This is a genomic window from Brevibacillus brevis, assembly GCF_022026395.1.
GTDB lineage: Bacteria > Bacillota > Bacilli > Brevibacillales > Brevibacillaceae > Brevibacillus.
Window position 1 is genome coordinate 4,101,044 of sequence record NZ_CP041767.1, and the last position, 57,671, is coordinate 4,158,714.

Annotated in this window: 60 protein-coding genes, 2 tRNA genes and 1 pseudogene (1 of these 63 cut by a window edge); 23 read left to right on the forward strand and 40 right to left on the reverse strand. The window is 46.5% G+C overall.

Features of this window, described 5'->3' with window-relative positions:
* The 4 genes and pseudogenes from FO446_RS19375 to FO446_RS19390 form a co-directional block, all read right to left on the reverse strand.
* Window positions 1–164 carry the 5' end (the start) of a hypothetical protein gene (locus FO446_RS19375; protein ID WP_173608329.1) on the reverse strand. Its footprint begins 493 nt before the window's first position, so 164 of the gene's 657 nt are visible here — the first part of the coding sequence; the start codon lies at window positions 162–164; its stop codon lies off the left edge, out of view.
* A 463-nt stretch (window positions 165–627) separates the two neighbouring features.
* A complete protein-coding gene (locus FO446_RS19380) occupies window positions 628–1,140 on the reverse strand; it encodes a DNA polymerase III (protein ID WP_173608330.1) in 513 nt (170 codons plus the stop codon).
* 824 nt (window positions 1,141–1,964) lie between these two features.
* Window positions 1,965–2,381 (reverse strand): annotated as a pseudogene (locus FO446_RS19385) (DUF4280 domain-containing protein); the annotation flags it as partial.
* Window positions 2,382–2,670: 289 nt separating this feature from the next.
* Window positions 2,671–3,168, reverse strand: a complete 498-nt coding sequence (locus FO446_RS19390; protein WP_229088097.1) for a hypothetical protein — start codon at window positions 3,166–3,168, stop codon at window positions 2,671–2,673.
* 284 nt (window positions 3,169–3,452) lie between these two features.
* Between FO446_RS19390 and FO446_RS19395 the strand changes: the two genes are divergently transcribed.
* A complete protein-coding gene (locus tag FO446_RS19395; protein ID WP_237898844.1) occupies window positions 3,453–3,944 on the forward strand; it encodes a hypothetical protein in 492 nt (163 codons plus the stop codon).
* A 987-nt stretch (window positions 3,945–4,931) separates the two neighbouring features.
* On the opposite strand, the gene FO446_RS19400 is transcribed toward FO446_RS19395, so the two are convergent.
* From FO446_RS19400 to FO446_RS19410, 3 genes are all read right to left on the reverse strand, one after another.
* On the reverse strand, window positions 4,932–6,299 hold the full coding sequence (locus FO446_RS19400; protein WP_173608332.1) for a DJ-1/PfpI family protein: 1,368 nt from the start codon (window positions 6,297–6,299) through the stop codon (window positions 4,932–4,934).
* Window positions 6,300–6,610: 311 nt separating this feature from the next.
* Window positions 6,611–6,820, reverse strand: coding sequence for a hypothetical protein (locus FO446_RS19405; protein WP_173608333.1), 210 nt, complete (start codon window positions 6,818–6,820; stop codon window positions 6,611–6,613).
* A gap of 1,061 nt (window positions 6,821–7,881) precedes the next feature.
* On the reverse strand, window positions 7,882–9,165 hold the full coding sequence (locus FO446_RS19410) for a helix-turn-helix domain-containing protein (RefSeq protein WP_237898845.1): 1,284 nt from the start codon (window positions 9,163–9,165) through the stop codon (window positions 7,882–7,884).
* 232 nt (window positions 9,166–9,397) lie between these two features.
* Between FO446_RS19410 and FO446_RS19415 the strand changes: the two genes are divergently transcribed.
* Together FO446_RS19415 and FO446_RS19420 are read left to right on the forward strand one after the other, a co-directional pair.
* Window positions 9,398–9,604 carry an aspartyl-phosphate phosphatase Spo0E family protein gene (locus tag FO446_RS19415; RefSeq protein WP_237898848.1) on the forward strand — a complete coding sequence of 69 codons (207 nt, stop codon included), beginning with the start codon at window positions 9,398–9,400 and terminating at the stop codon, window positions 9,602–9,604.
* A gap of 23 nt (window positions 9,605–9,627) precedes the next feature.
* Window positions 9,628–10,467, forward strand: a complete 840-nt coding sequence (locus FO446_RS19420; protein WP_237898849.1) for a hypothetical protein — start codon at window positions 9,628–9,630, stop codon at window positions 10,465–10,467.
* 680 nt (window positions 10,468–11,147) lie between these two features.
* Here FO446_RS19420 and FO446_RS19425 read toward each other — a convergent pair.
* The 4 genes from FO446_RS19425 to FO446_RS19440 form a co-directional block, all read right to left on the reverse strand.
* Window positions 11,148–11,438: a hypothetical protein gene (locus tag FO446_RS19425; protein WP_237898850.1), complete on the reverse strand. Its 291-nt coding sequence runs from the start codon at window positions 11,436–11,438 to the stop codon at window positions 11,148–11,150.
* Between the two features lie 146 nt (window positions 11,439–11,584).
* Window positions 11,585–11,734, reverse strand: a complete 150-nt coding sequence (locus tag FO446_RS19430) for a hypothetical protein (protein WP_237898852.1) — start codon at window positions 11,732–11,734, stop codon at window positions 11,585–11,587.
* A gap of 122 nt (window positions 11,735–11,856) precedes the next feature.
* Entirely contained in the window at window positions 11,857–12,384 is a 528-nt protein-coding gene (locus FO446_RS19435; RefSeq protein ID WP_237898854.1) for a hypothetical protein, read from the reverse strand.
* 819 nt (window positions 12,385–13,203) lie between these two features.
* Window positions 13,204–13,539, reverse strand: coding sequence for a hypothetical protein (locus FO446_RS19440; RefSeq protein ID WP_237898856.1), 336 nt, complete (start codon window positions 13,537–13,539; stop codon window positions 13,204–13,206).
* 1,042 nt (window positions 13,540–14,581) lie between these two features.
* Here FO446_RS19440 and FO446_RS19445 point away from each other — a divergent pair.
* Window positions 14,582–15,328: a hypothetical protein gene (locus FO446_RS19445; RefSeq protein WP_237898859.1), complete on the forward strand. Its 747-nt coding sequence runs from the start codon at window positions 14,582–14,584 to the stop codon at window positions 15,326–15,328.
* Window positions 15,329–16,065: 737 nt separating this feature from the next.
* Here the strand turns inward: FO446_RS19445 and FO446_RS19450 are convergent.
* The 3 genes from FO446_RS19450 to FO446_RS19460 all read right to left on the reverse strand — a co-directional run bounded on the left by FO446_RS19450 (window position 16,066) and on the right by FO446_RS19460 (window position 17,201).
* Window positions 16,066–16,141: transfer RNA gene (locus FO446_RS19450), tRNA-Val, on the reverse strand.
* Window positions 16,142–16,166: 25 nt separating this feature from the next.
* A tRNA-Ile gene (locus tag FO446_RS19455) sits at window positions 16,167–16,243 on the reverse strand.
* A gap of 364 nt (window positions 16,244–16,607) precedes the next feature.
* Entirely contained in the window at window positions 16,608–17,201 is a 594-nt protein-coding gene (locus tag FO446_RS19460; protein ID WP_173608391.1) for a phosphatidylglycerophosphatase A family protein, read from the reverse strand.
* A gap of 176 nt (window positions 17,202–17,377) precedes the next feature.
* Between FO446_RS19460 and FO446_RS19465 the strand changes: the two genes are divergently transcribed.
* Window positions 17,378–18,082: an alpha/beta hydrolase gene (locus FO446_RS19465; protein ID WP_173608335.1), complete on the forward strand. Its 705-nt coding sequence runs from the start codon at window positions 17,378–17,380 to the stop codon at window positions 18,080–18,082.
* Window positions 18,083–18,084: 2 nt separating this feature from the next.
* On the opposite strand, the gene FO446_RS19470 is transcribed toward FO446_RS19465, so the two are convergent.
* Window positions 18,085–18,243 carry a hypothetical protein gene (locus FO446_RS19470; protein ID WP_237898861.1) on the reverse strand — a complete coding sequence of 53 codons (159 nt, stop codon included), beginning with the start codon at window positions 18,241–18,243 and terminating at the stop codon, window positions 18,085–18,087.
* A gap of 145 nt (window positions 18,244–18,388) precedes the next feature.
* Here FO446_RS19470 and FO446_RS19475 point away from each other — a divergent pair, with 145 nt between their 5' ends.
* Window positions 18,389–18,898 (forward strand): YjcG family protein, encoded by a 510-nt coding sequence (locus FO446_RS19475; protein WP_173608337.1) that lies wholly within the window; start codon window positions 18,389–18,391, stop codon window positions 18,896–18,898.
* A gap of 77 nt (window positions 18,899–18,975) precedes the next feature.
* The gene (locus FO446_RS19480) at window positions 18,976–19,431 is read left to right on the forward strand and encodes a GNAT family N-acetyltransferase (RefSeq protein WP_237898863.1); all 456 of its coding nucleotides are present in this window, start codon (window positions 18,976–18,978) and stop codon (window positions 19,429–19,431) included.
* Window positions 19,432–19,530: 99 nt separating this feature from the next.
* Here the strand turns inward: FO446_RS19480 and FO446_RS19485 are convergent, their stop codons facing one another.
* A complete protein-coding gene (locus tag FO446_RS19485; protein ID WP_173608339.1) occupies window positions 19,531–20,430 on the reverse strand; it encodes an NAD(P)-dependent oxidoreductase in 900 nt (299 codons plus the stop codon).
* 201 nt (window positions 20,431–20,631) lie between these two features.
* Here FO446_RS19485 and FO446_RS19490 point away from each other — a divergent pair, with 201 nt between their 5' ends.
* Together FO446_RS19490 and FO446_RS19495 are read left to right on the forward strand one after the other, a co-directional pair.
* Window positions 20,632–21,147 carry a TetR/AcrR family transcriptional regulator gene (locus FO446_RS19490; RefSeq protein WP_237898865.1) on the forward strand — a complete coding sequence of 172 codons (516 nt, stop codon included), beginning with the start codon at window positions 20,632–20,634 and terminating at the stop codon, window positions 21,145–21,147.
* A gap of 105 nt (window positions 21,148–21,252) precedes the next feature.
* A complete protein-coding gene (locus tag FO446_RS19495) occupies window positions 21,253–21,675 on the forward strand; it encodes a DUF3995 domain-containing protein (RefSeq protein WP_232773770.1) in 423 nt (140 codons plus the stop codon).
* A gap of 62 nt (window positions 21,676–21,737) precedes the next feature.
* On the opposite strand, the gene FO446_RS19500 is transcribed toward FO446_RS19495, so the two are convergent.
* Entirely contained in the window at window positions 21,738–22,583 is an 846-nt protein-coding gene (locus FO446_RS19500; RefSeq protein ID WP_173608342.1) for a PHP domain-containing protein, read from the reverse strand.
* A gap of 107 nt (window positions 22,584–22,690) precedes the next feature.
* Between FO446_RS19500 and FO446_RS19505 the strand changes: the two genes are divergently transcribed.
* Window positions 22,691–23,053, forward strand: a complete 363-nt coding sequence (locus tag FO446_RS19505) for a hypothetical protein (RefSeq protein WP_047068510.1) — start codon at window positions 22,691–22,693, stop codon at window positions 23,051–23,053.
* On the opposite strand, the gene FO446_RS19510 is transcribed toward FO446_RS19505, so the two are convergent.
* Both FO446_RS19510 and FO446_RS19515 read right to left on the reverse strand, forming a co-directional pair.
* Window positions 23,023–23,952 (reverse strand): MBL fold metallo-hydrolase, encoded by a 930-nt coding sequence (locus FO446_RS19510; protein ID WP_232773771.1) that lies wholly within the window; start codon window positions 23,950–23,952, stop codon window positions 23,023–23,025. The genes FO446_RS19505 and FO446_RS19510 overlap by 31 nt on opposite strands.
* Before the next feature lie 9 nt (window positions 23,953–23,961).
* Window positions 23,962–24,684 carry a YitT family protein gene (locus FO446_RS19515; protein WP_173608344.1) on the reverse strand — a complete coding sequence of 241 codons (723 nt, stop codon included), beginning with the start codon at window positions 24,682–24,684 and terminating at the stop codon, window positions 23,962–23,964.
* A gap of 284 nt (window positions 24,685–24,968) precedes the next feature.
* Between FO446_RS19515 and FO446_RS19520 the strand changes: the two genes are divergently transcribed.
* Both FO446_RS19520 and FO446_RS19525 read left to right on the forward strand, forming a co-directional pair.
* Entirely contained in the window at window positions 24,969–26,333 is a 1,365-nt protein-coding gene (locus tag FO446_RS19520) for a hemolysin family protein (protein WP_232773773.1), read from the forward strand.
* A 71-nt stretch (window positions 26,334–26,404) separates the two neighbouring features.
* The gene (locus FO446_RS19525) at window positions 26,405–28,774 is read left to right on the forward strand and encodes a UvrD-helicase domain-containing protein (protein WP_237901076.1); all 2,370 of its coding nucleotides are present in this window, start codon (window positions 26,405–26,407) and stop codon (window positions 28,772–28,774) included.
* Window positions 28,775–28,923: 149 nt separating this feature from the next.
* On the opposite strand, the gene fabI is transcribed toward FO446_RS19525, so the two are convergent.
* The 3 genes from fabI to FO446_RS19540 form a co-directional block, all read right to left on the reverse strand.
* Window positions 28,924–29,697: an enoyl-ACP reductase FabI gene (gene fabI, locus FO446_RS19530; protein WP_016742464.1), complete on the reverse strand. Its 774-nt coding sequence runs from the start codon at window positions 29,695–29,697 to the stop codon at window positions 28,924–28,926.
* A 96-nt stretch (window positions 29,698–29,793) separates the two neighbouring features.
* Entirely contained in the window at window positions 29,794–29,946 is a 153-nt protein-coding gene (locus FO446_RS19535; protein ID WP_173608346.1) for a hypothetical protein, read from the reverse strand.
* A gap of 54 nt (window positions 29,947–30,000) precedes the next feature.
* Window positions 30,001–30,726, reverse strand: coding sequence for a ZIP family metal transporter (locus FO446_RS19540; protein WP_173608347.1), 726 nt, complete (start codon window positions 30,724–30,726; stop codon window positions 30,001–30,003).
* A 232-nt stretch (window positions 30,727–30,958) separates the two neighbouring features.
* Between FO446_RS19540 and FO446_RS19545 the strand changes: the two genes are divergently transcribed.
* Complete coding sequence (locus FO446_RS19545; protein WP_237898867.1) at window positions 30,959–31,576, forward strand: MerR family transcriptional regulator; 618 nt, start codon at window positions 30,959–30,961, stop codon at window positions 31,574–31,576.
* Window positions 31,577–31,730: 154 nt separating this feature from the next.
* On the forward strand, window positions 31,731–32,819 hold the full coding sequence (locus FO446_RS19550; RefSeq protein WP_173608349.1) for an HD-GYP domain-containing protein: 1,089 nt from the start codon (window positions 31,731–31,733) through the stop codon (window positions 32,817–32,819).
* A gap of 41 nt (window positions 32,820–32,860) precedes the next feature.
* Here the strand turns inward: FO446_RS19550 and FO446_RS19555 are convergent, their stop codons facing one another.
* Window positions 32,861–33,541, reverse strand: coding sequence for a TerC family protein (locus FO446_RS19555; RefSeq protein WP_173612305.1), 681 nt, complete (start codon window positions 33,539–33,541; stop codon window positions 32,861–32,863).
* Between the two features lie 86 nt (window positions 33,542–33,627).
* Between FO446_RS19555 and FO446_RS19560 the strand changes: the two genes are divergently transcribed.
* A complete protein-coding gene (locus tag FO446_RS19560; RefSeq protein WP_015892281.1) occupies window positions 33,628–34,149 on the forward strand; it encodes a hypothetical protein in 522 nt (173 codons plus the stop codon).
* A 142-nt stretch (window positions 34,150–34,291) separates the two neighbouring features.
* A complete protein-coding gene (locus tag FO446_RS19565) occupies window positions 34,292–34,771 on the forward strand; it encodes a chemotaxis protein CheW (RefSeq protein ID WP_173612304.1) in 480 nt (159 codons plus the stop codon).
* Window positions 34,772–34,837: 66 nt separating this feature from the next.
* On the opposite strand, the gene FO446_RS19570 is transcribed toward FO446_RS19565, so the two are convergent.
* The 7 genes from FO446_RS19570 to FO446_RS19600 all read right to left on the reverse strand — a co-directional run bounded on the left by FO446_RS19570 (window position 34,838) and on the right by FO446_RS19600 (window position 41,157).
* On the reverse strand, window positions 34,838–35,506 hold the full coding sequence (locus tag FO446_RS19570; RefSeq protein WP_173612303.1) for a hypothetical protein: 669 nt from the start codon (window positions 35,504–35,506) through the stop codon (window positions 34,838–34,840).
* 49 nt (window positions 35,507–35,555) lie between these two features.
* On the reverse strand, window positions 35,556–36,152 hold the full coding sequence (thpR, locus tag FO446_RS19575; protein ID WP_232773774.1) for an RNA 2',3'-cyclic phosphodiesterase: 597 nt from the start codon (window positions 36,150–36,152) through the stop codon (window positions 35,556–35,558).
* 64 nt (window positions 36,153–36,216) lie between these two features.
* Window positions 36,217–36,699, reverse strand: coding sequence for a hypothetical protein (locus FO446_RS19580; RefSeq protein ID WP_173612301.1), 483 nt, complete (start codon window positions 36,697–36,699; stop codon window positions 36,217–36,219).
* A gap of 149 nt (window positions 36,700–36,848) precedes the next feature.
* Complete coding sequence (locus FO446_RS19585) at window positions 36,849–37,889, reverse strand: hypothetical protein (protein ID WP_173612300.1); 1,041 nt, start codon at window positions 37,887–37,889, stop codon at window positions 36,849–36,851.
* A gap of 3 nt (window positions 37,890–37,892) precedes the next feature.
* A complete protein-coding gene (surE, locus tag FO446_RS19590; protein ID WP_221868828.1) occupies window positions 37,893–38,714 on the reverse strand; it encodes a 5'/3'-nucleotidase SurE in 822 nt (273 codons plus the stop codon).
* Window positions 38,715–38,822: 108 nt separating this feature from the next.
* Entirely contained in the window at window positions 38,823–39,254 is a 432-nt protein-coding gene (locus FO446_RS19595; RefSeq protein WP_173612298.1) for a tellurite resistance TerB family protein, read from the reverse strand.
* Between the two features lie 100 nt (window positions 39,255–39,354).
* Window positions 39,355–41,157: an SgrR family transcriptional regulator gene (locus FO446_RS19600; protein ID WP_237898869.1), complete on the reverse strand. Its 1,803-nt coding sequence runs from the start codon at window positions 41,155–41,157 to the stop codon at window positions 39,355–39,357.
* 135 nt (window positions 41,158–41,292) lie between these two features.
* Between FO446_RS19600 and FO446_RS19605 the strand changes: the two genes are divergently transcribed.
* A complete protein-coding gene (locus FO446_RS19605) occupies window positions 41,293–42,516 on the forward strand; it encodes an MDR family MFS transporter (RefSeq protein WP_237898871.1) in 1,224 nt (407 codons plus the stop codon).
* A gap of 10 nt (window positions 42,517–42,526) precedes the next feature.
* On the opposite strand, the gene FO446_RS19610 is transcribed toward FO446_RS19605, so the two are convergent.
* The 5 genes from FO446_RS19610 to FO446_RS19630 form a co-directional block, all read right to left on the reverse strand.
* Complete coding sequence (locus FO446_RS19610) at window positions 42,527–43,324, reverse strand: ABC transporter ATP-binding protein (protein ID WP_173612295.1); 798 nt, start codon at window positions 43,322–43,324, stop codon at window positions 42,527–42,529.
* Window positions 43,317–44,252, reverse strand: a complete 936-nt coding sequence (locus FO446_RS19615; protein ID WP_173612294.1) for an ABC transporter permease — start codon at window positions 44,250–44,252, stop codon at window positions 43,317–43,319. The genes FO446_RS19610 and FO446_RS19615 overlap by 8 nt, the downstream gene beginning before the upstream one ends.
* Window positions 44,253–44,280: 28 nt before the next feature.
* Entirely contained in the window at window positions 44,281–45,336 is a 1,056-nt protein-coding gene (locus FO446_RS19620; protein WP_173612293.1) for an ABC transporter substrate-binding protein, read from the reverse strand.
* Window positions 45,337–45,427: 91 nt separating this feature from the next.
* Window positions 45,428–46,432 (reverse strand): ABC transporter substrate-binding protein, encoded by a 1,005-nt coding sequence (locus tag FO446_RS19625; RefSeq protein ID WP_173612292.1) that lies wholly within the window; start codon window positions 46,430–46,432, stop codon window positions 45,428–45,430.
* Between the two features lie 133 nt (window positions 46,433–46,565).
* Complete coding sequence (locus FO446_RS19630) at window positions 46,566–47,885, reverse strand: hemolysin family protein (protein WP_221868824.1); 1,320 nt, start codon at window positions 47,883–47,885, stop codon at window positions 46,566–46,568.
* A 141-nt stretch (window positions 47,886–48,026) separates the two neighbouring features.
* On the opposite strand from FO446_RS19630, the gene FO446_RS19635 reads away from it, so the two are divergent.
* From FO446_RS19635 to FO446_RS19650, 4 genes are all read left to right on the forward strand, one after another.
* Window positions 48,027–49,691 (forward strand): DNA repair helicase XPB, encoded by a 1,665-nt coding sequence (locus FO446_RS19635; RefSeq protein WP_330873222.1) that lies wholly within the window; start codon window positions 48,027–48,029, stop codon window positions 49,689–49,691.
* A gap of 52 nt (window positions 49,692–49,743) precedes the next feature.
* Window positions 49,744–50,313, forward strand: a complete 570-nt coding sequence (locus tag FO446_RS19640) for an RNA polymerase sigma factor (protein WP_007716978.1) — start codon at window positions 49,744–49,746, stop codon at window positions 50,311–50,313.
* A complete protein-coding gene (locus FO446_RS19645) occupies window positions 50,294–51,688 on the forward strand; it encodes a hypothetical protein (RefSeq protein WP_237898874.1) in 1,395 nt (464 codons plus the stop codon). Before FO446_RS19640 ends, FO446_RS19645 begins: the two co-directional genes overlap by 20 nt.
* Before the next feature lie 124 nt (window positions 51,689–51,812).
* Window positions 51,813–51,971 carry a DUF1835 domain-containing protein gene (locus FO446_RS19650; protein ID WP_221868821.1) on the forward strand — a complete coding sequence of 53 codons (159 nt, stop codon included), beginning with the start codon at window positions 51,813–51,815 and terminating at the stop codon, window positions 51,969–51,971.
* A 46-nt stretch (window positions 51,972–52,017) separates the two neighbouring features.
* Here the strand turns inward: FO446_RS19650 and FO446_RS19655 are convergent, their stop codons facing one another.
* On the reverse strand, window positions 52,018–52,278 hold the full coding sequence (locus tag FO446_RS19655; RefSeq protein WP_047068533.1) for a DUF2573 family protein: 261 nt from the start codon (window positions 52,276–52,278) through the stop codon (window positions 52,018–52,020).
* A gap of 146 nt (window positions 52,279–52,424) precedes the next feature.
* Between FO446_RS19655 and FO446_RS19660 the strand changes: the two genes are divergently transcribed.
* Entirely contained in the window at window positions 52,425–52,883 is a 459-nt protein-coding gene (locus FO446_RS19660; RefSeq protein WP_221868854.1) for a GNAT family N-acetyltransferase, read from the forward strand.
* Window positions 52,884–52,931: 48 nt separating this feature from the next.
* Here the strand turns inward: FO446_RS19660 and FO446_RS19665 are convergent, their stop codons facing one another.
* The 3 genes from FO446_RS19665 to FO446_RS19675 form a co-directional block, all read right to left on the reverse strand.
* Complete coding sequence (locus FO446_RS19665) at window positions 52,932–53,372, reverse strand: small multi-drug export protein (protein WP_173612287.1); 441 nt, start codon at window positions 53,370–53,372, stop codon at window positions 52,932–52,934.
* Between the two features lie 88 nt (window positions 53,373–53,460).
* Window positions 53,461–54,456 carry an ABC transporter permease gene (locus FO446_RS19670; protein ID WP_237898877.1) on the reverse strand — a complete coding sequence of 332 codons (996 nt, stop codon included), beginning with the start codon at window positions 54,454–54,456 and terminating at the stop codon, window positions 53,461–53,463.
* Window positions 54,422–55,381, reverse strand: coding sequence for an ABC transporter ATP-binding protein (locus FO446_RS19675; RefSeq protein WP_173612286.1), 960 nt, complete (start codon window positions 55,379–55,381; stop codon window positions 54,422–54,424). Before FO446_RS19675 ends, FO446_RS19670 begins: the two co-directional genes overlap by 35 nt.
* A gap of 129 nt (window positions 55,382–55,510) precedes the next feature.
* Here FO446_RS19675 and FO446_RS19680 point away from each other — a divergent pair, with 129 nt between their 5' ends.
* Complete coding sequence (locus FO446_RS19680) at window positions 55,511–56,299, forward strand: GDSL-type esterase/lipase family protein (RefSeq protein ID WP_173612285.1); 789 nt, start codon at window positions 55,511–55,513, stop codon at window positions 56,297–56,299.
* On the opposite strand, the gene FO446_RS19685 is transcribed toward FO446_RS19680, so the two are convergent.
* Window positions 56,291–57,526 (reverse strand): MDR family MFS transporter, encoded by a 1,236-nt coding sequence (locus FO446_RS19685; protein ID WP_173612284.1) that lies wholly within the window; start codon window positions 57,524–57,526, stop codon window positions 56,291–56,293. The two genes, FO446_RS19680 and FO446_RS19685, sit on opposite strands and share 9 nt — an antisense overlap.
* Window positions 57,527–57,671 lie beyond the last annotated feature (145 nt).

Genomic DNA, 57,671 nt, shown 5'->3' on the forward strand with positions numbered 1-57,671 from the left:
TCTCCATATGGCGTAAATTGTCGCAGCCCAAACGAGAAAAGCATTAATACCAGACTCACAAAGAGAATCCGATTGATATGCACAAAAAAACCGAACCTAAATAGCGTAGTCATAAGAGCAAATATTGCAAGGTATTCCAATGTTGAAAATAGGACAAACAGCATGGAACTTTTTCACCTCAATTACTTATATGAGGGTTATATTCTACTAGAAACGACAGATTCCTGCTTTAATTTACCAGATTTGACATTTTAGAGCGTTCGAGTGTCATTGAGCTTAGAAGTATGAGTTTTGAAGTAAAGAAGTGCTTGAGGTACAAATTATCAAGATGATAACATTGGCGTTTTTACGACCTTAGGGACAGCATTGTCTCCTCGAAACCTGAACAGAACGTATAAACCTGCTCCTAAAGCTCTAACTCCTTCAAACATTAGTGAACCCAAAACAAAAACCGCCCGGTTATTTACCCGAGCGGCTTATTCATCGTGTGTAGCCTTCTTATAGAGCGTCAACCTTCAAATCATCATAATTAAGTGCTCTTCATGAAGAACAAAGGTTATGTTAGGGATTGTAAGATGAAGGACTCATTCGGCACTGGGTAGCCCTACCAAGCCAAATACGCACAGTTTACGATTTTTCTTCACACACTCGAATAATCTCTTTAGGTATTGACTCAAACACTAATATCTCTGGTTTTGGATAAGGTCTTTTTAGCAAGTATTCTTGAAGTGTCATCATGCTATCCCAATACAACTTAATCCAATGCTCAATGCTTTCTCCCGTGTCAAAGTTCAAGGCTTCTTCATCAAAATCCTTGAAATCATCGTAGAACGCTTGGTCATAGATAGAAATAGATATCTCACTATCAAATACGAGAATTTTATCCGTAAACATAGGAAAACAAAACGACTTAAAAAAGCGATTAGATATATCAACACCTATAGCTTCTTTAAAATTAACCCAATCCGGGATACCAAAAGGTCTCAAACTTTCAGTCTTTTCATTTTGTACTCTACCACCGTTACTATAACGATTATTAGACTTTGTAAAGTATTGTATTCCTTCTTGCATGACTTGTTCTTCCGAAACAAAATGTGCGTGATTTTCAGGTAAATAAGCATGATACAACAATAATCTCACTTTCTCTCACCCACTCACTCTTTATTTCTTGGCACATAAGGGAAATGTGAACTTCTGGTAGGATCATCTAGATGTTCAAAAACTCTGTGACTTCCCGTTGGAGTATCAGGTGTACTGATGTTTCCGTCAAATTCTTTATAATACTTGGTGATCCGGTTTGGATTCGGATTATTTGGATTTGGCCAGTTTGAAAATGCCTTATCCGAATTAGTCATTGTTTCTAGCCTTAATTTCTCTACATCAACATCTTTCCCATATTGTGACCTATTAGGGGTAGAGGGTCTACTTGGGTCATACAGGTGCTTTTCAGAATGTGGATTGACAAAATCTTTGGGATTGCTTCCCCCACCGGGTTTTGTAGGAACAGGGGCTTTGCCCGTCCCCTTCTTTCCCTTCTTTAACGCATTCACTATATCCTTAACATTTTTACTTCTCCCCAACGTCAGTGCATGTACGGCAAGCCCGCTGATTGCAAGTGCATCTTCGAGATTGATATCCTCATCCCGCAACGTATCCAAATCTTCTTGCATTGGCTCGATAAAGCCTTCCTTTACAAACACTTCAATACCCTTTGGTAAATCCTCCGCTGCCTTTTTCAAACCTTTTGGCAAATCATTAGCAGCTTTCTCCAAAGCCCCTGGCAACTCACTTGCCGCTTTTTGCATCGCAGCAGGAACGTCTCCCAACATCGAGATTCCTTTGACGAAATTATCCCACATGCTAGGCTTTTCCTGCGGCTTTTCGCAAGCTGGTCCTTGTCCAAAACCAGCAGCAGACGGCCCGCTATTTGTTGACGACTGATTCCCAATCGTCACACCACCCAAATCCTGCCCGTCATCTTCAATCTTGATCTGCCCACAATAGAAACACATATTTGTTGATTTATTAAGCAATGCCGGATGACCACCGACCATTTTGTCCGCTTTTCCATCTATCCATGGCATTGTTGTCAGAGGTGTGCACGGCATTGGTTTAAGTACACCATTGTTGGCTGCTGTGGCAGAAGCGACTGTGGGATTTTGTAAGCTGCTGCACTTTCCGAATGGCATGATATTTACGTTGGGAACAAAATCCATGATGTTCATTTGCGGCTTTCCTTTTACAAAAACACCATGGCTGAACGGCATTTTCAGCCGACTCTGTTTACTTCCGCTGCTGCATGATAAAATGGCTCCCACAACCACGTAGCTCTTGCGTTCAGCACTTGACTGCTGGATATTGATACCTTCAATATTGGGCAAACAGTCTCCTCCTCTCTGTAAAGGTTTCTATACAGATGGGAGATTCTCATGTTGATCGATACATCCGATATCCAATCTATATATAAAAAGGAAATAATACCCACGTAATGAAGTATCGGATGTGGAACGCACACTAACAATAGACACAAAGTAACAAACACACCATTATAACCATAGGTTTTTAGAACCACAAAAAGCCACTCGGTTCATTCCCGAGGGCTTCTTCATCATAGATTACCTGAGTATATATGCATCTGTTCTTCTTTAAAAACGTCATTCCGCCAACCTTTCAGGAACCTAACAATTCCTCACTGTACAGCTCCTTTGCTAATCGGTTAACGATATCCCGCTTCATCTCATTTATTCTTTGTCGGGAAACTCCTACATGTCGGGCAATGCTGTTCATACGCATCCCGTCCATCATACATTCAAGGACTGTTCTGTACTTGTTATCCTCAAGATTATTTGCAAAATCGTTTATTTGCCGCACCTTCTCTTCAAAGCTTTTCATTCGCTCGATTCGCTTTTCATACCGTTCTTCCGGAATAGTCAAGGTGGACAGGCGTAAGCCTTTCCCGCTCGGCATACCGGCTGCATCACCATAAGTAGCAACCAATTTCTGTTGAATCGCTGGATTTGAGGCAATCGCCTTATCAATTTCCTTCTTCAGACGTTCTACCTCTTTGACCATCCAATGATAATCCTTGATTTCTTCTTCGACTTTCTGCACTACTTCAAGCGCTGGCTCGAGATTGATAAAACCGAGCTGCCCGCTCCGATCAAGCAACCCTTGACTCTCTATAATGTAATTGTCCCACTCCGGGCATGCTTCGATCTTACCAACGTGGAGGTTGTAGACACTACAGATTGTTTTTTACCCCATTGAGCAGCTGGACATTTTTCACAAACTTTTTCGATCAGCTTATCGTTCACCTACACCATCTACCCTTTTCTTAATTCTCATTTAACAAATCGAGTGATTTGATAACTTTTTGAAAATTGCCCATTTTTTATTGGAAGTATGGTAAAATTTAGTATAATCTGCAAAATAAATCTAATAGGAGGTTATCTATGAAAAAGATTATTTTGCTATTATTTGCGGTTTTCATGCTACAACTCCATTTCACTTCTGCAGCATTTGCTTTTGGGTCTGACCGTATTAAGGTTGGTGAACAACTTTGTAATGGTTGTTTGCTACAGTCAAGTAACAATACTTACTACATCCAAATATGGAGAGGAAACCTTGAATTATGGAAGAGATTTCCCAGACCAGAAACCCTCTTATGGACCAAGCAAACAAACGACAAATGGGGGAACCACTATCTCAAAATTGATTATTATAGCGGAAAACTCGTTTTGAGCCGTGCGAATGGTGATCCAGTTTGGTACTCAGATAACGCTGCATGGAGCAATATCCATTATCAAGGTAAACCACCTGCAAACCTTAGAGGCGACATTCTGATTATGCAAGATGATGGAAATTTAGTTCTGTATAACGCAACGGACTTGAATCAAGGTTGGTATCCTGTCTGGGCTTCAGATACAGGTGTAGGTGGTCCATAGGAAAATAATTATTGGAGCCGTGTAAGCTACGGCTCTTTTTTACTTTTGTGAGGCAATGATGCTACCCCTAATAGAGACATTACCGAAGCATGAAAAGTTTTGTACACCGTTTTGCCCCCGTTCTTTTCAATTATTGTTGTGTGAAATTGACATTATTTACAGAATGTTATAGATTGGAAAATGAGTCACCGACAATGACAAAGGGGGTGTACTCATGCTGAACAAGCACATTGTTCTGTTGGCTGTCTGCTGCACGTTACAATCGACTTTGAACACTGCACTGGCATTAGCAGTAGTTCTTTGGCGGTAATGGTTCAAATAGAGCGGTGAAACCCGTTCTATTGCAACGAAAGCCAAAGAAAGTACCATCCAGATTTTTACCACACCATGACTAGCTTCAGTCAATATCAAGATGAATTTTTCTTGGTATTGCTGTGACCTTAAAGAACTAAAAATAAAAGAAACTACACCTGCCAATTCTCATAATGATGAGGATTTTTTAATTTCACGGAATTTTTATATCATTATTCTATTATGATTGTAATCCCTAATATCTCCTCCTGCTTTCCGCGCCTCTCATTACCATAAGAGCAGCCTTTCATTTCAACAATCCAGCTAAAAATCCGATGATTTAATAACTAAAAATATAAAAAACGATTTACTCTATCGCTGCCCAACTAATCCTTGCAGCTTACCCTGTATTTTTGCTTGTGCCTCTTGATCCAAATTCCCATCAAACGTCCATTGCAAAATAAAATAGCCCTCCCAGGATTATTGTCCAAGGGAGGGCTTCCGCATTAGTTGAAATGGTTGTTGCTCCATGCAAAAATCTGACGGCAAGTTATCCAACTAACGAGCAGTTATGGTTAAAAAATCACTAGATCAACAACACCAGTATCAATCATTTTTTCATCGGACAGATGGAGGGGCGTAGAAAACAGTCTATTCTTTCCCTGATCGGCCACCTTCAAGTCGGATAGAATGTCACTACCTTGATGCGCTTATATCTTTTTTCCTGCGGAAGAAGCGCTGATCGATGAAAAAAGCAACGATCAAGGATAGGATGCCGAGCAAAATTGGTACGCCAAACGCTTCAAAAGAGAAGGTTCTACCTTCTAGCTTCAGATGATCGGTGGCGCGATATTCGAGCCGCTTTGCAGCAAATTTCGCCGTCCCAATATCCTCCTGCTTGGCCAAATCCTCGAATGCAGGATCCATTGCAAACCGATCCATTGCTTCGCGATGTAAGTACAGTAGTTCCGCGCTGTTGCCGCTTTCGTTCCATTGGTTGATGTCTTTGGCGGCGGCTGATTCGGCATCGGCACCGACGACAATCATTTTCGCTAGTTTCGGCACGTTTTTTATCTGATAGCGCGCGACTAAGTTAAGGCCATGCTTCGTTACGATCGGTTCGTTTGCACCGGAAACAGTCAACGTCGAAGTCGTGCCAGAAGCAGCGTACGTATCGAATGCGGCGGACAAATCTAGTTCATCAACGCCGTTATACAGCAGAACGCCCGCTTTTACTTTGTTCCATTGATAAGCGTTGTTAAGTATGAACGTTATATCGCTGAGCCCGGCAGTGAACGGTTCCATTTGCGGTTTTTTCACGTAATCGTAAGATGGATAGTTCATCTCTACCGCTACTTTCTCCGCCGCCTCCTCACCCAACTGCTGTGAGATGACATATAGTGTAGCGTCAATTCCCGATGTCAGACCCGCAGAAGATATGATATTGCCTTGTGGGACGTAGCGCAGATCTTTCACCCACTGGACTTTCGGATATTGTTTAATGAGTCGGTCGATGTCTCCCCAATGCGTCGCGGCAGATTTGCCGTTAAGTAAGCCGGTATCAGCCAGGTTTTCTGCCCCATTGCAAATGGAAAGCAATAAAGTCTTGTCGCTTGCGTGCTTCTGAATCCATTCGCGGACAGGCGTATATTTTTTCTCATCTAGAATCGGCATAAACGGTATGACGATAATGTCCGGGCTTTTGCCGAGCATCGCATCCATTTCGTCAAACGAATAATGCGGAACGACATCGAGTCCGCCGGTTAGTGATTTTATTTCACGATCGGGTGCAACGCCGTATACATTGTAAGCTTCCGTCATCGCAAACATCTCGTATGGGACGAGAAAATCGAACACTTCTGTTGATTCATTCGCCAGTAACACTGCCACTGTCGGTTTGTTTGCGTCATATTTCGGTACCTGCACATTCGTCAATGCAGGTGCGGCTTTATCGTAAACCGACATTACCTCATTCATTGTATTGACGAACCCGAGTGTGCCTGCACCTCCTACTAAGACAACAAAAACGATGAGATAAATACTGATTCGCCATACAGTTTTCACATGCTTACTCTCCCTCAGGCTAAATTTCTTACCCATAAAATGTAACAAACCAATATATACTTATCATCAGTCTGTAGCCCGATTACGGGGCTGGCCTAATGTAGGAACCACCTATGGACCCAGGTCTCTTTCCTTTTCTAAACGTGACTCGATAGGGCTATATGCAAAAAATGTTTTTAAATGATATATGGTAACCAAAATGGAGCTACCTCGTTCAAGCTGGTTTATGAAGAGGTCTGCCGATAGATCATAATGTTGTTCAAATAAAAAAGCCCTCCCCGGACTCTGAATCCGAAGGAGGGCTATCGCTTTTACTTCGTTGCTTTTTCTGTTACTCGGTCCAACATTGTAAACATGAGCCAGGGCAATTCGTTTAGGACTCCTACTGGATCGTCGGTCAATCGCTTTTTCCATTTATCTGGATCATTCAGTAGACCTTTGCAAGCAAGACTGTCAATTGCCTTCAATCCTGATTCACGTTTCCAGTCCTCCAGCTTTAATTCTGGTTGTTCTTTATCCACAGAGTTGTCAGACTTATCAATATCATACTAGTGCAACTCATACTTCTCGCTCAGGCTGACCAACTTTCCTGGATAGTCCGGGTCAGATGCATAACCGCCAGACTTTAGGGCCTTTGCATTCGCCTGTGGGTTTCGCCCTTCCCATTTACCATCTTTTTTACGTACCGATTATCTCTAGTCAATTGGCGTATCCATTGTGGTGATTTACCAACTATTAAAGCCAATTTTGACTTGGAAATTTCCTTTGTTGCAGCTGATCAGTTTTCGCCTTTGGTTTCGCCAAATTTTTCACCTCACTTTCGTTTTAAGCTCGTATTGTAGTGATCCGATTTTCAGGTCATCTGATGATGCAAAAATTTGAAAATGTCATCTCTGGGATCAGGTTAAGCAAAAGCGAAAGTAATTTTTCGAAAATAAATCTAGCGAGATTTCGGGGCTCGCTCGACCCGCATAGGGCCTACCCTGTCAGAAGGACCCACAGCCGCAACCTCCCAAGTAATTGCGCCTCACTTATTTGGGCATCCACACGGTTATACACACGTGAATACTAACAACTGCTAATACGCACGTGAACCTTAACTTTTCTTAATAAGGTGACTGTTATGGAATCCCTCGCTGCTGCCCTCAAAATTGAGGGGAGTGTCAAATTTGACGCTCCTTTATTCAACGTTGAACGGAGTATGCCAGCAAAAAAAGTTTTGGGAGATTCACACTATTGGAAAAGGCTGTCGGAGTCGGTCTACAGAAATGCGATCCGGATAGTTATCATGTGGGGGGATACCTCAGAACAAGAGGAGAAGACAGGTCGTTAAGATTTGTCTTTTTTCTTTGTAAACAAAAAGAAAACAGACACATGAGGTCTGCTGATTGGTAGGAATTGTTATGGGCTTTATTGTGTTTATCGTATCTTGTTACAGTTATCCTTGTGGGTTATCGCTATACATAATAATAGGAGGTTTTTTAGGGAGCGACATGCTATTTGCACCAGTGGAAACAACAACTAGAAAGCAAGCTATTACCAGTGAAACTCTTGAAAGGACAGCTAAAAACTTCCTCATATGTTACCCCTCATTTCTTTTCCCGAATTTAATCATATTATATACTTCATTCAATTTTTTCAGAAGTTCCAAATCCATATCTTTTTTTAATTCACAATGATGCATGTTTATCTCGACAGCGCAAGACATTATTTCTTCGATTCGATTGATTTTTCCGTAATACACAATACTTTGTAGATAAGCATCCATGCCCTCATTGAAATGACCGCGACTAACAAGGAAGGCTCCTTTGTTTTTGTAATAATTCCCTATTCCTGAAAAGTTGTAAGCATTATTAAAATCAAAAGAGAAGTTATGTTCCTCTGTGTTGATAACTTGTTCGATGGAGTTTACGTCATTAACGTAAAGTAATGCTTCTATTAGGTCGTTGACTCTATGGATTAGATTGTTTTTTGTCGCTTCCCCTACACACTCCCTGAGCAATGGTATTGCTTCCTGATAATGACCAGTCTTTGACAAGATAATTGCACGTAGATACTTGGAGCGTTCCATGATAAAACGATAGCCTAACTTTTCGTACATTTCTATATGGGATTCCATGTCTTCAAATTTGCCCATTCGCATATAGCAATTACAAATAGCCAAGGCAATGCGTTCCTTTATTTCATTGCTTGTAGAATCCTCGGCATGTCCCATTTTTCCAAGTTCAATACACTGCTCATATTTTTTCAAGTCATGTGCATCAAATGCCATTAAGTAGCAAAGGTTAATTCTCTCTTCATGACTCAAAAACTCTATGTAATACAACACTTCTTCCCCGTGACGAAAGGTTTCTTCGAGGCGGTGTGGGTTATTTCTTTCGATACGGTATCTATGAAATAAAGCTTTAGACATGTAGGGTTGAATTCCGCGAATCCGACAATATTGAGCAAGTTGGTTAAAGAGCACAAGTTTAATTTCTGTGTCTTCAACAGTGAGAGCAGTATTGTACAGCATCTCTACTGAGTCCTCAGTTTTTTCTTTTGGATTTTCGAGTATACGGGAAACTATTTTTATAGTTAGGTCTTCATTTGGGAGTTGAATAGCTTCGAGCAACAAATCGTGTAAGCTATTGTGTCGTGTCTCATTAGAGATGTAAAGTTCGATTATCTCCTCATATTGTACATCTAAGGCTTCAAAGATGCGTAACAAGGTTATTAGTTCTGGTCGCTTTGTTTCTCCATTTTCTATTCTTGAAATAGAGCTTTTGCTGACACTTGACTTTTCTTCTAGTTCAGAAAGAGTGAGGTTATTTTGGGTTCTGTACCGTAATATTATTTCGCCAATATGGTCTTCCACATTTTTCACTTAATTCACTCCTTTTCCATTTTATTACATATACGAAAAGCATTATATCAATAGGAGTTAGAACTATCAAATGCAAGTATTCGATCTGTTTCGACAATTTATGGCTTTTAAAATTATTTTGTGTCGAACGTTGCATAAATGGAAAAATACTCGTTATTACGCAACAACTGGTATTCTTTGGAAGAAGCGAGGTGATGTAATGGGGGTGAGTTAAATAGTGAGAAGGCATGAAATGAGGAACGAAGACTTATTACAGAAGATTGATACCCTTCAATTCCAACTGAACGAAATTTTCAAACAGAAGGGAAGTCTAACTGACTGTGCTGTGGTAAGGGTGAGTCAAGAGCTTGATGATTACTTAGTGGAGCATCAACGTAGAATGAGAGATAAGGTGTCAGGCAAAGAGAACGTTACCTGTTATAGTCGAAGAGTAATCTGATTAACAATTTAGGGGGTATTGTGATGAAAAAGGCAGTTATGGCGACAATTTTATCTTTAAGCCTACTATCAAGTGTACCTTTACCTACAATGGCATTCGCGCAATCTTCAGAGATCAGTGATGGTTGGGGAGGTGACTCACTCACACCTGAACAGATTGAAAAGCTGCTGACGGATGTAGGATTAACTCGTACAGAATTGCAGCAATTTCCTCAAGAAATACTTGAAGAATTATTGAATAATGATGCTAAGAAACTTGCTGAAAATACAAAAGAAATTAATATGAGTAAGTACCTATCTAAAAATAACCTCGCAACTTCAGGTGAGGAAGTAGATGGGGGATGGCTTGAACTTAATTCAAAAGCTTTTGAGGTTAAAAGTGATGACCGCGATAAAAAGAAGTTTTACTTTTATGGGAAATATGAATGGACAGATAGTCCAGCATTCGAATTAACAGACGCTGTTAGTATTGGTTTCCCCGATTCTGCTGAATTCGTATTGCCGATGTCATCGAGAGGAAAAGTAAGAGAACATGAGACACGTTACTGCTACAAACCTGAGAACAACTCGTCAGCAAAATGGGATTGTTCAACTGATACATCTCCTGAAGAGTGGGATAACGGAATGGGAGTTGGAAACATTATCGACTTAGAAGAGATGCCTAGTAATCTTGTCCATAAAGGGTATATTGGACAATATGTATATACTGAACGAGAATCTGGATATGTAAACATTAAGTTTGAGTATGGACACCAAGCAATTGATGTGGGAAATCCTGAGTTTGCTGTTTATCCTGCGGGATTATCCATTCAACCAGAAAGTGTTGATTATACGTTTGACTATGGTTTAGAATTTGAATGGTAGTAATTTCCAAAGTCCCCTCTTTAACAGCTTGAGGGGGCTTTACTATACTGAAAAGGAGAGTGCCCATGATACTTTTTTTAATTATTTTACTGGCTTTTTTGGGATTTTCTTTTATTTTTTCACTGTTGGAAGCTATTAAATATGCAACACAAAAAAATTTTATTAAATACAACAAGTTACGGAACATTTCTTCGATAAGTTTTGTTCTGCTTCTTATCGTTTCTTTTTTTATTGCGAGAATAATAACTAATTAAGATTCAATTTTAGAGATTTAAAAGAAAGGGCTGTCCCAAGGTATCCTTGTACCCTTGTGGAGAGCTACGATATTTTAGTAACGTTCCCATTCGATTCGTAACCATTGCCATTAGTAACGTTAGCGTGGCTCGTCAAAGGATAGTTGGCTCACCCCTTTTCTTTCGGAAGTAAAAAACAAATCGCTTCCTCTTCTTGACCCAAGGTAATTCGGGACAGTAGATGAAGCGTTTTTTTTCAGTAATAGCAATGCTCTGTGAATAGGAAGTGACTTTTTAAATTTAAGTCTATCTGAATTTCGGTGCTCGCTTCACCCGCAGTGCTTCTACTCTCCAGAAGGACCCGTAATTTTTCCTAGCATTGATTTTGAGCTGAGCTTCGCAATTAGATAATCACGTTTTAGCTCTTTGCTCAATCAGCCAAGGTAGTTACCCATCTGTGATTCCCAACCTCTCCATTGTGGCTTGTACATCGCCAGTTACTTCAATCATATCTACATTGCCACTGACCTGTATCAATAGCTGCTGTCCATCTTGCATCATGAAGAAAGAAACACCATCCTCATCCTTAACTGGTTGATTACCTTTGACATGATGGCTGGCGATGACCTTGCCTTGCCCATTGTACTTCGCTACTAGAAACTCTCTACTTGTACCGCATCCATAGATTAGTAACACAATGCAGCATAACATCAGCATGTGCTTTAACTTCGATACCATCTCTTCTTCGCTCCTTTCTTACAAATAAAAAAGCCACTACTACTGAGCGGCTTCATGTTTATATATTCCGTTGTGATCCCACCATACATCTTTGAACTCTGGACGATGTACAACGTCCTGTATCGGATACCACTCTTGCTTATCTATCAGCACTTCTCAGTCATATTGTCCTTTACAAAGAGATGTACCAACCAACTATCCTCTTCAACTGACACAATACGTCCGATCAGTCCGCTTTTCATATGACTACCTTTTCCGCTCAAATACGGTTCTACTGGATCATTTACTTGAACCATCGGCTCTACCTCCAATCACTTCAGCTGTGCAAAGAATATAAAGTGTTAGACTGGCAGGTTTATTGAGCTATCGTACCCGCCGTACTGAAGCCCCCGCCACACCTTCGTATAAAGTCCTGAGGTTACGGAAAGTCCAGATCACCATCGATGACGCGGAACATCTCCCTCTTCCGCGCCGGATACCGGGCATCCAGTTCCTCCCACTGCCGCTTCGGTAATATCAAAAACTCGTGGGTATCGGAAAGATACGAGGCTTCAAACAGACGAATTTCGTATTTGTCCCTGATCAATTCCTGGAACCCGCGAATTGTGATATAGCGATCTTTTCCAGAAAACGTGAGCTCAATCGAATGCAGTTGTCCATTGTAGGTAACGTCCAACCCTTTGTCCGTAGTCGTCACCTCGACCGATTCATCCGGAAGCCGTTCACCGAACAATCGAACGATCTCCTCGTCAAATTCTCCCCAATCTACGATGATGCTGTATACGTAAGCGAACACAATCGGAATTTGCTTCTCGATCGCAAGCTCGTCCGCCAGCACAAATCGATGGCGATCTAATGTTTCACGATTATTTTCAATAAATTGTTGAAGCTGTCGCTCGTCTCCTTCGAATAGAAACGTCAGCTCACTGTCGCTCGGCATTCTCATCCCATTAACCTCCCTGTGTTCACCCAATTGGTACCACTGCACCAACTAACACTAAAACTGAACAAAGATATTTCATATTTCATTCCACACTCTTTCTGCCTTGATTTATATACGCAATTCTTAGGAGAAAGTTTCCAAGTTGCTGCGTTAAACTGCCCGTTAGCATAATGAACCTGCGAGTCTAGTACTTTATTTTCTAGTCTAAAACATTATTTTCTCGAAACATCAGCATTTCCGATCTGCTCTTTTAAATTATTTAACCACTCTAAATACGAGTGACATGTCGCGAGTATATCTTTTATTTCTTATCATTCTTATCATTATTGTTTATATCCGTTTGCTGTTACTTTACTGTTACCCCTCTGCAAAATAATAGAGGCAGAACCCTTGATGAAACAGCGTTTTAGCTGTTTCTTAGCTGTTACCCCTTTTTCTTGGGAAATAGTGTAGGGAATTGTCGAGACCCCCGAACGTTTACTCTTGTTTTTAACAAAAGAAAAAGCACCGTAATGGTGCTTTCTACTTTTCAGTTATCTCCACATATTTTGTTCTAAGTTCCTGCTTATAGTCATCGATACTTTTTATCATTGACTGAATAATCTCCGTAGTAAATTGTACTGCACGTTGTAAATCTTCGGTATACTCTTCTCTATTTTCCATTTTTCTCTTTATGACTTCATAATCATATTCGCATCTGTCATAAAATTTTTGATAACTATAGAGCTTAACAGCCAGAGATCCGCCAATATCCTTTTTTACTCTTGCACAGGCTGTATCAACCTTTTCCTTTAACCTAACAAAAGACCCTAACTGATCTAGTTAATTTTCCCTTAAGAACAATAAGTTTAGTATTGGTTTTAAATCGTTGGAAACCTCATCAGCTACAATGTACTTATGAAAATACGAATCTACAAACTTTTCTTCTTTATCCCTTTTTAATGTTTGAGTTACACCTTGTAATGTTAGTTGTCCAGCAATAATGCCGCCAATTACAGCTCCAATAGCGCTAAATATTCCACTAAGAACTGTAGCCCAATTTGAGTCACCTGTTTTAATAAAGATAAAGGAGAAAGACAGAAGTAATACAATTATTGCTATCGTAACTATTATTGCAGAGTATGGTGAGTTAATAATTTTTTCCTGTTCCTTTTTCATATTCCCCTCCTTCTTCACATTTCGACAACTGGGAGAATTATCCTCCATAAGAAAAAGCACCACAAGGGTGCTATCTCCTTAAAAGTCTTGGTTGAAAAAACCAAACTACAAATGCTGCACCAGCCAATGCCCATAGCCACTCCGGAACTGTGGAGACAATCATTTTACCAACGTACAACATGCAAGAGAGTATAAATTCTATTACACTCATTTGATATTCATCCAAATATCTACACCTGCCTTTCAATACCATTTTCAGGCAAATGTAGGTACTTGTCCATACATAATGCCCCCTACTTTCTCCTGCGTAATGCAAGCCGCCACGTTCCGAAGTTTTAGCCGATGTGGTCGCAGTTGTTATAGGAGGCGGTGCAGAACAATCAGCAAGCCTTTACCCATTCTTACCGGTAACAAGACTCTGCACTCTTGGGGCAGGATTGGAGTAATCCATTAGGGACGTACGACGTAGGGATTGAGAAGCGCGGCGGCATCCCCTCACAAAGTTAGTCCCTGTTCCCTACGCCACGGTAATCGTCCGTCTTTGTTCTAGACATGGTTAGTGCTTGAAATGCGTTGCATGGTGTTGTGCGTCTCAAGAATTTTAATAGCCATTTCATAGACCTCCTCCACTAGAAAAGCTACTCATTTACTGAGCGGCTCATTTTGGTTTTTCTGTTTTTTCTCCTCGAAACCTTGTTTAGATGTATTCATTGCCTTGATCCTTCGTAATCTGTCCACTATTCATGGGATAACATACTTTATCAAAATCGTTGTAGCTGTATCAGAGGAAACCCGTTTCGCTTTCATAATCAATCTCTGGATACTGTCTTGCTACTGCCTTTACATGCTCCGTACTGCTGCAGAAATTACGATGTACTTTAACGTTTTTTGTTCTGCGATCAACAGTCAGCCCTTCTCGCACATATGACATTTCTATTTTTTAGGAGTTTGCATATGTGACTCTCCTTTCAAATGAAAAACCGCCCGTTTATACTAGTAGAGAATTGTTATAATTATGTTAATCCAAAAGAGGGGGATTGCTTTGTCTTTTAAAGTTTATAGACTGACAGATTACTTTCAACTTTTAACTCATACAGCTGAGACCAACAAACATAAACTACCACCTCCACTACCCTGGATTGAGCCTTCTGTAAACATGTTATACTTAGAAGCTGCATCATCTTTTTTATTCGGCAATTATTATAGTGCTATTATTTCAACCAGCACATTACTTGAGCATACACTTCGTGTGGCTGTCTTGAGTCCTGATCAAAATGGACTTAAGAGAAAACTAAGTAAGACCAAACTCAATAAATATCAATCCATTTCCGAGTTATTAAAAGCACCTAACATTAATCAGTTAATCCCTCATCAAGATGATCAAGATTGGTGGGATAAAATTGGAAGGGATTTGAGAAACAAGGTAGCTCATTACTTGATTCCTACCCTATTAAAACGTTACACAACTAAGGATTATCATCCTGAACACTATGTTATTACTAATGACGATGGCTCACCAAAAGGAAATGATTTATTGCACGATTGGGGCTCCTTCTATCATAGGTCTGATTACTACATATCAGAGCGTTTTTTATCAGAGTCTTACGATCAGTTATCGAAATTAATCGCAAATACTCAATGGCAAGCAGATACATCTTGGTGGATATCCCAAAAAGATTGGTATGATGAGTTTTTTTCATATGATTGGACTCACGATAAAATGCAAGACAGCTTAAGAACGTTATATACTACTATGAATTTTGAAGACAGCCTATCAAACAAGGAGTAGGCTGTTTTGTTTCCTCCACTGCATTACGATTTCCCGACACACGTAGGAACGCAAGCCTTTGGATCGGCAGAGCATCTATAAACATCGCAGGTGATCCTGCAATCACCAAACCCGTCCTTCGGTGTAATTGTGTGTCGTTTTGCGATTTCAATCTGATTGCCACAGACGTAGGCCAAATTTACAACTGCCTGGCCAAAGGCAGACACTTCAACTGCGCATAAAGCTGACAAGACGGAAACCTGATAGAACCTGAATTCACTTGTACACATGGCACACCTAACTAAGAATGCAAATCTCTTTCAAAGAAAAGACCACCCGTAGGCGGTCTAATCTATGCTTCAAACTTTTTCATAAATCAGAAGTAATTACTAACCATTCATCGCCTTACTGAAAAAGCAGGACTGAAAAGAATTCGATTTCACGATCTACGTCATACTCATGTCGTTATGCTTTGAAAATGCGAGAGAACAATAAACGCATAGCGGAGCGTATGGGATGGTCAAGTGTGAAGATGCTGGATCGCTACTCGCACATTACACCACACATGCAAAAGGAAACAGCGGATGCTTTCGGGGAAATGTTCTTTTCGGCACCAAATGGCACCAAAAAATCTTTAGTCGAATAAAGGGCACCACTTCGGCACCAATTTGCTCTTGATCGTAAAAAAGGGAACTAGTGGGGTCGTTATAAACATAAGAAAAACCCTTGATTTCTCAAGGGTTCTAGCGTTTATATTATGGTGATCCGGACTGGGTTCGAACCAGCGACCCCCACCCTGTCAAGATGGTGCTCTCCCAACTGAGCTACCGGATCATGGGATATATGTGTGATCGTTTAATGGTGGGCCCTGTAGGACTCGAACCTACGACCAATCGGTTATGAGCCGACCGCTCTGACCAACTGAGCTAAGGGCCCGAATCGTATCGGACGTCGATCACATTTATTACTATACAGCATCGTAAAATGGATTTCAAGAGGAAATGAATAATTTCTTGTAAAAATTTTCACTCGTACCAAAAGAACACTAAGAAACCCAGTGAAATCAGGCTTGTTTTTACCTGTAAAAAGCCATTCCCCACCGCTGCTGCCCACATCCCCTACCAAAACATGGGATTCCTTGCATGATGGCATCGCATCATACATGACTGCATCAAGGCACTTAAGCTCCACCGGTGAAGAATTGGCTCCTGACAGACTTAAGGCAATCCAAGAAAGGTTACAAAAAGAAACAAGATAATTAGGTAACGATTGAAACAAACTCCATCATCCCAAACCTAACCTACCCCGCCTGCTCCGTACCTTTCCCTTTCTCCTCGACACGCAACTCGGCTTCCTGTTGCTTCAACGCCTCGCTTCGTACCAAGTCCGCCTCCTGCTCATCTCTCATCCGATGCGCCATGCGGCTAGAAGCATTGGCTGCCACACTCGCCACGAGGTCGTCCAAAAATGTGTGAACGCGTCCCTCTGCCGACTTGGTATCCAGCCTTTTAATCACGCCGACCTTGTGCTTATCCAAATGTCCAAAGGTGGTAACTGCGATACTTCCATATCCAAATACGGAGCCTAGCGCCAATGTTTCGTCGCATCCGAACAGTCCTTCATCTGACGCGATAATGGATTGAAGCGGTTCAGACAAGAGGCCCTTCTCTGCTAACGTATCCAACTCAACGCCAACCAGGATGGCGTGCTGCATTTCCCTTTTTTCCAAGACCGCGTTCACGCTCTCGATGCACTGCGCCATCGTGAGATCTGGATGGTAAGGCGATTGCATGAGATAGACGATTTCTGCGATATCATCCACCGTCACTCCGCGTTCTGCCAAACGTGCGAGAGCAGCGTTTCTGACTTCGATGCTGTGTACTTGCTTCTTCATATAAGAGACAACCCCTTCCACAAATCGAGTGAAGTCGTTTCCTACCATAGTATCACACGCTGACCAAATTGCGACAATCTTTCGCCCAAAGCCTGACTCTGCACCCAAACTCTTGGGCATGCCCGCTCGCTCCTGTATAATAATGAACAGGAATATCCCATAAGGAGGACACCGCAGTGGCCCTTGAGGAAATCATCTTGGAAAGCCGGCATTTGGGGACGCCGGAAAAGCTGATTGTCTACACACCCCAACGCTACTCGCCACTCTACTCGTATCCAGTCCTCTTCGTACAAGATGGAGAAGATTACTTGGCAATGGGCAGAATGGCTTCTTTGCTGGATCAATTGAATGGGGACAAAGAATTGCCTGATATCATCGCTGTCTTTCTCCCTGTCGAGAAAAGCAAACGGAACGACCGTTATCATCCGGATGGCAAGGAGCACATGGCCTACCGTCGCTTCCTCGCCGAAGAAGTCGTGAGCTATGTCGATACGCATTACTCCACACATCCTTTGGGCAACGCACGAACACTTCTTGGCGAATCTTTGGGCGGAGTTGTCTCTCTGTTCACGGCGCTCAACTATCCACATACGTTTGGACAAGTTGCCTGCCAGTCGATTGCCATGGACGCAAAGCTAAATCGCTTGGTAGCTGACACTGACTTTTCCGTACCGCAGACCATTTATTTGGAGATCGGGACGGAGGAAACGGCAGTAAGCACAGGGCGCGGCACATTGAATCTTCTTGCGGCCAATGAAGAGCTGCGCGAGATTTTGGGCACGAAAAAAGCCACCCTCGTTTATGAAACGTTTGAGGGTGACCATACGTGGGGCCACTGGCAGCGCAATCTACCGCGTATGCTAAAGACGCTTTACGGGTAAACTTACCGTGGCTGTTCTTCTTGCGAACCTTCATCCTTAATCGTCGATACGAGAGCATCTTCGAACTCCCCTTTTCGTATCGCAGTCAAGATCGTGAAGGTCAGCACAGACAATAGAAGCAGGACGAGAAAAATGAATGTGATCATCATAGCCGTATGCATGCAGTGCGGCACCTCCTTGCACTACACAGTCTTTCCTTTGGCGCAAGGAATATACGGACCCACGCTTAACATTACACAAATGAAGAATTTTCTGTTAAAATAAGATCTTGTAGAGCATGATAGATAGTAAGGAGGAGTGGTTCTGATGATGTACAGTATCGTAATATTCCCATCTAGCAAGGTGCAAGAAGTAGCCAACTCTTACCGGAAACGTTATGACCCGGGCTATGCTTTGGTTCCTCCATATATTCGTTTGAAGGAAGCCTTTGAGCTGGACGAAGCCAAGCTTCCTGAGCTTGTGAGCCATCTGGAGCAGGTTGCCTCCTCTACCGACAGCTTTTCGGCTCATTTCCATCGGGTATCTTCTTTCCACCCTACCACCAACGTGATCTATTTGGCTGTGCAAAACAAGGAACCATTTAACGAGTTGCATCAAAAGATTGCCAATCAGTGTGTGAATGAAAAAGAAACCTACGCATACGTACCGCATCTGACCATCGGGCGCGACCTGTCCGACGATGAGCTGCGGGATGTAACCGGCCAACTGAGTATGGCAAAAATTGACCTGAACAGCGAAATTGATCGCTTCCACTTGATTTATCAGCTCGAGGATGGCATCTGGAGCGTTTACCAGACTTTCCTTCTCAAAAAATAAACACCCTTTCCTTAACCACCAACCCTCCCTGCGAATAATCGTAGGGAGGGATATTTTCTAACAAAGGACGAATATCGATGAACCTGCAAACCTACCAGATCCAAAGAGTCACCACTGAACAAGAATTGGCGGATGCCCTGTCTGTACGCCGTGTCGTTTTCATCGAGGAACAGGAAGTACCGGAAGAGTTGGAAATCGATGAGCATGACACACTGGATGGCGAGACGATTCATTTTGTGACCTACCGCGATGGAAAGCCAGTGGGCGCAAGCCGTATCCGCACCTACGCACCATGCGTGGGAAAAATTGAACGGGTGGCGGTTGCCAAAACAGAACGCGGTACCGGGCTGGGCCGCCAAATCATGCTTGAGATGGAAGCGCTGGCTAAACAACACGGGTATGACAGCCTGAAACTGAACGCACAGACGCAAGCCCAACGGTTTTATGAAAAGCTCGGCTATGAGCCTTTTGGCGACTTATTTGACGATGCAGGTATCGAGCATATTGCGATGGTCAAATCCATTCGCGAATAACAGAAACTGCGTGCAGCTCCATTCCCTCATTTGGAAAAACAACCTCGTTTTCGCGCTGATCATCATGCGAAGCGAGGTTGTTTTTCATTGAGAAAAAAATTATTTCACCAGCGGTTTCCGGATGGCCTCAATCACGCGATCCAAAGAGTCAGCACCGTAGCCCTCTGCTACTTTCTGTGTGGCCAATTCTAGCAATGGCATCAACCAATCAACGGGGATTCCCTGTTCCTGGCTGGCATGGATGATGTGTTCAAGTCCTAGTTTGTTCGTATTCAAATTGGACACATCGGTCGTGAAGTTTCCTTCATCACGGGCACGTGCGGCAACCGGGTCTGTCAAGAGCGGCGCAATCAAGTGATTTACCCAGTTGGTTGCGTATGGAAGGAACTCTGTTCCTGTTATGTTTGCCGTACTTAATAGGGCATGTGCATGCATAGAGCCATACCAAGCCCCATACATCATGGTAAGCAGCGACAAATCATAGATCAACGGAACTCCATAGTCTTCACCGAGATAGGCAGCGTTACCTCCCAACAGTTTCAATGTCGGTTCATATGCTTCAAATAGAGCCTTCGACCCACCGTAGAAAATGAGTGTTTCGGGCAGTCCAATCATTTGAGGGATAGCCATGATCGCTCCATCGAGATATTGCCCACCGCGTTCGCTTACCCACTTGGCTGTCTTGCGTGCGTCCTCCGGGGTTCCGGTGGTGAGGTTGACGATGACACGGTCTGATAATTCATTTTTCAAGGGCTCTAGCAGATCATGCATGACTTTGTAGGTCGATAAGCAAACAACAACCAAGTTGCTTGCCGAGATTGCCTCATCTACACTGCCCGCCAGCACTGCCCCCTTCTCGACTAGACCTTTGGCTCTATCTGCTGAGCGGTTCCAGACAGTCGTTGGATGACCGCCTTTTAGAAAAGCATCCGCGAGTGCTACTCCCATATGGCCAAGGCCAATAACTGTTACAGACGCGGGAATTGATGTTGTTTTCATCGATCTGACACTCCATTCCTTTTATTTTTCTCAAGCGAGATGATCAAGAGCTGCATACAAGGTCTGTTGCTCTTGATTGCGATTCTAAAGCTTTACACTAGTGTGAATGTCAATACAAAATTCAATGATTCTTGACACTTCTCACCAGGTGGAATAACATGAACTCAGAAACATACGATTCCGTATCTTTTGAGGTGAGCTATGCAATACGTACGTGAAGATTGGATTCGGGCAGGGCTCGATATGTTGGCTGAAGCAGGCATTGACGCTGTTCGCGTGGAACCCCTCGCCAGAAAACTGAAGATCAGCAAGGGTAGCTTTTATCATCACTTTCCAGATCGTCAAGCGCTTCTGGACTCCATGATCGATTATTGGCAGGAGCATGCGACGGAGCGAATCATTCGAGCGCCACACTCGGACAACATGTCGTTGGAACAGCTGTTGTCGAGCGTTTTTAGCAGCGAGCGAAAAATTGAGGCCGCCATCTACAACTGGGCGAAACAGCATCCGCCCCTATCCAAGCGTCTCGTGGAAATCGAGCAGCGCAGGATCGGCTTCGTTGCCTCCTTGTATGAGAAAAAAGGGCTGGCTCCGACCGATGCAACGGCACGTGCTCAACTCGCGTATCTCCTCTATATTGGTTGGCTCGTGCGCCGAGAGCTGGAAGCGCCTTTTGATATGTCCGTACCCTTGGATCATTTTATGAATTGGATTTGAATACCCCCTGCCTGACAGATTGTCTTGCGCAGGGATTTTTTCACCCAAAAACATACGAATGCGTATCTTTCGAAAAAAACCTTACGAATCATAGGAGGCCTTCCCATGACGCATGTTTTCACCATCTCATCTGCTATCTTCTTAGTCATCGTGTCCTTGCTGCATTTCTATTGGGCATTCGGAGGAAAATGGGGGACTGATTCCGTCATTCCCACAACAGCCGATCATTCACGCCGGACTTTTTCCCCCGGGAAAGGCGGTACGATCGTCGTAGCCTGCTTGCTGGCTTGTGCCGCTTACATTTTGCTCGCCCAAAACGGTTACCTCCCGCCTGTATTAGCCCCTTCTTTGATTCAATGGGGATGCATTGCCTGTGCCGCTGTATTCGTTCTACGCGCTGTGGGAGACTTTACCTATATTGGCTTTTTTAAAAAAGTAAAAAATACGAAGTTTGCCCGTCAAGATACGGCATTGTATACCCCTTTATGCTTGTGGTTAGGGATATCCTTTTTGCTCGCATTGTTTTAAGCTCACAAAAAACCCTCTTCCCATAAAAAAGAAGAGGGTCGCTTCTGTTTCGTATGGATGAATTACACCTTCCGCTTCGCCGCAATCGCACGTAGCCGTTCAACAGCATCCATCGTTGCCGTATGAGAGCCGAGCATCGCATGAAACGGCTCCTCTCCACGCCAGCCATGGAAATCAGAACCGCCCGTTACAACAAGTCCGTATTGCGCTGCCCACTTGCTGTAGCGCAATTTTTGAACCTCATCGTTGTCAGGGTGATTGACTTCAATCCCGTCCAATCCGAATACAATCAACTCTTCGACCAGCTCATCATCGTCATACAGACCTGGATGAGCCAGCACCGCCACTCCGCCGGCCTCTTGGATCAGCGTGATCGCTTCCTGCGGGGTAATACGTGGAGGATTGACATAAGCCGCTCCCCCTTTGCCCAAGTACTTATCGAAGGCCTCTGCGATCGTTGAAACGACACCCAGCTCAATCAGTTCTTCTGCAATATGCGGTCGCCCGATGTTTTTGTCCGTGCCCTGCTTGCGGCGGTATACCTTTTCCAATGAAATGTCGATGCCGAGCTCCTGCAGCCTTGCGATCAGCAGTTGGTTACGCTCATGTCTTGTCTCTCGCAAACGGAAGAGTCGCTCTTCAAAAGCCGGGTCTTCATACGGGACAAAATAGCCAAGAACGTGAATATCCTGCCCCTTCCCTACGGAGCTCACTTCCACTCCCGGAATGATTTCCACGCCGATTGCGCGGGCTGCCTCCATTGCTTCTGGTATCCCCGCTACCGTGTCGTGATCCGTGATCGCCAGTGCAGCAAGTCCTGCCTCCTTCGCCAAACGTACGTTTTCCGCAGGCTCACAGGTACCGTCTGACGCTTTTGTATGGGTATGTAAATCTGCCTTAAGTTCCATCCTCGTCCACTCCTTCTTTTCTTTATTCTACAAGTCTGAATCGGCATTGCCGTACATAGTATGAGACTAAGCTTCGATTCCCAATGGTTGAACCGAGGAGGATGTCCATGCGGTTAAAAAACAAGACCCTTACCGGTGTCGTTCAGCCACTCTCTTATGTTGACAAAATGCTGCGGCAACAAGGCTTTCATCGATCAGGCGGGGACAGTATGCCCACGTACGATGTCGTCATGTACGACTCCGCCAGCAGCAGCGCGTATTTTTTGCGCATCCCTACGAACTACACCAGCACAACGACCGGAAAAGGGGAACTGAATGTCAAACTGGGTCATCCGTATTTGGAAGCAAAGTTCTATATGAACACCTCATCCGAAGAAGTATTTTTCATTCCCAAGGCCGTCCGCGAAGCTGCAGAGCATAAGCTAGCAGAAATCGCCGATTACCTTTCTGCTCCCTCGGCTCCATCCTGAACAGTTCTCCACAACCACCGATTTTGTTCAAACCGGTATACCACCCTCTTTGTTTTCTGCAGCCCGACCAAGTAACCCATAAACGCTGTCCGAAACAGGACATAACTCGAAGCATTTTCTATGGAAATGTGTAAACGCTCACACAGGAGAGCTAACGCTTCTTCTGGTGTTCTCTCCTCTACGAAAATGTCGCAGATCACCGAGAAAATCCGCTCATGCCAAGCAATATTTTTATTCACGGCATCATGAGAGGTGGTGGTATATGCTCCGTGCCCAGGCAAGTATCCCTTGTAGTTGGTTGCAAGCAGTTTATGAAGACTGAGTAAGGTCTCATGCGCATCTACAAGAAACGGCAGCTTGTGCTTTTCCAAAACCTCTTCGCCTAAATAACTGTCGGCAGCGAAGCAAATCTCGTCACAGACGACGCCAACCTGTTGCCAGCTATGCCCCGGCAGAGAAAGGATAAAGAAAGGTACGCCATCTATCTCGATCCCTTCATCCAGTGGAAGGAGGTGGTCCACCCGAGAAGGCTGCGCCAGCAAAAACTTGTTTTGGAGATCCGCAAGTGGGGCTGCACCCATGTTCAAGTAAATGGGCTCAAGTATCGGATTCCGAATGATCGCCTCTTCCAGAGGTGGCGCATAGACCCTTGCTTCGGGCCAGCATCCGAGCAAGTAGGCGTTGCCACCGAAATGGTCGGCATGAGAATGCGTTTGAATGATTGCACACAAGGGCTGGGCGATAGCGTCCAGTCCTTTCTTGATTTTTTTGGCGTTTTGGGTATCCAGACCAGAATCAATCAGGATCGCTCCACGCTCACCAATGACAAGTCCTATGTTAACATGACCGGGAAAATAGCCGACACGCTCCGTTATCATTTGAAATGCTTGTCCAGACAAAACAGTCCCTCATTTCATCCTTTTCCTATTTATTTTCTCCAAAATATCGCCTTCCCCTCCCCTGTTCCTAAATGTCGTGCCAGTGATTACATAGAGTCGTGAGGAGTGATCATCCATTTTACGCGAAATAAGCGGGCCAATGATGGTATATGGTGGCAAAGGTCGCCCGAGCCCACTGAACATATGCGTAGTTGCCGCAACTGCGACGATTGTCAGCAAAGAGAAAATCATTCTTTCCATCCCGATCGTTTGCGTAGAACAAAGTACGATCAGCCCATCGATGAAAAAAATCAGCAAAGCAACGCGCAGCTTGTATCGTCTGGCAAGAAATTGCGCGAGCAGGTCTGTCCCGCCCGTATTCGTCTCGTAGGCAAGCATCAAGCCGACACCCATTCCGATTAAGACACCGCCAGTAATTGCGGAAAAGGAAGTTGACCATAGATTCCAACCACGCATGTCCGAGAGAATATCTATAAAGAAGGCAGAAATTAGCATGCCGTGAAAGCTGTGAAAAAACAATCGGCGATCATAAAAAAAGACGATGACATACACAGGGATGCTTATCAAAATCATTACCAACCCCGTCGGCATCTGCATGTAATATGTCGCCAACAAACCGATCCCGATCATGCCCCCTTCCATTAGGCGATGCGGAACCAAAAACAGATTGACTCCAATGCCTAGAAGCACGCTTCCTGTGAGAATCGCTACACTTTTTTGCAGCCAGTACATGTCGCTCTCCTCCTCGGACCGTGCTCGTTTATGTTTATGATCGAAAAGAAGCAGGTATGTCCAAGCATTGCCTCAGAATGCGCTCGTTCAAATCGGAACGTTTTGACTGTTCGGTTGACCTATTGGTATACTTACGAGTAACAAGAAAACCTGTGGCACGGCTCATGAATAGTATTCCATTGCAGGTTTTCGATTGAATATTTATCTCTTTTTGGTCGTACATGTACAATACCATTATCGTATCGGAGGTGAGTGCTCCACCTTTCGCACTGCGGGAGGCGGAGGTGTGCTTGGAGAGTCCGATAGGGGAGATTACGCTGAATCTGCTGCTTGTGGTTTTTTTGGTTCTTCTGAACGGCTTCTTCGTCGCAGCAGAATTCTCGTTGGTAAAAGTTCGCCAAACTCGTCTGACCCAGCTCGTCAGCGAAGGCAATAACAAAAGTGCCCGCTACGCGCAAAAAGTCACACAAGAGCTCGATGCCTATCTGTCCGCCTGCCAGCTCGGGATTACGCTGGCTTCGCTAGGTTTAGGCTGGGTTGGTGAACCTGCCGTCGCCCATTACGTCGCGCCCGTCATGGCATTTTTTTATTTCCCATCTTATTTGGTCGGTCCGACCTCACTTGCGATCGCTTTTGCTATCATCACATTTTTACATATCGTCTTCGGAGAGCTTGCTCCTAAATCTTTGGCGATCCAAAAAGCAGAGGCCACTTCCCTCTGGACAGCCGCACCGCTCATGTTTTTCTACAAGCTGAGTTATCCGCTCATCTGGTTTTTAAACGGAGCAGCCAATTTACTGATCAGACGCCTTGGAATCGAGCCCGCCACCGAAAACGAATCTGCTCATACCGAAGAGGAAATCCGCCTCCTCATGAACCAGAGTCATAAAAGTGGTCACATTGACCAGACCGAGATGGCTCTCGTCGACAATGTCTTCGTGTTTTCCGAACGTCTTGCCCGGGAAATTATGATCCCACGGATTGATATGATTTGCCTCTACGACGACAACACGTTTGATGAAAACCTCGAAATTATGAGAGAGTCTCGCCATTCGCGCTTTCCCGTCGCTCATGAGGATAAGGACAGGCTGATTGGCTTTGTGCACATCTCAGATTTTTACCTCTCTGCACTGACGACCGGGAAGGCAGAGTTAACTGATTTTCTCCGCCCATTATTGACGGTGCCGGAGTCCATGGAAATTAGCCACGTCTTGCGCTTAATGCAAAAACGCCGTTCCCAGCTTGCCATCGTGATTGACGAATACGGAGGTACAGCAGGGTTGTTAACGATGGAGGACATTTTGGAGGAAATCGTCGGTGATATTCAGGATGAGTTCGATGAAAATGAGCGCCCTGAAATTGAAGAAAGCTCTAGCAATACGCTCTCGGTTTCCGGCAAAACTCTCTTGACAGAACTGAATGATTATATATCGATTGAAGTCATTTCCGACGAAGTCGACACCATTGCCGGATGGCTCTATAGCCAGTTAAATGAAGAGGTCGCGAAAGGCAAAACCGTCACATTCCAAGGCTATCTTTTTACGATTAGTGAACTGGAAAACCATCGCATTACACGGGTGAGCATCACGTATTTGGGAGCAGAAGATTCGTCCCCTCTTCCTGAGGATATGGTGTCGCTGCACTCCTAATCGAATAAAACAACCATAATGGCAAGTGTCCCCTGCCGACAGGGGGCACTTCTTGTTTCCGAGGTGTCATGATGAACTACGCTTTACTAGACAACAAACCCATCCTGTTGCTACCTGAGAACTACAACCGCATACCGTTTTGGCGCATGGCTGCCCGGCAGGACAAGGTACGCTGTCCAGCCTGTGCATCAGCGCTTCGCCTTCATGCTGGCATCAGCTTTGAGCCGCATTTCTTCCATCCTGAGGGAGCAGAGTGCCCGCTTCTGACGGAAAATGGTCCTGCTCCTCTCGATTCGCTGCAAGCGATTAATGAGACGGCTGCCACTGCCTTTCAGGCTGTCTTGACTGCTACGGCCGAAAAAGATCACAGCGAGGCATCCATAGACGAAGACGAAGCAAATACAACGACCATCGGTTCCTTCCGCCTTCCGAAAAAGAGAACGATTGGCTCGAGCACGACGCCTCCCCCGCCAGCTCCGAAGCCACCGGTTTTCCGCAAACGCTTGATGCCGAAGAAGACCATCTCTCACATGGCTGAGCAAATGCGTGATCAATCGCTGCACCCGGGACAACAGCAAGCGGTGCACGCTACCGAGGGGCCTTTTCTCATCCTCGCTGGAGCAGGAAGTGGCAAGACGCGCGTCATGACTGCACGAACGACTCACTTGATCTCAGAGTTGGGCGTAAAGCCGAATCAAATCATGGTTGTGACCTTTACAACCAAAGCCGCCGATGAAATCCGTCAGCGCATTGCCCGGCAGCTACCCGCTGGACAAGCACGTGAGCTGATTGCTGGTACGTTCCACAGCATCTTTTACCGAATGCTCTTGCATCACCAGCCAGAACGCTGGGATCAGCAGCGCCTCTTGAAAAAGGATTGGCAAAAATGGCGGTTGATGCGCGAGACAGGCGCACTGCTCGGTCATGACGAGCTTGCTACGTTAAAAGAAACAGAGATTACCGAAGCACTCGGCATTATCAGCCGTTGGAAAAACGAATACATCCTCCCCCAGGAGGTCGCGTACCGGGAAACAACGAGCGATGCAGAAAAACGGGCGATCCAGCTATATCCTCTATATGAGGCCACAAAGAAAAAACATCAATGGTTTGACTTTGACGACATGCTCATTGGCTGCTATGAAATGCTGCGCGATGATTCAAGTCTCTTGCGCCGTTATCAGGAACGCATTACCTACGTGATGGTCGATGAGTTTCAGGATATCAATCGCATCCAGTATGAGACGGTAAAGCTATTAGCTGCTCCACAAAACAATTTGTGCGTCATCGGGGATGACGACCAGTCCATTTACGGGTTTCGCGGCAGTGATCCGCAGTACATCTTGGGCTTCACCAAAGACTTTCCGCAGGCATCGACATTTACGCTCGAGGTCAACTACCGTTCCCATTCCTCGATCGTCAGTCTTGGCTACTCGCTGATCGGTCACAATCGGGAGCGTTGGGCAAAGGAATGCCAGTCCTTTCATCGCGAGGAAGGCGACACGTATTTATTCGAGCCAGAGGACGAAGAAGAACAAGCTTCCCGGATCGTCGATGAAATTATCCATCGTCGCGAGCAGGGTGCCATTTTGGGTGAATGCGCCATCTTATACCGTACCAATGAATCTGCACGCCCCATTTTGGAGCGCCTGAGCGAAGCAGGGATTCCGTTTCATTACACACAAGAGGAAGATTCTTTTTACCAACGCCAGACGGTTCGCTGGTCGCTGAATTATTTGCGGCTCGCGTTAAACCCGGATGACACCGATGCGCTAAAAGAAATATTGTCGACCCTCTACATCTCAGCCGAAATGTGGAATGCCTTGCGCAGCCAAGCGATCATCGAGGACAAGCCGATTTTGCACGTTCTTCCGCATTTGGCACAGCTCAAACCGTATCAGCGCAAGCATATGCAGCAAATCAACGAGATTCTCACCGCGTGCAAAGATGTTCCACCCGCTCAAGCGCTTGAGCTCATCTATGAGGATGGCAAACTGCGCGACTATCTAAAAAAACGAGCGAAAGACCGGGAAGATGGCCGGGAACGTTGGAACGACGAGCTGCAGCAAATACTGGCAGCTTCCAAGCGCCATGCGACGATCAGCGATTTTTTGGCTTATATTGATCAAATGGCGCGACAAGAAAAAGAGTGGCGCACGATGCGGCCACTCCCGGACGAAGCTGTTCATGTTTTAAGCATCCATCGGGCAAAAGGTCTTGAATACGACCACGTTTTCTTGCCCGATCTGGTAGAAGGTGCCCTTCCTCATGAGTACACATTGGACGAGCTGCGTAAAGGCAGCTCGGGTGCGCTCGAAGAAGAACGCCGTCTCCTATACGTCGCGATTACCCGGGCCCGTCACAGCTTGTGTATCGGTATCCCCCGGGAGCGATTCGGACGAAAGACCCGTACCTCCCGCTTCATCGCCGAGATGGGCAGGTAAGTACTGAAAGCCGCCGCCCATATAAATCAAAAACTCTTCCATGTTCGTAATCAATGGAAACATAAAAAACAGGCCCCCTTTCACGCATTTTGGGTATAGTATGCGAGAAAGCAGGGCCTGCTATTCTTTTTCGGGAAATTGACTTCTGGTTAGCCGCCCATAATGCTGTAGCCAGCATCGACGTGCAGAATTTCACCCGTGATTCCCCGGGAGAGATTGCTGAACAAGAAGAGAGCGGTGTCGCCTACTTCCGATTGGTCAATCGTGCGGCGCAATGGCGCTTTTTCCTCAATTTCTTTCAGTACGGAGTTGAAATTGCGGATTCCTTTTGCAGCAAGCGTACGGATAGGACCAGCGGAGATCGCATTGATACGAATGTTCTCTTTGCCCAGGTCGTTTGCCAAGTAACGAACAGATGCATCAAGCGCAGCTTTGGCTACACCCATTACGTTGTAGTTTTGAATCACGCGCTCACCGCCAAGGTAAGTCAAAGTCACGATGCTTCCGCCCTCTGTCATCAACGGACGAGCAGCACGAGCAACTGCTACCAGAGAGAATGCGCTAATGTCTTGTGCCAATGCGTATCCTTCGCGGGAGGTGTTAACATACTCGCCTTCGAGCTCTTCCGTTTTCGCAAACGCGATGCAATGCGCCAGGCCATGAATTACGCCCACTTTTTCTTTGATCACAGCAAATGCCGCTTCGACATCCTCATCCTTCGTGACATCGCAGTTTACCAACAACGACTCTACTCCCAATTTTTCCGTAAGTGCCGCCACGTTTTCACGCAGACGCTCCCCTTGGTACGTAAAAATCAGATTTGCTCCAGCGTTATGTAAGGATTGCGCAATTCCCCAGGCAATGCTGCGGTGGTTTGCTACGCCCATGATGACGATGTTCTTTCCTTGCAACAATGTATTCATTATGTATCTGCCCCTTTCCCAACTTATTCCCCTGCATTATAACCGATCTTGTCCACGGATACGAGTGAATAAACGAGAGAGGCAGTGTAAAAACATTTAATCGGTACTTCCAGCCTGATCAGTTAGCGCTGATAGAGCTTCAGAGGAAGCCCACGATTCCTGCAATGGATTCAAGGATGTCCCCATGACCGGGAATTCAGTCAGTAACTGCAAGTGATCTTCTGTTTGCATTTGCTCTTGATGGTTCATACTGTCAGTCCACACTCCCTTCCTTCAGACTAGACTGGCTAGGAATGGGACCTTTTATGCATGCAAGTGATTCGCGTGTAAAAAAGCTGACAAAATCAGATACACGGCCATCGCGCCAACAAAATAAACCCCGTACTGTGCCTTTTTGGTTTGTCCGATATAAGGGACGAGATGGCTAGCGGATACATATAAAAAAATACCCGTCGTCATGGCCAGCATAATGCCAGACCAATTCGGTGGAAACATTCGCTCAGCAAAACCAAAGCTGAGAGCTCCTGCAATCGTCGCGATCCCGAGGGATGTCGCCCCCCAAAATGCTTTCTTTCTCGAGTTGGTCGCCGCTAGCAAAAGTGAGGCTATGGTTACACCATCGGGAATTTTGTGCAGCAGCATCGCTACCAACACGGATACACCAACTTCTGAATCCATCCGCAAGCTCGCGACTAATGAGACGCCTTCGACAAATGCATGTAATAAAAATCCCGTCATGACCCCAATCATTCCCGTGGAGCCAAACTCTCCGCTGGACTTGCTGATTAATTCCAAGGCAAAAAGTGTCACAAAGCCAACGAGCACAAATGGCATCAGCCACAAGCTCTTGTCAGAAAAGACGTGTGGCATCAAATCTAGCAGCGTAATCGCCAGCAGCAGCCCAGCCCCTGCACTGATCATCGCAAACAATGCCTCGGATGACCAGGCACGCAGGCACAACAGCAGTCCCCCGATACTGCTCGCCAAGGCAGCAGTCAAAAGGACAATCCAGAAAACAGATTGCATCATCCGGTCCTCTCCTCACCCAACGAGCAAAAACATGCTTACTCCTTCCATATTACGCGCCTGTCCCGGTCATTATGAGCATGCAACCACATTTGACAAAATACGACGAGCTGTCCGAATCGGACGAAAGATCACTAGTTTTTAGAACCTTTGTCGATTCTCTCTTACCCGGAAAATTTTGGTGCTATAATGAGTCCACCGGGAATACCGAGAGGAAAAAAAGGAGTGATTCGGGATGGATGTACAAGTTTGGATGGCTTCAAAAGAGGTAGCTGATCGCCTTGATGTGCATGTTCGTACACTGCGTAACTGGCTGGACTTGTTCGTACCAGCTCAGGAACGTCTGAAAAATCCGCAGGGTCACTATTTGATCAGCGAAGCAGGCTTTGAACTGCTCAAGGAAGTAAAGGAAAGAAAAGACAACGGCAACAGCTCGTTAAAAGATATTCAGCGCCAACTGATAGAAGAAGGACGCCTCTCCGAGGAAATGCTCATGGAAGAAGAACTCGCAGGTGCGGAAGAAACTGCCGTTACGCTCAGCGCCTCAAACAAGCTGGGAACGGGCATGCGAGAAGTGGAAATGACCGTCCACGAGACACTTGTCCAATTTCAGCAGGAGCTCACTCAGCTCTCCGCTATGAATCATATGCAATCGACCATTCTGCAAAAGATTGCGGACATTGAAGAAATGCAAGAGTCCCTCCGCTTAGAAATGCGCCGTGTCACTTTTGAACTCGATCTTATGCAACAACGCCTGACTCGTCGCAAGGAGCGCTATGCCCGCTACGAGCCTCGCTGGTCACTCAATCCATTCCGCTGGTTTACACGTTCAGATCGCGCAGCCGAGCAATAATCGTGTTTTTTCATACGGAAAAAAATGACAATTAGAAGAAGAACCTCGACAGCGGTAGTCTCCCCATGTTCTATTGTGATAAAATGGTACTATATGAACTGACTGAAAATCAGGACTATTTACATTCCACCAAAAAAGGACTGGGGCTTTCGTTGTGAGAAAATTGCATATTACTTCGGTAAAGCCGGGCGATGTCATTGCCAAGAGCGTGTTCCAAGAAAATGGGAACGTTCTGCTGGGGATCGGGGTACAACTAACTCCCCGTTACATTGAACGCCTTGTTCAATTGGGAATTGATACCCTTTACATTCAAGACAAGCATACTGAAGATATCATGCCGGAAGATGTAATCCGCGATGAGACGCGTAAAGAAGCCGTGGATGCCGTGTACAAAACGATGACCACCCTCATGGACCAGCCGCAGATCAAGCGCCGTACGTCCGCACCTGATTTCGGGAGCAGTTTTCAAAAGGTTTTTCGGGAAATCTTTCAAGACTTGAGCAGTCGCAAGGACATCTTGGTCAACTTGTCCAGTCTTCACGTTTTGGATGGTTACCTTTTTCACCACGCTGTCAATGTCGCTGTTCTGTCTGGTGTGGTAGGGATGGCCAAAGGCTACAACCAGCAGCAGATGATGGAATTGGGCATTGGTGCTCTTTTGTTCGACATCGGCATGACACAGGTTCCTAAGGAGCTCTGGACCATGCGTACCGAGTTAAGCCCCGAAGAACGCCAACGTGTCCAATACCACACCGAAGAAGGCTTCCATATTTTGCGGAATCAACATAATATCTCGGTCGTCTCCGCACACTGTGCGCTGCAACACCACGAGAGATACAATGGAACAGGATATCCTCGTCAGCTCTGCGAGAAAAATATTCACGAGTATGCACGCATCGTCGCAATCGCGGATGTTTACGATGCCTTGGTTTCCCCGCGTCCATTTCGGAAAAGCTACTCGCCGAGTGATGCTACCGAGTACTTGTTCGCTACAGGAAACACCTATTTCGACCTCGACTTGCTCAAGCTATTCCTGCAGCACGTCGCGATTTATCCAATTGCCTCTACTGTATTGCTGAGTACAGGGCATACCGGGGTCGTTTCCAAAGTGAATCCATTGGCAGTGAATCGGCCCACGATCCGTATTTTAACCAATGAAGATGGATCTGAAGTAGCCACCACCTATGAAATCGATCTCTACGATAAAGAATGGATGAGCGTAACGATCGTCAAAACCTTATAGGCTCACGACAAAGCTGAGATTCATTATTCATCTCAGTTTTTTCATGCGTGGGTACGGGTTGTTTTCGTACGTTGCAAATACCCCGCAACTAAAACGAGAGCGACCAACCCAATTTTGATCACATATTCGAGCCAACTCATCCCTGCGACCCACTCACGCATCGTATTTTCCATGAGAATCATATTCGCCGCCGTCACTGCCAGGACACCTGAACCAATATAAACAAGCCATACAAAGCGCTCCATTGCCTTTAAAATGAGCTGGCTACCAAAAACCATGAGAGGCACACTGATCAAGAGGCCCAGCACGATGAGGACGACGTCGCCTTGCGCTGCCCCTGCAATAGCGAGTACATTGTCCAGTCCCATCATCACATCTGCCACAACAATCGTCTTGACCGCTTGGATCAAGTCTTCACTCGAGTTGATTGCTTCCTCTCGCTCGTCCTCGCGCAACAGGTTGTAGCTGATCCATAGCAGAATGATTCCGCCAATCAGGTACAAATACGGGATTTTCAGCAAATAAACAGCAAGAATCGTAGCGATTACGCGTACGATGATAGCAAGAAACGTTCCCCACAAAATGGCTTGTTTTCGTTGTTCGACAGGGAGCTTCCGGCAAGCGATGGCAATGACCACGGCATTATCTCCACTTAATACGAGGTTAATGGTAATGATGAGTAGCAGCGACGAAAAAAAAGCAGATTCAAACAAAGGATGCACCCTCCCTGAACTTTTTGAGCCCTACTCGCCACCCTTGTACGGTGCCCCTGATTTTTTGTATGATGGTAACGAGGAGGGTTGTCGAAATGTCGAAACAATTCGTTATAGAAGCGATCATGTTGGCTATCTACGGGGAGTTGATGGTCCCATCGCAACCAGTAGAATATCTGATACCCGCGTCGACAATCTATGAATTGGACGAATTTATCCAGAGTCCTGAACCTATCATGCCCTACTCTGCTGATGATCAGTATGTCCGACGGATTATGAAAGAAATGAGCCAATTTTTTGCCGATCCATTCAACCGCAAACGAATGGAAAAAGGACTGATCGCCCCATGGTCCAAGGTTCCCTTTTCTTTTCCGAACGGCGTGACCCTGACGGTCGTAAAAGTAGAGGACAACGCCATGTGGGGGGAGATATTTGATCCCGTAGAGACACAGCTATTGTTGACAGCCATGAAATTCGAGGCCCCGCTTCTCACAGACCAGCCTGATTATCAGGATCGGATATTGGAATATATCGTGCCCGTTCAATTTTACGATGTGGATGATTTTGATTTCGCGCTCGAGCAAGGAATCTCTTTGAACGACCTTCGTGAACCATAATCAAGAAGACAGACCGACGAGCCTGATGCTTGTCGGTCTGTTTTAAGTCTTTGCCTTACCACAAAAAAACGTTCTGAGTAGGTTTGTCCATGGTACAATATGGGTAAAGACATGGAAAGCGGTTCGGGGAGGAATTATGCACATGGAAATGACGAAAAGAAGCAACGGTTCGGATTGGGAAGCAGAAGCTGCTGTTGAACAACAGATTTTGTTTAAAATGGGGAATGAATATTACGGACTGTCGATTTCGCTCGTACGTGAGATCATCAAGCCGCTGCCCATTACACGTTTTCCAAAATCTCCACTTTATGTCGAAGGAGTCATTGATCTGCGTGGGCGGATCTTGCCGATCATCAACTTGCGGAAAATGTTTGATTTGGAACCTATGGAAGAAACAGATGATACTCGTTTTGTTGACTTGCAGATGGATGGTTTGAACATTGGAATTATCGTGGATGCGGTCTCTGAGGTCATGAATATTCCGCAGAGCATGATCGAGCCTGCACCACCCATTATCGCTGGTGTAGAGGGCAAGTATTTGCAAGGCATTGCCCGAATGAACGACAAGCTGATCATGCTGCTTGATGTGGATGAAATTTTTGGACAGTGGAAAAAGAAGTAAGTGGCAGTGTAAAGCCCAGTGCGCAGATGATGCACTGGGCTTTTTGCTCTTTTTATTCGTTCTATCCTACTCTCTGCCTCCGCTAGCTAAATATGCAAAGTTCACCCACACCATCTCTTCGATTCCCAAAATTTCTTTGAACAGGTCAACCGAGTCGTACAACAGTGAAGCCCCTGTGTCGTCATCGACGTTCGTCAACAACTGCAAATCAAAAAGGGAACGTAACTGCTGAATCTGCTTCGGACCCACGATCCGACTAAACGACTGCGGCTTGATACGTGTGATCCCTTTACCTACTTCTCGCCGATACAACTCCGAACGCACTACCCTCTCCAGTATGTCTTCATACTTTTGCCGAACGTCCTCGCTGTCTACAATTCCTTCCTGCAGGTCAATTTCTGGATAAAGCCTGCCAAACTCGGCTTCCGCCATTTCCACATCGAGCGAGTAGCTGATTGTCGCTGACGCAACCTCGAAGCCTGCATCGAACAAGCGAAAGCCCCAGCCGTTGTCCTCAGCGTCATGAAACCAGAGGAGGGGAACGAATTGCTTGGACAGTCTCAGCAAAAAATCAAGCGTCGTGGAGGTTTCCAGCCACTCATCCTGCAGGAAAAATGCATTCCAGTCGCTGTTGACGTTTCTGTGGAAGTATGGCTGCTCTGTCTTGGATAAGGCAATCAGTACTTTCGGTTCGTATTTGCGTGGATAAAGAATGCCGGTCGTGAACTCACCCATCCGTTTTCCACCGCTTTCTGGAAGGCTTCCCTGATCCTTTCTTCTTAGTCTATTCAGGCAACGCTTGTTTTTTGCTGTGATCTTTATCAAACGTGCTCGTGTGGATAATCGTATGTACCGCGCCCTCCCGCAACAGCTCGGAATAATACAAATGGAAATGCCTTGCCTTCCATTGTGGCGGCTCCTGCGCTAAATAACGTTCATTCCAATCCAGGAGGGCAAGCTCATCCCCACTGCGATGCGGACCACGTGCCAGCGTAATATGTGGCCGATACCTCTTCCGATCGTAGGACAAGCCTTCGTGCAACTCAAACCGTCTGCCCAACAATAAATGCAGCTGTTTGAGAGGAGAAAGTTGGCCGCGCAGTCCCAGCCAAAGCACACGTGGATGCAGGGCATTCGGAAAAACCCCAAAGCTGCCAACACCCAGGGTAAATGGCTGGATGATCGCGCTGACGATATCCATATCCTCGCTGATAGCGGGAACGAGTAACTCATCTACTTCACCAAGAAAATGCAGAGTCAGATGCAAATTAGCGAGGGACTGCCACCTGTCCGCAGACACATCTTGCTTCAACCGTTTTTGAACATCGGCAATATAAGCGGCAGCCTCAGCGGGAATATCCAATGCTATGAATAAACGCATTTCTGTCCTCCTTCGAAAAAAATAGCCCTCCTGTGACGGAGAGCCATTTGTCTTTCATGCCGCTTTAGGCAGCCATCATCTTTCCGGTTACGATTCCCAAAACACTCCTGACATATTCCGCAAGACGGTTCGTTCCAGGCTGGTAAGTAAAGCGCAGGGTCAGTTCACTATGACCGACATGGCCAGCGGGAGGGATATTCCAGAAGTACTCTCCTTCCCCGTATAAAAACTCTTCAATGCGCTGCTTCTTTCCTTCGATATCGATACTCGGATCATACGTCAAGGAAAACTTCATCATGACAGAAAACGAATCTGTCCAAACGTGATCACGCTTATGTAATTTCCCATGGATAACAACTAAACCGGCTTCTCCCCACAGATTGTACTCGAGCAAAGCCTGAAACTGCGGATGTACTTGCAGCTCCAAGGCAGGAAGCCCTCCTTCGATCGTAAGTGCATGACGTTGTGCCAGTTGCTCAACCTCCCCTTGAAAACGGTGGGCGCATTCAGAAACAGCCTGGAACAAATTGGGTTCAACAGCGTACATCGTCGTCACCTCTCCCCAATGGAATGTCTGTCTTACCTAATTCGAATTCCCGCTTGTCGTATCCTTTGTTGAAAAATGACTTATTTACCCATATTTCATCGAAGACGAAAAAATTCCAGGGAGAGTCTTTTTTCACAATCTCACAACAATTACAGGTAAGGGACAGGCATCCCTGGAAACGCTTTCGAAAACACCTGCGCGAGATGCTCCTGTACCTCTTCATCCAGCTCCAAATGATAGAGGCGACCGCTCTCATAACGCAGCAGTGGATAGGCGCCCACCTGCAAGGGAGAAGCGTCCTGTGTCTGCACGTACTCCGGCAAGGTCATCAAAAAGCGCGAGAACGGATTCGCTTCATCCTCTGACATGTGAACAACCTCGAATAAATGCGAGAGACTAGGCGTCAGCACGATCATTGCGTAATCGCCCTCTTCCGCAGCCCATACGGTAAAGGACGTATCCCGGACTTCGCTGCGGGCGTGCCTGCGCATGACCCATATTGCTTGCTGCACAGTACTCATCAATAAATGCTGGGCCCCTTCTTCACCATGGACATCTCTCATGTGCTTGTAACGCAATATGAAGGCCATCCCCGATTCCGTAAAAACGGATGCAGGCAAGCTCATCGCCGAGATGCTTTCAGTCTCTTCCTCACGCACCTGCACCTCTTCCGGGAGTGTATCGGGAGTCCCCTCATAGAGCGCCTGAATCATCTCACGTGTCCGAGCCACTTCCGCTGGGGAAAAAGAAACCGACTCGGAATAGATATGGGTAAGTTTACGATCCGCGTAAGCCAAGTAGTGTAAAGAAGTATACGGCTGCTCGATCATTCTCAAGGCCATGCTTCGCTCATCAGCACGCGCTATGTCGAACGTCAAGGGAAAACCAAGCGGATTCAGCGGGTCCGAAAGTGTCCAAATGACCGCGAGCAGTTTATTTTGATACGTCTTGAATTCGAGCGAAACGGCATCTCTCGTCTGCTCACTGAAAGCATCCACCGATTCGAACACCAAATACAGCTCCACTACGCCAGTGCCACTAAGACGGACAAAGTAAGGAAGACCCTCTTCTTCTGCCAGCTTGTACAAATCGTGATAAACCACGGGGTCGAGTACCTCTCCCTGCGTTGACTCGTCTAGAGAGCACAGGGTGTCATCGGGGGTTAGCGGAGGAAAAAAATCGTCGTTCATGCGTTATTCCTCCTGTTTTCCCCAGTCTTTTAGCAATGCCCAATTGTCCATTTGTTTTAAGAGAGTCCGATCTGTCGCGTCAATGTGGACAGGGGTGATCGCAATATAACCGTGCTTGAGCAAATCATAGTCCAGCGGCTCCGCCAGTGGCATGACTTGAGGATACTCGCGTGCCAAATAATAGCCTTCTGCTTCTTCGCTATATTTGTCTTCATAGTGGTTCATGGACAAGGTGGCCGGAACCATTCCTTTCACCTCAGCCAGCGGCACATGCGGGATATTGATATTCCAGAATACCTCTGACGCCAGTTCCCCTTTGACCGCAAGATCGCTGAATTCTTTTACGAGCGGACGAATCATCTCCACTACATCGCCGTAGTTGTCTTGATCGAACCAGTTATCATAGGAAAGGGCAACACCAGGAACACCCAAGATTACCGCCTCCCTGGCACCGCTGCACGTACCGGAGTAATAAATATCACGTCCGAGATTGGTCCCGACGTTAATCCCCGAGAATACGATATCCGGCTTTTTCCCATGTTCAAACAAGAGATGGTAAGCAGCTTTTACACAGTCAGCAGGGTTACCATTGACCGCCCACGCTTTCACCGGCATTCCGTAAAAATCACGCTGTTCAGGCGAGAGTGCACTCCGATAAGTGATTCCGTGTCCGACCCCGCTTTTCTCTTCAACCGGTGCTACTATATAGACTTCCGCTCCCTCCAAAGTGAGCAAAGCTTCTACTAACCGCTTGATACCAAGAGCATCGATGCCATCATCATTCGTAACCAAGATCCGCAAAATAGGGTCTCCTCCTTTAACCATAGCGTTGCCACTTGCTGAGACGTTATTTTTCTTATTGTACTGTAGAAAACGAGGCTGCGCCACGCTTCCCCCAAAAACGAAAGGACCCCAATCATATTGGGGCCCTGGCTATTCTTCTACAATATCTTTCCATCGTTCGCGCCAAACAATCCCTTCGCGAATCCACTCTTCTACTTGACGCTGCTTTTCCTCCGAGATTCCGATCAGGCAAGCGATGCGGGCAATCTCTTTTGTCTCCGACGGGGATAGCTTCCGATCGATCAATGCCATGTGGTAGAGCTTGCGCATCATAACGAGCTTTTCAGCCTGGGTCATGGCTACCAGGTCTTCCACGATGACCTCCGGACGCTTCGGATAGTCCATATCATCCATCAAAATTTGTCGTTCTTTCAATGTAAAATGCTCCGAATTCACGATTTCATGAATACGATCCATTTCTTTATTTCCTATATAACCGTCGGCGTGCCCGACGCAGATCATCAAGCGAATGGACGCAAACAAAATGTGTTTGTCCTTTTCGATTTTGGTATACACCGGCATAGCTCCTCCTCAAAGAACTTTATGAGCATAATAAATATCTACATATGATAATACGATGAAAAACGAAAGCGGTTTCACATGATTATGTGACAAATTTATGCTATTCCCTAACAAAAATGCCCCTGAAATCAATCCAGCCATAGGCATCCAGACTTACACCAGATAACCGTGGATGAGCAAGCATTTCTACCCGATTCGAATATAGCGGGACAAACGTACTGCAAGCCGCAAGCGCATGCATGATGCTCTCTACGCAAGCTTGTCGGTCTTGTTCTGTTCGGGCGCACGACATGCGACTCATCCAATACGCAATCTCTTCCTTTCCACGCGGATCTAAATGATGAGAAATACTCAACGCACCAGCGTGTAGAAATTCTCGTAACGACAGCTCGGCCCTTTCATCTACATTCGCACTATCCACAACTAAATCGGCCTCTTGCAATAACGAAGGCGAGGCAAGCTCCTCCGGGGATGCATACCTGATCTCTATGGCAATTCCGTATTCCTTGCACGTTTTCTGAATCCACCGGGCATCTTCTATATGATCGGAGTCTGGATACGTATAGAGTGACAGCGCCTCTCCCTGATACCCGCTCTCTTTGAAAATACGAGCCAACTCCTGTGAATCCGGCACTTCTCTTTTTTCTTGGAACGAATCGGTTTTACCCCAGATGACTGCATGCTCCCTCGTTCCCTGTAGCTCTTGTCTCAAAGCTTGTCCACAAACGATAGCGACCATGAGACTCCGAAATTCGCGATCTGACAGCGGACCATTTTTTGCTCCGTTCAAGCTGACGTATTGAAAACAATCTTCCAATCTCCCAACGTCACTCCATGCCAGAAAGCTCCTATCGCAATGTTCATCCAAAGCCGTTACGGATAGCGTGCTTTCATCTGCATGCGCTTCTACTGCCATTCCAGGTACGCACCAGATTTCGATTCGGTCCAAGAACGGCCTTCCCCCAAAATAAGGCGTGAACGCTTCCAGCACGAGCATGGAATCATCGTTGCGGACTACACGAAACGGCCCCGTTCCTACTGGCATTTGCGCAAATTGCTCCCCCATCTCCTGAACGTAATCACAGGGGACTATTGCCATATATTCCTTGCTTAGTGCCTGTAAAAACAATTCATCCGGCATATACAAAGAAATCGTCAATACGTAGTCATCTTTGACGGTAATCGATTCGATGGAAGCGGCTAGCCAGCGATGTTTATAGGAATGCTCCATCAAACGAAGTAAAGAAAAGCGCACATCATCGGCAACAAGTGGTCGGCCATGATGGAATAAGACACCTTTCCGCAAGTAAAAAGTCCACTGCTTTCCTTCCTCACTAGCCTCCCAATAAAAAGCGATAGCGGGTTCAATCCGTCTCGTGACTGGATCAAACTGGACCAGACAATCAAATAGCTGCTTGACCATATGTGACTCGGAGCGCAGGAGAATATGAATCGGATCAAGCCCTGCGAATGGTCGACTGTAAAACAAACGCAAGGTATCGACTCTGCCCTTACTTCCCTTTTCCCGCTTCACACGATGCCCAAACTGACTATTCATCCATCGTGAAAAATTTTCACCCAAAGCTTGCAAATTTACCCCATATTCGTCGATCATCTCCCGTGCAGCACGAATCTCTCCTTTTTGCACGAGTTCTTTGGCTACGCTCATGATCAGGTCTTCGGGCGCGAGCAAGCATGTCAAAACAGATCGGTTTCCTCGCCCTCTCCCCGGCTGCCAGATTACCCATCCATGGCTTTGCATTTTTTTCAAAGTCAGTGTCGCATTCCGCAACGTACAAAATAAAACCGAAGCAACTTCAGCTAACGATATGTCATGCGGGCGCCCTATCGTTTCATCAGGCCGCCCCGCACATAAACGGATGTATTGTTCAACGAGTTGCATCTTGCCACCACCAATTCGCCCATAAAACATGAAAAAGCTATTCGCCTAATCGTACGCTTTTTCTCCGGTCTTTGCCACCTTACAATTCTAAAAACACCAACTAACCGGAAAAAGCCGAAAGAAAGGATTTTTCTTATGCCACACATTCCGCATGCTCTCAGTCGATTCTTTGCTGTGTATCCGACACTCCTCTGGGTCCGTCTATTCGGCGAAACGCTCACTTCACTATCCAGCGCCATGATCGCCCCGTTTCTCGTATTGTACTTGAGCGAGAACATCGGCGGCTCTGTCACCATGACCATGCTCGTCATTGGTTTGCAGCCCTTCTCCGAGATTTTGCTGACGCTATTTGCTGGTGGCATCACGGACCGCTATCGCCGAAAATCAATCATGCTACTCGCCTTGTTCCTGCAAGGCTTCGCCATGTTGGGAATGGCTTGGGCAGACTCTATGCTGGGCTTTGCGATCCTGTATATCATCAACGGCACTGGCCGCTCGCTGTTTATCCCTGTCAGCCGTGCGCATCTTGCTGATACGATTTCCGCTGCACATATGGCCGCTGCCTTTGCTCTTCTCAATACTTCCAGTAGTATCGGGGCCGCATTGGGACCTTTAGTCGGTGTCATCATTTATAAGTACGATCCTGCTATGGCATTTTTGTTTACTGCGATCTCACTATTAATCTATGCTCTTGCCGTTTGGTGGAAAATCCCGCAAACTCCGCTGCCAGAAGCTCCCGTTGTGGAAGCAGCAGACGTACGTTCACGCAGCTCCTGGCATGCTTATCGACCAGCCCTTGCCATCATGCTGCTGTCTTTGCCAATCAGTCTGTTTTACGCCCAAACCGAGACAAATCTCCAGCTACATCTCAAATACACGCTGCCAGACTATTTGCAAACTCTCGCTTTGCTCATTGCGGTAAAAGGGGGCCTGCTGCTCCTGTTCGAGTACTTGCTCGTCAAATGGACCCAGCACTTGCCGGCTCGCCTGTTGATTAGCGGCTCGTACATTTGTTTTCTCATCGTATCCTTGGGCTATGCCTTCATCGACAACGTGCCTGTCCTTCTCGCCTTGCAAGTGTTGCTCGTCATCGGAGAAAGTATTGGTCTGACTCAGTTAATGGCCTTCGTCACCCGGATATCACCTGTTACGATGCGCGGGCGGTACTTTGCGATTACGGGAACGCACTGGGACATTTCCCGTACGTGCGGACCGTACTTGGGTAGCCTTGTCTTGCTGCATTATGGCGGCACGATCCTTTTCACCATTGCCGCAGGCATTCTCTTGATCGGTGCTGGATTCATGTACGTGTATCTTTCCACAAACGAAAAAGCCTCCCCGTTTGAACAGGAAGGCTGATTCGATCCGATTAGGTTAATAAGAAGCGATCTTCACTGAAGCTTTCTCCACCGCGGGCTGTTTCGAATGCGCGAAGCAGATCCTGCGGTTTCATCGTCCGTTTTTTCTCATCCGGAATGTCGAGGATGATTCCCCCATCGTGGAGCATCAACAGGCGATTCCCCATGTTCAACGCTTGTTCCATATTATGCGTGACCATAATTGTCGTCAGTTTATGGCGTTCCACGATTTTTTCCGTTAAATCTACAATCAACTGCGCCCGTTTCGGGTCAAGCGCTGCTGTATGCTCATCGAGAAGCAAAATCTTTGGCTCCGTGAAGGTAGCCATCAACAGGCTCAGTGCTTGGCGCTGTCCCCCTGAGAGAAAACCAACTTTGGTCTTCAAACGGTTCTCCAGCCCCTGATCCAGCTGCTTGAGCTGCTCACGGAACAGCTCTCGCTTCTGGTTATTCACCCCAAATCCAAGTGTACGACGTTTTCCCCGCCCCAATGCGATTGCCAAATTTTCCTCAATCGTCATGTTCGGCGCTGTACCTGCCATCGGGTCCTGAAACACACGGCCGATCAGACCTGCGCGTTGGTGCTCTGCCAAGCGGGTGACATCTTTGCCGTCAATCGTAATGCTTCCGTTATCTGGCGTCAGTCCACCAGAGATCATGTTCATCATCGTCGATTTACCGGCACCATTACTACCAATAACGGTGATGAACTCTCCCTTCTTAACGTGCAGATTGACGTTTCGAAGCGCGATCTTTTCATTCACAGTTCCTGCGTTGAATACTTTGTTGACGTTTGTAATTTTAAGCATCGCTGCTTCCTCCCCTTGCCGAGCGTACCGCTTGCTTTTTCCAGATGCCTTTTGCCACAGTAGGTACTGTCAGGGCGATGATAACAATCAGGGCAGTAATCAGCTTCATGTCAGAAGGATTGAGTCCTGCATCCAGAGCAAGGGCAATGACCAAGCGGTACACAATCGAGCCGAGAATGACAGCAAGCGTCACTCGGAAAATCGAAGAGCTGCCAAACAATACTTCCCCGACAATAACGGAAGCGAGACCGATGACGATCATCCCGATCCCCATTCCTACATCCGCAAAGCCTTGGTATTGGGCTACCCACGCACCAGCTAACGCTACCAAGCCATTGGAGAGAGCCAAACCGATAATCGTTGTCGAATCCGTGTTTACCCCAAAGCTGCGGATCATCTTCGAATTGTCACCTGTCGCACGCAAATCCAGACCCATATCCGTATGAAGGAACCAGTCAATGATGAGCTTCAACACCAGAACACCTACGATAAAGACGATTGCTACACCTGTCAGCAAGGTAACTCCACCTACGGCCAGGTTCGGAATGCCCATATCCTTCACATAAGTGAACAAGGTATCTTCCCGCAAAAGAGGCAAATTCGCTTTTCCCATGACACGCAAATTGATCGAGTACAAGGCAATCATCGTCAAGATCCCCGCCAAAAGTGCGTTAATCTTTCCTTTGGTATGCAAGACGCCCGTAAAAGCTCCTGCCAAACCACCTACGATGAAAGCCAGCAGGGTGGCCAAAAACGGATTGGTACCATCGATAATGAATTTGGCTGCGATTGCGCCTCCCAAGGCAAAACTACCATCTACGGTCAAGTCAGGAACGTTTAGGACTCGGAAGGTCAGATATACACCGAGAGCCAAGATACCAAATAATAAACCTTGCTCAATGGCTCCCATTATTGCCAGTTGATTCATAGAAGAAATCCTCCAATTACTGCATTTATTACTCGATCACTTGTCCAGCACGGTCGAGCATGGCTTGCGGAATCGTCACACCCATTTTTTCCGCCGCTTTCTTGTTCAATACGAGCTTCATGTCTGCTTGCACTTCAACAGCCATATCAGCCGGCTTCGCTTCACCCTTCAGGATTTTTGTTGCCATATCAGCTGTTTGCTCGCCCAGCTTTGTGTAGTCGATCCCGTAAGTGGCAATCGCTCCGCTCTTCACAGAGTTTTCTTCACCAGCGATGACCGGAATTTTTTGTGCTTCAGCGACACCGATAACAGCTGCAATCGAAGAGACGACCATGTTGTCAGTCGGTACGTAGAAAGCATCTACTTTGCCGACCATGGACTCAGCTGCTTGCTTCACTTCTGTCGCGCTCGTAATCGCCGCTTCTTTAATCTCTAAACCAAGCTTGCCGGCTACTGCTTTTGCCGCATCTACCTGTACTTTGGAGTTGACTTCGCCAGAACTATAAATGATTCCAACAGATTTCGCATCAGCTTTCATTTCTTTGATCAGCTTCAATTGCTCTTCAACTGGATTCATATCCGATGTACCAGTTACGTTTGCTCCCGGCTTGTCCATCGCTGCTACCAGACCAGCTTCTACCGGGTCTGTTACCGCAGTAAACAGGATCGGAATCTCTTTGCTGGTTTGTGCAGCAGCCTGTGCCGTTGGAGTCGCAATGGCCAACACCAAATCTACTTTGTCAGCCTCGAATTTTTGGGCAATCTGAATGGCTGTATCCATGCTCGCTTGAGCGGATTGCACATCGATTTTTACTTGCTTGTCTTTTTCGTAACCATTTTTAGCCAGTTGGCTGATAAAGCCCTCTCTCGCTGCATCCAAAGCAGGGTGTTCAACGAATTGGGCAATCCCAATTGTCAACTGCTTGGTTTCAGTAGACGGAGCAGGCGCCGTCGTGGTAGCAGGAGCGGGTGTAGAATTGTTTGCAGGGGTAGTGCTTTGCTGTCCACAAGCGGTAACAGACAAAAGCAATAAAGGAAATAAAAAACTCTGAAAAATTTTAATACTCTTCTTTTGTTTGAACATTTAGTGAATTCCCCCTCGTGAATTTTTTTTTACAGTTTAACATGGATAAAACGGTTTTAAAAGAATAAAAAGAGAGCATGACGCTCTCTTTTTACTTGATGATTTCTTTCGCCTGTTGTTTGAGTGCCTCAGAAATAGTGAGCCCAAACTTTGCAGCAGCTGTTTCATTAATATACAAATCAGCTTGTTTCGAAATCTCTACAGGAGTATCAGCAACCGTCTGCCCTTTTAAGATACGGGCAGCCATATCGCCTGTTTGTTTACCGATTTGGTAGTAATCAATCCCGTAAGTAGCAACCGCTCCACGTTTCACTGTATCGGTATCAGAAGCAAATACAGGAATTTTGTTTTCCTCTGCTGCTCCCAGTACCGCTTCAAAAGAAGATACGACGGTGTTGTCAATTGGGATAATAATGGCATCTGCTTTACTAGCAAGACTTTGAGCTGCAAGCTGCACTTCGGATAACTGCGAAATGCCTGCCTTGATGATTTCTACGCCTTCTTTTTGCGCTGCGTCTTCCAATTCTTTGACCTGTACCTCTGAGTTAATTTCGGAAGTCGTATAGATCACGCCCAGCTTTTTCAGCTCAGGCAGGAAGGTTTTCACCAGCTTCAATTGTTGTTCCATCGATACTTTATCGGACGTCCCGGTCACGTTTTTGTCTGGTTTTTCCAGACTGCCAACCAGTTGAGCCGAGATCGGGTCTGTTACGGAACTGAAAATAACAGGTTTGTCAGCAATCGCCTTGGCTGCAGCCTGAGCGGATGGCGTCGCAATCGCTACGACAATATCCTTCTTATCTCCGGCATACTTCTGTGCGATCGAGACTGTATTGTTCATGTCACCATGGGCGTTCTGGGAGTCTACCTCCAAGTTCTTGCCCTCTTCGTAGCCAGCGTCCTTCAGACCATCCAAAATTCCTTTATGAATAGCATCCAGCGCAGGGTGCTCCACGAATTGCGTCAGCCCCAGCTTCACTGTTTGCCCTTGGCCTGTCGTTGCCGCTGTCTCTGTTTTCCCACCTGTTTCGTTACCACATGCTGCCAAAGAAAACGCCAGCAATGCGGTCAGTACCATACTGACTGCTCGTCTCATCTGTACTTCCTCCTCTAGTCTCTGCTCTTTCGCTGCTCCTAATCACCCTAAGTAATTAGGCTCATTGCCATCTATGCAACTTGTGTCCCATTATAGCAATTATATTACGCATTGAGAAGCCCCCTTTCCTCACTTACGTGGAACCGATTTCTTCCTCTGCTTTGCCGACTTTCTTTACATATACCCTGGTGATTCTGTAATGGTCGACCTCTCCCACGACAAATTCGTACTTTCCCTCTTTTACCCGATCTCCCACGCGCGGCGGATGGTCGATCTGCATGTAAATCCAGCCAGCAAGTGTATCTACATCGCTCGACTCCAATTCGATGTCCAGATAATCGCCCACTTCTTCCAATAACATACGCCCGTCCAATGACAGCATGCCGTCGCTTCGTTCTACCTCTGGGCGTTCATCGTCAAACTCGTCCTGAATGTCACCAACAATTTCTTCCATTATATCTTCCAGGGTCACCAGGCCCGCAGTGCCCCCATACTCGTCAATGATAATTGCCATTTGACCTCGTTGTTTTTGCAGCATGGTTAACAATCGGCTGATCGAAATCGTCTCCGGTACCGTCAAAATCGGACGCATGAAGGTCTGAAGATCATGACTCTCTCCTTCCAGAAGCCCTGTCAGCATATCCTTGATGTGCAAACTCCCCACAACATGATCTTTGTCACCATCCACTACTGGATAACGGGTAAAACGTCCGTTTTGGACATGCTTCACGTTCTCGTCAAAAGGATCGCGCAGGTTCAGGACAACCATATCCGTACGCGGAACCATGATTTCTCTTGCCATCGTCTCCGAGAAATCAAAAATATTGTCAACCAGCATCAGCTCGGTTTGATCAATCAAGCCGCTTTTATGACTTTCATTGACAAGAATGCGTATCTCTTCTTCTGTATGTGCTTCCTGATGCGGCTCCAAAGATATATGAAAAAGCCCAAGAAAATGGCTCGCGGACCAGTTCAGCATTTGAATAAAGGGATACATGATTTTGTAAAAGAGTTGGATCGGCTTCGCTACTGCCAGTACCACCTTTTCGGAGTATTGAATAGCCAATGTCTTCGGAGCCAGTTCCCCCAGTACAATATGCAAAAACGTAATCACCGAAAAAGCAATAATAAAGGAAATACTGGTAACAACCGTTTCATTTAAATGGAAGTATCGAAAAACGGGATGCAGAAGATGCGCAACAGCAGGCTCTCCTAGCCAACCGAGTCCTAATGAAGCAAGCGTAATGCCAAGTTGGCACGCAGAGAGGTAGGCATCCAAATTGTGCAGGACCCTCTCGACGTCGACAGCGCGCTTGTTTCCTTCCGCTGCGAGCTGTGCAATGCGCGACTCCCTTACTTTTACGATCGCGAATTCAGTCGCAACAAAGAACCCGTTCAGGAGTACGAGGATCATGACCAAGATCAAATTAAACAAGCTTCCCCAAATTGCCATGCTCCCCTCCATCCTTTCCATCCATGCTTTGGGATATTGTTTCCCATCGTAGCCAAAATGTTACCTGTTCGTTTTTCTTTCTTTTTGAGATTGTGATACCATAGTGCTGATTCCTATGCCTTTTGTAACGAGGTGAGTCTATTGTCCTACCGTCCAGACCTGCCCTTGATCGTTCAAAGCGATCGGACGATATTGTTGGAAACGCAACATCCTTTATTTTCCGAGGCCAGACAAGCTATCAGCGGTTTTACTGAGCTAATCAAGAACCCAGAATACATCCATACCTATCGGATTACCCCTTTATCGCTTTGGAATGCGGCTGCATCCGGTCTCACATCACAAGAGGTAACAGACGTGCTTGGCAACTACAGCAAATACGGTGTCCCGCCAACCATTGTCAAAGAAATTGAAGATACGATGCGAAAATACGGCTTGTTTCGTTTGGAACGCATTGGTGATCAACTCGTATTAATGAGTGAAGACCCGCTTCTTTTAGCAGAGGTGACTAGTTATCAATCAATCGCTGTTCTTTTTGAGAGTGAATTTGTCATCAAAAGCTATGCGCGCGGGTTGATCAAACAAGAGCTGATCAAGCTCGGGTTTCCTGTACAAGATTTGGCGGGCTATACAGAAGGCGAATCCTGTGCAGTCAGCTTGCGGGAAACGACATCTCGAGGCAAAGCATTCTCTTTGCGTTCTTATCAAAAAGAAGCTGTCGATGCCTTCTATTCCGGAGGCGCTGTGACCGGGGGAAGCGGCGTTCTCGTCCTCCCCTGTGGTGCAGGAAAAACAGTCATTGGACTTGGTGCCATTTGCCAATTGCAAACAGCCACCCTCATTTTGACCACGAATACGACATCGGTTCGCCAGTGGATCGCTGAGCTCTTGGACAAAACAGGACTTGATCCAAATATGGTCGGGGAATACACTGGTGACAACAAAGAAGTCAAGCCAATAACTGTGGCAACTTATCAAATTCTTACATACCGCCCCACCGCCGAAGATGATTTTCCTCATCTGAAACTCTTTTCAGAGCGCGACTGGGGGCTTATTATTTACGATGAGGTGCATTTGTTGCCCGCACCCATCTTTCGTGTAACTTCTGGGATTCAAGCCACTCGCAGACTTGGGCTGACTGCTACTCTCGTTCGGGAAGACGGGCGGGAAGAAGATGTTTTCACGCTAATCGGTCCAAAAAAGTACGAGGTTCCGTGGAAAGTCATGGAAGAGCAAGGCTGGATCGCAGAGGCGCATTGCCGAGAAATTCGACTCCCCTTTGAGCCGAAGTGGCGAGAGGCCTATGCACATGCATCCGCTCGTCAAAAGTTTCGCATTGCAGCGGAAAATCCCAAAAAACTGGAGGTCGTCCGCGAGCTATTGGAGAGGCACGCCCACGATCGCGTTTTGATCATCGGGCAATATATCGATCAGCTTGAACAAATGGCAACGGCCCTTCAACTGCCACTCATTACAGGAAAAGTACCGGACAAAGAACGCGAGCTTTTGTACACGCAGTTTAAAAAAGGGGAAATTACACGCCTGATCGTATCCAAGGTAGCCAACTTTGCGGTTGATTTGCCTGACGCCAACGTCGCGATCCAAATTTCCGGGACGTATGGTTCCAGACAAGAAGAGGCACAGCGCCTGGGACGTATCTTAAGGCCCAAAACAGACGACAACACCGCCCATTTTTATACATTGGTAACGCGAGACACGAGAGAACAGGAATTTTCGCTCCATCGCCAGCTTTTTCTGGTCGAACAGGGCTATCCATACGATATTATAGAAATCGAAACGCTGGTCTGAAACGTTTACGAATAACCAGCGTCTCATAGAGGGAAGGGAGGCCAAAGATTCAATGCAATCCGACGCCGAAATCATTCAGCGGATTCTTCAAGGCGACATCGAAGCGTATCGCGACCTCATCCAGCGATATCAGCATATGATATACGTTTTCATTTACAAAATGGTAAACAATCGCTCTGATGCAGAGGATCTCACTCAAGAAGTATTTGTTAAAGCGTATGAAAAATTGTCCACATTCCGTGGGGACAGCCAGTTTTCTTCTTGGTTACATACGCTTGCCCGAAATAAGAGCATCGACTTCTTGCGTCGCCGAAAGTATCATGACTCGGATGAACAATTGGCCTATGTGCCATCTAATACACGGGACGAATCCCCTCAGGAATCGCTCATGACAAAAGAGCAACGTCGAGAAATTCAGGAAGCCTTTGCTCTACTGTCAGATTCTTATCGTGAAGTGATCGTCCTTCGCTGTACGCACGAATATCCGTTTGAAAAAATAGCTACGCTCCTCGGCATCGCCGAATCTACAGCTCGCGTCCGTTACTTGCGTGCTCGTCAGGAACTCGCAAAATTGTTATCCCGCAAGGAAGGGGGGCTCGTACATGAACTGCCAGGCATTTAGAAAAGCATGGCTAGATGACACAGATAGCGATTCATACTCACATATTGAAACCTGTGACGAATGCATCGCTTGGATAGAAACGCAAATGACAACAGAAGAGGAGGTGCAGTTCTTGAAGGAGGTTCCACTGCCTCAAGCGAACCTGGAAGACAGAATCATGCAAGCAATCTACCAGACCGCCGGAAAAGGTGTACCCCCTCACGCCGCTACTGCATCTTCAGAACAACAAACGAGTACAGTGATTTCAAAGCCAAACAAGCGTTGGACCAAAGGCTTCCCTTCATACGCCTGGGTTAGCGCAGCGGCAGTCTTGCTCGCAGTCGGTTTCGTCGGTTACCAACAACTGACACCAAGTAATATTCAAATGGCTGCCATACAAGAAAACGGAATGAAAGACACCAGGAACACGATTGCATACGACGAAACGGAATCAAAATCGGAACCGCAAGCTCCAGCACCTGCTATCGCTTCCCTACCAGCAGCTGCTGATAGTCCGACGATGAAAAAAGCAGAAAGCAATCCAGAGTCTGCGGCTACACAATCGCAGGTCGCTCCGACTGCGCCTGCAAAAGATACACCTCCTGCCTCACCTGCCCAATCGAACAATGCGATTGCAATGGTGAAACCTGAGGAAAAAGCAACCACACCAGAGCCACGTACGATCAATAAAGACGGGCAGAACAGCGTGGCATCTCGCGGATTACAGGGGAACTCAGCTGATCAAGCGGCAAAAGCGAAATCAGAAGTTCCAGCGGAGTCAGCTAATACGGGTAACCATATAGCCGCTAAGGAAGCCAATGGCGCTGCTGCTGAGAATCCTACGACATTTGGGATCGCTTCCCAATTGGAACCAGACACAGCTGATGGCGGTTCGACTGAGAACGCATTGGTCGGTCCAACGTTGCCAACGGCAGCGAAGCAGCCCATTACGCTCTCTTCCTTCACAGATTTGAACACCGCTGTACAAGCATCAGATATGCCCGTTCCAGCCCTGTCGCAATCACCGAATGGGTTCTCGATGAGTACGGTATCGGTCCAATATGAATCCGAAACCAGCCAGAAGGTGACTCGCTTAACTTCAGATTACAAGCGAAACAACGACTGGATTCGCATAGATGTTGTGCGAAATACTGAAGGCAAGCGCAGCCTCTCTATCCCAGGTACTTTCTCGGCTACCCAGTTGTTCGCGGTCAACGGAGAGCAAGCTATTGCTGTTTCTTTTGATCAAACGGATTCAAAAGCATCAACAGCCCAGCACTCGGCTCATTTTAACGCTCAATCCGACAACCAATCGTTGTATGTAGTCATGACGGCACATGGTGTCACCTTAAATGAATTAATGGATGCTGCCAAACATATCACATGGAATCCGTAAAAAGATCCCTACGATTAGAAAAGACACGACTTGATTTTCAGGATCGTGTCTTTTTTCTGTTCTGTCTTTTGATCCAATCCAACTTACGATATATTGAAGGAAGATAATTCTGAGGAGCTAACGAATGGACAAGTTTCACATCTGCTTCGGCCTATCTGCCTACGGTACACTTCGATCCGTCTTCCGCAAACAGAATCTACTACAAACGGAAAGCATCATCTGTATCGAGGATGATTTTTCAGTTGGACCGCCTCTACGCCGGTTAGAGATTCGATTGAAGTAAAAAAACGCTGTCCTCTTTCGCAAAGTGACAGCGTTTTTTCCTACTTTTAATGCTTTTGATTTTTCTCCTGATTCCACTGCTTGATCTGCTCGATGATTTCCCGAATTTGATTGCGTGCTTCCATATGCTCAGGCTCGCTTCCCCAATGCTGAATCAGCGGTGGCATTGCTTTTGCCATTGTCGTGTACAGGCACCATATTTTCACCATCTCTACGCGCTCAGGGGTCGCTTCTCCTGTCAACAGCTCTGTAAATTTATGAACTAGATCCTCCAATTCAGGGACCAACGCTTCTTTTTTCTCGTCCATGTCAGTTACCTCACTTTCGGGAACTTTTCTATTTGTATCCTTGGTTTATTTTACGAAAAAACACCCACGCGGAAAAGGAAGATTTTTCAGGTGGGATCGGTTACGCTTAAGCTATCAGAGAATCGAGGTGAAAACTTATCAAAGGCATTTGTATTCGACTGGTGCCAACAACCAGAGATAATTGGCAAGATGCATTACGCTTGCAGGTACAAGATGAGCAGCAGCGCTTTGTTCCGTCTGTTGCCGTTTCACTGGCGAAGGTCCATATCCGACCTGATGGTGACAACTGCGAATATGAACCATTTTGCTTGTATGATGCTGATAAAATGGTTGGGTTTGTCATGATTACCTATGACGCCTCAACAGATTGGTGTTACTGGTTCAACGGTTTTTTGATCGATCACCGGTGCCAAGGTAAAGGATATGGCAGAGCGGCTCTCGCAGCGATCCTGGATACGGTTCGGAACCGTTTCCCACAAAGCAGATTTATCAACCTGACCGTATGCCCGGACAATGCAGGTGCTAGACATTTATACAGTCAAACCGGTTTTGAAGAAACGGGCGACGTATACGATGGAGAGATTGTCTACAGACTCACATTATGAAGTGCATGAACAAAAACCGCCAGAAATTGGCGGTTTTCATGCGTATAGCTATTTCGTTTCTGGTACCATGAATTGCAAAAGACCAAATGCCACTCCTGCCGTCAATAGTGCACTCCAGATAATAATGCCCACCGACATCCACAGCATGAGCTTTTTCGTAGGGGCTCCCAGCGAGATACCGATAGCAGCACCCAGCGGGGCTCCTGTTAAGAGCGGCGAAGCGAGACCAAGACCAACCACTCCGTATTTATCCCATATCTGCCACATGCGCCCCTGACGATTGCTCCGTTTCTCTACACGCTTTAAAAGCCAGTTGCGCAACGAACCTCCCACAAAAATAACAGCACCTGCGCTGATAATCGCACCCACCGCACTAAATATTCCGATCAGAATCGGTGGTAGCTGCAACATAAAACCTACAGGGATCGCTGCCCACAGTTCAAACATGCCAGATAGTGTCACCGAGCCTGCTTTCCATAATACATCCATTCTATTTCGCCTTTCTCCTCTCGCTGTCTATTTCATTCGTCATGATAAAGACGAGCCGCCTTGGGATAAAGTAACGAAAAAGGTCAAATTAGGATGTGACATCCCTTCGGATAAAGGTTGCGTACGCAATGATCAGCGCTGCGATCGCCCATACACTCAACACGGTCAACGAGAAAGGCAACGTCATCCCCTTAATCGGAGGCAGTGTTCCATTGAGATAATCCGTCAACTGCAAATTAACCACGAACAAGTATTTGGACGATTCCCAGGAGGATGCCATCTGCGTCAGGATCGTTCCGCTAATTAACGCGGCCATCATAATTCCCATCCCCGCAGCCGCACTCCGAACCAAAACAGAGACCATAAGTGTTACCGTTGCAACCACAACGCAGACGAACCAGCCCAGACCATACTGCATCAGCAAAAATTGCCATTGTGGCAGCATGAAAGCCCCAGATGTCTCCAGTTCTCCTCGCGATACTTCAAAGCCAGTCAAAATAGGAAGGTCCCAACCTGAATAGCCAAACACGACCCCAGAGAGCAAATAAGCGAGAATTAGTGTCGTGAGAACCGTTAGAGAGGTAAACAGCAACAGGGTGATGTATTTGCTGGTCAGCACCTTCCAACGCCGTACAGGCCGCGTCAATAGCAGCTTGACTGTCCCCTCGCTAAACTCAGAAGATACGAGGTCAACTGCGAGTACAACGATAATCATCGGCAAAAACATTGAAATGGCTTGGTCCATAAAGCCACGGGCAAAAGTAGGTCCACCTGGCGCCATCGGGTTAATGTCGTGATCCAAATAATATTGCTGCTGTGCGATCCGGACCTTGATAAAATCTCTCCACTCTTCTGGAAGACGGCTTGATGCCAGCCTGTTTTGCATATCGACGATTTGTTGGGTTAAGAGCGGGCGCCAGTCGGTCGTCCCCATTCGTTCTTGTGCAGTGACAACCGAGCGGTACTGTGCGTATGTAAAAATCGGAATCAGAATCGCCAAGATGAGCACGACAACGAGAAAACGGCGCCTGCGCAGCAATTTTATGGTTTCATTCTGTACGAGCCCCACCATGCTCTGCTCCATGACTTCCCCCTCCTCCCGTCAATGTAAGGAACAGGTCTTCCAGTGTAACCGTCTTCGTCGCAATTCCCATCACAGGTATGCCGCCATTGACCAACGCTTGGTTAGCCTCGCTTACTTTTTCAATATCCATGCGGGATTTCAGACGCTCTTCACTGACCACCCACACTTCTGTCACTGCTGGTAGGTTTCGCAAGAGCTGCTCGGCCTTTTGTATATAAGAAGACGGGATTGTCCAATCGACCTGATCAGCAAACTGCTCCATCAGTTCTTTGACTAATCCAACCGAGATGACTTTTCCTTGGCTGATAATCGCCACCCGGTCGCACATCATCTCGATTTCACTGAGAAGATGGCTCGAAATAAAGACAGCGAGCCCTTCCTCCTCGGCAAGCTTGCGAATAAACTGACGCAACTCACGAATTCCTGCCGGGTCCAAACCGTTCGTCGGTTCGTCCAGGATCAATATTTTCGGCCGGTGCAAAAGTGCCTGCGCTATCCCAAGGCGCTGTCTCATTCCGAGTGAGTACGTTTTTACCTTATCATCAATCGCCCGTTCCAAATCAACAAAGCGAACAATTTCCTCAATACGCTCAGGCGTAATACCACCGCTCATTCTCGCAAACTGCTCCAGATTTTCTCTGCCCGTCAAAAACTTGTACAGCTCCGGGTTTTCGACGATACAACCAACCTGGGCAATCGCTTGCGGAAACTGTTCCTGAAGGGAGATGCCTCCGATGCGAATATCTCCCCCATCCGCTTTTGCCAATCCAACGAGCATGCGGATCGTGGTCGTTTTGCCTGCGCCATTCGGCCCGAGAAATCCAAATACCTCTCCGGCGAAAACGTCAAACGTAATATCATGAATGATCGGCTTTTTGCCAATCGCTTTTTGCAATCCTTTTACTGAGAGGACCGTTTCGGCCAATGTGCGCCCTCCTATCTGAGTCTCCCCTCGTCAACTGACGATGGCGTTCTGTTTATGGTACACTGTCATAAGATGTCCATCCACATTATACCATGACCATACACTTTACAACGAATAGGAGGATACCCGATGCGCACATCCGGCCAATTTCTTTGGCGCACGGCAGGTCTCTTGTCTTTACTCTCCTTTCTCTTATTTGCGACAGGTTTTGTCCTCGCGATGAATCCGCAGCAGCTGGCCCCATCCACAGCTAACCCACCTGCGCAAAAAGAGCAGCCACCCTCTCCTTTACCAGAAAAGGGTGTCCACAAAGTAGTCGCTCTAGGGGATTCCCTCACGCGCGGTGCCGGAGACGCAAACGGCCAAGGCTATGTCGGACTCGTTCGCCAAGCATTGGAGAAAAAATCGGGACAGTCGATTACGTTCACAAACCTCGCGATAAATGGACAGGAATCATCTGAGCTGCTCAAGCAAATGTCCCAGGAGCAAGTGAAGAAGCTCCTCGCTGAAGCCGATCTGATTCTTTTTACCATCGGCGGCAATGACTTGTTCAGGCAGACAGGCGGGCTGTATACCATTGAAAAAGAAAAAGTGACCACGGCTCTTAATAAGCTCGCGGTCAACTATGAAGAGATTCTCAAACAAATTCGCAGCGTTAACAAGACCGCGACGATCGTTTACACTTCCCTGTACAACCCTTTTGGCAATACGGAAGCATCCGTCGACACCATCGGGCCCGTGCTCGATTGGAACAATCAGGCGTCCCAAATCGCCTCACGATACCCGCAAGTATTCGTGGTGCCGACCTACGACTTATTCTTGCGTAAGGAACAAAACTACCTGTATACAGACCACTTCCACCCGAATGCGGAAGGCTATAAACGGATGGCTGATCGCATCTTGCAAGCCCTAGAGTGATTCAACCCTCGCTTCATTCAAGGATTTGCCCCGGGTTGCCTCAAAAGCACGAGCACCCGCCCATTGGAAGGCACTACTCATCATCGAAGTCGCTGCTACCACCAGGAACAAGGTCGTACCTCCGTAATGTGCCAACAGCAATCCGCCCATCCACGGACCGATGAACTGGCCGAGGTTGCTGAAGCTTTTCGCACCGTAATAGCTGCCCCGCATATTCTCCGGGGCCATTCGGTCGATCAGGACGTCTCCTGCGGTAAATGTAAGGATTTCGCCAATCGTAAAAAACACCATTGCCACAATGAATATCAGCCACGAATTGGCAAAGGCATACCCAACGTCACCAACTGCATACATGGCGTTTCCCACCAAAATGGCGGTGAGAGGCGTCTTTTTTTCTGCCCAGGTCGTCAACGGAAGCTGCATCACAACGACGACAATCGCATTGACTGTCATCAGGATGGCAAACAGCTCTGTTCCATTCACGACCGTCATTTCTGCGAATTTGGCCAGCGTAGAAGACATTTGCGAGTAGCCAATCGCTCCTAAAACACCGGCGAGCATGTACAAACGAAACGCTTTATCTTGCACCACCACACTGAATGCTCGGCCGAATGTAACAACTTCTTTCTTTTGGCCTTCAATTTGCTTAATGCCGAACTTGTTCAATAATCCTTGCAAGCTAATCACATAAATGAGATATATCAGTGCAGTCACCAGGAAAGGTAGAGCGACAGAGCTTTTCGCAAGCACTACCCCTGCGATAGGCCCTACCGCTACCCCAACATTAATCGCCATGTAGCGGATACCGAATACACGAAGCCTCTTCTCTTGTGGCGTTACATCTGCCATCAGCGCCTGTGAGACCGGTTCGTAGAAGGATCGACAGAGTCCCCCTGCTATATTGAGCAAAAGCAGAATCCACGGGTCTTTACTAAGCGCAAATCCGACGAACACGAGCGTCCACACGTACAACGCACCTAGCATGACTCGTCTGCGCCCGATTCTGTCCGACCATGCTCCCGCAATAAACCCCCCGATTGTACCCGCGAGCGGTCCTGCTCCAATCGTCAATCCGATCATTGCCAAGCTCATATCTGTTTGATTGGACAAGTATAAAAACAAAAACGGCATGCTCATCGAGCTGGCAGCCCGGACGAACACGGTCCCGACGACTAATGACCAGACGATCGGGTGAAACTCCTGTAAACGCATCTTGATCCAGCTCATTTTCTCTCTCTCCCCACGACTGTTATGTACTCCCACCTCTGCCAGAACAGATGCTCTGTGATGTTCCCATTGTAGAGAGGCAATGGTCGTTCGTCAATGAGCATTCAAAATTTTTTGATTATGAAACTTTTCTATGAGAGTAATC

Coding starts and splice junctions, on each gene's coding strand:
- FO446_RS19395 (WP_237898844.1), top strand. CDS start 3,453: ATGAAAAAGATTATTTTGCTATTATTTGCGGTTTTCATGCTACAACTC.
- FO446_RS19415 (WP_237898848.1), top strand. CDS start 9,398: ATGAGGAACGAAGACTTATTACAGAAGATTGATACCCTTCAATTCCAA.
- FO446_RS19420 (WP_237898849.1), top strand. CDS start 9,628: ATGAAAAAGGCAGTTATGGCGACAATTTTATCTTTAAGCCTACTATCA.
- FO446_RS19425 (WP_237898850.1), bottom strand. CDS start 11,438: ATGGTATCGAAGTTAAAGCACATGCTGATGTTATGCTGCATTGTGTTA.
- FO446_RS19430 (WP_237898852.1), bottom strand. CDS start 11,734: ATGGTTCAAGTAAATGATCCAGTAGAACCGTATTTGAGCGGAAAAGGT.
- FO446_RS19435 (WP_237898854.1), bottom strand. CDS start 12,384: ATGAGAATGCCGAGCGACAGTGAGCTGACGTTTCTATTCGAAGGAGAC.
- FO446_RS19440 (WP_237898856.1), bottom strand. CDS start 13,539: ATGAAAAAGGAACAGGAAAAAATTATTAACTCACCATACTCTGCAATA.
- FO446_RS19460 (WP_173608391.1), bottom strand. CDS start 17,201: ATGAAGAAGCAAGTACACAGCATCGAAGTCAGAAACGCTGCTCTCGCA.
- FO446_RS19470 (WP_237898861.1), bottom strand. CDS start 18,243: ATGCATACGGCTATGATGATCACATTCATTTTTCTCGTCCTGCTTCTA.
- FO446_RS19475 (WP_173608337.1), top strand. CDS start 18,389: ATGATGTACAGTATCGTAATATTCCCATCTAGCAAGGTGCAAGAAGTA.
- FO446_RS19480 (WP_237898863.1), top strand. CDS start 18,976: ATGAACCTGCAAACCTACCAGATCCAAAGAGTCACCACTGAACAAGAA.
- FO446_RS19485 (WP_173608339.1), bottom strand. CDS start 20,430: ATGAAAACAACATCAATTCCCGCGTCTGTAACAGTTATTGGCCTTGGC.
- FO446_RS19490 (WP_237898865.1), top strand. CDS start 20,632: ATGCAATACGTACGTGAAGATTGGATTCGGGCAGGGCTCGATATGTTG.
- FO446_RS19495 (WP_232773770.1), top strand. CDS start 21,253: ATGACGCATGTTTTCACCATCTCATCTGCTATCTTCTTAGTCATCGTG.
- FO446_RS19500 (WP_173608342.1), bottom strand. CDS start 22,583: ATGGAACTTAAGGCAGATTTACATACCCATACAAAAGCGTCAGACGGT.
- FO446_RS19505 (WP_047068510.1), top strand. CDS start 22,691: ATGCGGTTAAAAAACAAGACCCTTACCGGTGTCGTTCAGCCACTCTCT.
- FO446_RS19515 (WP_173608344.1), bottom strand. CDS start 24,684: ATGTACTGGCTGCAAAAAAGTGTAGCGATTCTCACAGGAAGCGTGCTT.
- FO446_RS19525 (WP_237901076.1), top strand. CDS start 26,405: ATGAACTACGCTTTACTAGACAACAAACCCATCCTGTTGCTACCTGAG.
- fabI (WP_016742464.1), bottom strand. CDS start 29,697: ATGAATACATTGTTGCAAGGAAAGAACATCGTCATCATGGGCGTAGCA.
- FO446_RS19535 (WP_173608346.1), bottom strand. CDS start 29,946: ATGAACCATCAAGAGCAAATGCAAACAGAAGATCACTTGCAGTTACTG.
- FO446_RS19540 (WP_173608347.1), bottom strand. CDS start 30,726: ATGATGCAATCTGTTTTCTGGATTGTCCTTTTGACTGCTGCCTTGGCG.
- FO446_RS19545 (WP_237898867.1), top strand. CDS start 30,959: ATGGATGTACAAGTTTGGATGGCTTCAAAAGAGGTAGCTGATCGCCTT.
- FO446_RS19560 (WP_015892281.1), top strand. CDS start 33,628: ATGTCGAAACAATTCGTTATAGAAGCGATCATGTTGGCTATCTACGGG.
- FO446_RS19565 (WP_173612304.1), top strand. CDS start 34,292: ATGGAAATGACGAAAAGAAGCAACGGTTCGGATTGGGAAGCAGAAGCT.
- FO446_RS19570 (WP_173612303.1), bottom strand. CDS start 35,506: ATGGGTGAGTTCACGACCGGCATTCTTTATCCACGCAAATACGAACCG.
- thpR (WP_232773774.1), bottom strand. CDS start 36,152: ATGCGTTTATTCATAGCATTGGATATTCCCGCTGAGGCTGCCGCTTAT.
- FO446_RS19580 (WP_173612301.1), bottom strand. CDS start 36,699: ATGTACGCTGTTGAACCCAATTTGTTCCAGGCTGTTTCTGAATGCGCC.
- FO446_RS19585 (WP_173612300.1), bottom strand. CDS start 37,889: ATGAACGACGATTTTTTTCCTCCGCTAACCCCCGATGACACCCTGTGC.
- surE (WP_221868828.1), bottom strand. CDS start 38,714: ATGGTTAAAGGAGGAGACCCTATTTTGCGGATCTTGGTTACGAATGAT.
- FO446_RS19595 (WP_173612298.1), bottom strand. CDS start 39,254: ATGCCGGTGTATACCAAAATCGAAAAGGACAAACACATTTTGTTTGCG.
- FO446_RS19600 (WP_237898869.1), bottom strand. CDS start 41,157: ATGCAACTCGTTGAACAATACATCCGTTTATGTGCGGGGCGGCCTGAT.
- FO446_RS19605 (WP_237898871.1), top strand. CDS start 41,293: ATGCCACACATTCCGCATGCTCTCAGTCGATTCTTTGCTGTGTATCCG.
- FO446_RS19610 (WP_173612295.1), bottom strand. CDS start 43,324: ATGCTTAAAATTACAAACGTCAACAAAGTATTCAACGCAGGAACTGTG.
- FO446_RS19615 (WP_173612294.1), bottom strand. CDS start 44,252: ATGAATCAACTGGCAATAATGGGAGCCATTGAGCAAGGTTTATTATTT.
- FO446_RS19620 (WP_173612293.1), bottom strand. CDS start 45,336: ATGTTCAAACAAAAGAAGAGTATTAAAATTTTTCAGAGTTTTTTATTT.
- FO446_RS19625 (WP_173612292.1), bottom strand. CDS start 46,432: ATGAGACGAGCAGTCAGTATGGTACTGACCGCATTGCTGGCGTTTTCT.
- FO446_RS19630 (WP_221868824.1), bottom strand. CDS start 47,885: ATGGCAATTTGGGGAAGCTTGTTTAATTTGATCTTGGTCATGATCCTC.
- FO446_RS19640 (WP_007716978.1), top strand. CDS start 49,744: ATGCAATCCGACGCCGAAATCATTCAGCGGATTCTTCAAGGCGACATC.
- FO446_RS19645 (WP_237898874.1), top strand. CDS start 50,294: ATGAACTGCCAGGCATTTAGAAAAGCATGGCTAGATGACACAGATAGC.
- FO446_RS19650 (WP_221868821.1), top strand. CDS start 51,813: ATGGACAAGTTTCACATCTGCTTCGGCCTATCTGCCTACGGTACACTT.
- FO446_RS19655 (WP_047068533.1), bottom strand. CDS start 52,278: ATGGACGAGAAAAAAGAAGCGTTGGTCCCTGAATTGGAGGATCTAGTT.
- FO446_RS19665 (WP_173612287.1), bottom strand. CDS start 53,372: ATGGATGTATTATGGAAAGCAGGCTCGGTGACACTATCTGGCATGTTT.
- FO446_RS19670 (WP_237898877.1), bottom strand. CDS start 54,456: ATGGAGCAGAGCATGGTGGGGCTCGTACAGAATGAAACCATAAAATTG.
- FO446_RS19680 (WP_173612285.1), top strand. CDS start 55,511: ATGCGCACATCCGGCCAATTTCTTTGGCGCACGGCAGGTCTCTTGTCT.
- FO446_RS19685 (WP_173612284.1), bottom strand. CDS start 57,526: ATGAGCTGGATCAAGATGCGTTTACAGGAGTTTCACCCGATCGTCTGG.